At 60.7% G+C, this 57,671-nt stretch carries 46 protein-coding genes and 2 tRNA genes (2 of these 48 cut by a window edge); 28 read left to right on the top strand and 20 right to left on the bottom strand.

Going from position 1 to position 57,671, the window contains the following annotated elements:
* The 4 genes from QWU44_RS06525 to QWU44_RS06510 all read left to right on the top strand — a co-directional run.
* A protein-coding gene (locus tag QWU44_RS06525) for a FecCD family ABC transporter permease (RefSeq protein WP_370914854.1) crosses the window boundary here: on the top strand, window positions 1-48 show its end. It extends 1,035 nt beyond the left edge of the window; only the last 48 of its 1,083 coding nucleotides appear in the window; the start codon falls outside the window, past its left edge; its stop codon occupies window positions 46-48.
* Window positions 45-881, top strand: coding sequence for an ABC transporter ATP-binding protein (locus QWU44_RS06520; protein WP_370914853.1), 837 nt, complete (start codon window positions 45-47; stop codon window positions 879-881). The genes QWU44_RS06525 and QWU44_RS06520 overlap by 4 nt, the downstream gene beginning before the upstream one ends.
* A 299-nt stretch (window positions 882-1,180) precedes the next feature.
* Entirely contained in the window at window positions 1,181-1,615 is a 435-nt protein-coding gene (locus tag QWU44_RS06515; protein ID WP_370914852.1) for a hypothetical protein, read from the top strand.
* A gap of 685 nt (window positions 1,616-2,300) precedes the next feature.
* Complete coding sequence (locus tag QWU44_RS06510; protein WP_370914851.1) at window positions 2,301-2,558, top strand: YncE family protein; 258 nt, start codon at window positions 2,301-2,303, stop codon at window positions 2,556-2,558.
* 810 nt (window positions 2,559-3,368) lie between these two features.
* On the opposite strand, the gene QWU44_RS06505 is transcribed toward QWU44_RS06510, so the two are convergent.
* Entirely contained in the window at window positions 3,369-5,243 is a 1,875-nt protein-coding gene (locus QWU44_RS06505; protein ID WP_370914850.1) for a phosphoenolpyruvate carboxykinase (GTP), read from the bottom strand.
* A 593-nt stretch (window positions 5,244-5,836) separates the two neighbouring features.
* Between QWU44_RS06505 and QWU44_RS06500 the strand changes: the two genes are divergently transcribed.
* The 10 genes from QWU44_RS06500 to QWU44_RS06455 all read left to right on the top strand — a co-directional run bounded on the left by QWU44_RS06500 (window position 5,837) and on the right by QWU44_RS06455 (window position 16,704).
* Complete coding sequence (locus QWU44_RS06500) at window positions 5,837-7,429, top strand: anthranilate synthase component 1 (protein ID WP_370914929.1); 1,593 nt, start codon at window positions 5,837-5,839, stop codon at window positions 7,427-7,429.
* Window positions 7,426-8,094 (top strand): anthranilate synthase component II, encoded by a 669-nt coding sequence (locus QWU44_RS06495; RefSeq protein WP_267174142.1) that lies wholly within the window; start codon window positions 7,426-7,428, stop codon window positions 8,092-8,094. The genes QWU44_RS06500 and QWU44_RS06495 overlap by 4 nt, the downstream gene beginning before the upstream one ends.
* Window positions 8,081-9,103, top strand: coding sequence for an anthranilate phosphoribosyltransferase (gene trpD, locus QWU44_RS06490; RefSeq protein ID WP_370914849.1), 1,023 nt, complete (start codon window positions 8,081-8,083; stop codon window positions 9,101-9,103). Before QWU44_RS06495 ends, trpD begins: the two co-directional genes overlap by 14 nt.
* On the top strand, window positions 9,096-10,562 hold the full coding sequence (trpCF, locus tag QWU44_RS06485) for a bifunctional indole-3-glycerol-phosphate synthase TrpC/phosphoribosylanthranilate isomerase TrpF (protein WP_370914848.1): 1,467 nt from the start codon (window positions 9,096-9,098) through the stop codon (window positions 10,560-10,562). Before trpD ends, trpCF begins: the two co-directional genes overlap by 8 nt.
* Complete coding sequence (trpB, locus tag QWU44_RS06480) at window positions 10,559-11,833, top strand: tryptophan synthase subunit beta (RefSeq protein ID WP_370914847.1); 1,275 nt, start codon at window positions 10,559-10,561, stop codon at window positions 11,831-11,833. The genes trpCF and trpB overlap by 4 nt, the downstream gene beginning before the upstream one ends.
* On the top strand, window positions 11,830-12,669 hold the full coding sequence (gene trpA / locus QWU44_RS06475) for a tryptophan synthase subunit alpha (protein ID WP_370914846.1): 840 nt from the start codon (window positions 11,830-11,832) through the stop codon (window positions 12,667-12,669). Before trpB ends, trpA begins: the two co-directional genes overlap by 4 nt.
* 149 nt (window positions 12,670-12,818) lie before the next feature.
* Entirely contained in the window at window positions 12,819-13,673 is an 855-nt protein-coding gene (locus tag QWU44_RS06470) for a MerR family transcriptional regulator (protein ID WP_370914845.1), read from the top strand.
* Between the two features lie 15 nt (window positions 13,674-13,688).
* Window positions 13,689-14,567: an ABC transporter ATP-binding protein gene (locus tag QWU44_RS06465; RefSeq protein ID WP_370914844.1), complete on the top strand. Its 879-nt coding sequence runs from the start codon at window positions 13,689-13,691 to the stop codon at window positions 14,565-14,567.
* Window positions 14,564-16,174 carry a hypothetical protein gene (locus QWU44_RS06460; RefSeq protein ID WP_370914843.1) on the top strand — a complete coding sequence of 537 codons (1,611 nt, stop codon included), beginning with the start codon at window positions 14,564-14,566 and terminating at the stop codon, window positions 16,172-16,174. Before QWU44_RS06465 ends, QWU44_RS06460 begins: the two co-directional genes overlap by 4 nt.
* 182 nt (window positions 16,175-16,356) lie before the next feature.
* A complete protein-coding gene (locus QWU44_RS06455) occupies window positions 16,357-16,704 on the top strand; it encodes a Rieske (2Fe-2S) protein (protein ID WP_370914928.1) in 348 nt (115 codons plus the stop codon).
* Window positions 16,705-16,825: 121 nt separating this feature from the next.
* Here QWU44_RS06455 and QWU44_RS06450 read toward each other — a convergent pair whose 3' ends face one another.
* Window positions 16,826-18,961, bottom strand: a complete 2,136-nt coding sequence (locus QWU44_RS06450; RefSeq protein ID WP_370914842.1) for an MMPL family transporter — start codon at window positions 18,959-18,961, stop codon at window positions 16,826-16,828.
* A 101-nt stretch (window positions 18,962-19,062) separates the two neighbouring features.
* Between QWU44_RS06450 and QWU44_RS06445 the strand changes: the two genes are divergently transcribed.
* Window positions 19,063-20,043: a bile acid:sodium symporter family protein gene (locus QWU44_RS06445; RefSeq protein ID WP_370914841.1), complete on the top strand. Its 981-nt coding sequence runs from the start codon at window positions 19,063-19,065 to the stop codon at window positions 20,041-20,043.
* Window positions 20,044-20,128: 85 nt separating this feature from the next.
* On the opposite strand, the gene QWU44_RS06440 is transcribed toward QWU44_RS06445, so the two are convergent.
* Window positions 20,129-20,734, bottom strand: a complete 606-nt coding sequence (locus QWU44_RS06440; protein ID WP_370914840.1) for a YqgE/AlgH family protein — start codon at window positions 20,732-20,734, stop codon at window positions 20,129-20,131.
* On the bottom strand, window positions 20,731-22,194 hold the full coding sequence (locus QWU44_RS06435) for a CCA tRNA nucleotidyltransferase (RefSeq protein WP_370914927.1): 1,464 nt from the start codon (window positions 22,192-22,194) through the stop codon (window positions 20,731-20,733). Before QWU44_RS06435 ends, QWU44_RS06440 begins: the two co-directional genes overlap by 4 nt.
* A gap of 197 nt (window positions 22,195-22,391) precedes the next feature.
* Here QWU44_RS06435 and QWU44_RS06430 point away from each other — a divergent pair, with 197 nt between their 5' ends.
* The 7 genes from QWU44_RS06430 to QWU44_RS06400 all read left to right on the top strand — a co-directional run bounded on the left by QWU44_RS06430 (window position 22,392) and on the right by QWU44_RS06400 (window position 33,461).
* Window positions 22,392-23,387, top strand: a complete 996-nt coding sequence (locus QWU44_RS06430; protein WP_370914839.1) for an NUDIX hydrolase — start codon at window positions 22,392-22,394, stop codon at window positions 23,385-23,387.
* A complete protein-coding gene (locus QWU44_RS06425; protein ID WP_370914838.1) occupies window positions 23,384-26,155 on the top strand; it encodes a hypothetical protein in 2,772 nt (923 codons plus the stop codon). Before QWU44_RS06430 ends, QWU44_RS06425 begins: the two co-directional genes overlap by 4 nt.
* 189 nt (window positions 26,156-26,344) lie before the next feature.
* Entirely contained in the window at window positions 26,345-29,761 is a 3,417-nt protein-coding gene (locus QWU44_RS06420) for a murein biosynthesis integral membrane protein MurJ (protein ID WP_370914926.1), read from the top strand.
* 230 nt (window positions 29,762-29,991) lie between these two features.
* Window positions 29,992-30,696: an RNA polymerase sigma factor gene (locus tag QWU44_RS06415; protein WP_370914837.1), complete on the top strand. Its 705-nt coding sequence runs from the start codon at window positions 29,992-29,994 to the stop codon at window positions 30,694-30,696.
* A 93-nt stretch (window positions 30,697-30,789) separates the two neighbouring features.
* On the top strand, window positions 30,790-31,746 hold the full coding sequence (gene trxB, locus QWU44_RS06410; protein WP_370914836.1) for a thioredoxin-disulfide reductase: 957 nt from the start codon (window positions 30,790-30,792) through the stop codon (window positions 31,744-31,746).
* A gap of 74 nt (window positions 31,747-31,820) precedes the next feature.
* Entirely contained in the window at window positions 31,821-32,165 is a 345-nt protein-coding gene (gene trxA, locus QWU44_RS06405) for a thioredoxin (protein WP_370914925.1), read from the top strand.
* A 114-nt stretch (window positions 32,166-32,279) separates the two neighbouring features.
* On the top strand, window positions 32,280-33,461 hold the full coding sequence (locus tag QWU44_RS06400) for an N-acetylmuramoyl-L-alanine amidase (protein ID WP_370914835.1): 1,182 nt from the start codon (window positions 32,280-32,282) through the stop codon (window positions 33,459-33,461).
* 89 nt (window positions 33,462-33,550) lie between these two features.
* Here QWU44_RS06400 and QWU44_RS06395 read toward each other — a convergent pair whose 3' ends face one another.
* The 8 genes from QWU44_RS06395 to rpmH all read right to left on the bottom strand — a co-directional run bounded on the left by QWU44_RS06395 (window position 33,551) and on the right by rpmH (window position 39,357).
* Window positions 33,551-34,195 carry a hypothetical protein gene (locus QWU44_RS06395; RefSeq protein WP_370914834.1) on the bottom strand — a complete coding sequence of 215 codons (645 nt, stop codon included), beginning with the start codon at window positions 34,193-34,195 and terminating at the stop codon, window positions 33,551-33,553.
* 24 nt (window positions 34,196-34,219) lie between these two features.
* A complete protein-coding gene (locus QWU44_RS06390) occupies window positions 34,220-35,308 on the bottom strand; it encodes a ParB/RepB/Spo0J family partition protein (protein WP_370914833.1) in 1,089 nt (362 codons plus the stop codon).
* Window positions 35,309-35,364: 56 nt separating this feature from the next.
* Entirely contained in the window at window positions 35,365-36,333 is a 969-nt protein-coding gene (locus QWU44_RS06385; protein WP_370914832.1) for a ParA family protein, read from the bottom strand.
* Window positions 36,334-36,524: 191 nt separating this feature from the next.
* Window positions 36,525-37,205, bottom strand: coding sequence for a 16S rRNA (guanine(527)-N(7))-methyltransferase RsmG (rsmG, locus tag QWU44_RS06380; RefSeq protein WP_370914831.1), 681 nt, complete (start codon window positions 37,203-37,205; stop codon window positions 36,525-36,527).
* A 117-nt stretch (window positions 37,206-37,322) separates the two neighbouring features.
* A complete protein-coding gene (gene yidC, locus QWU44_RS06375; RefSeq protein WP_370914830.1) occupies window positions 37,323-38,465 on the bottom strand; it encodes a membrane protein insertase YidC in 1,143 nt (380 codons plus the stop codon).
* A 7-nt stretch (window positions 38,466-38,472) separates the two neighbouring features.
* Window positions 38,473-38,754 carry a membrane protein insertion efficiency factor YidD gene (gene yidD, locus QWU44_RS06370; RefSeq protein ID WP_370914924.1) on the bottom strand — a complete coding sequence of 94 codons (282 nt, stop codon included), beginning with the start codon at window positions 38,752-38,754 and terminating at the stop codon, window positions 38,473-38,475.
* 67 nt (window positions 38,755-38,821) lie between these two features.
* Window positions 38,822-39,187: a ribonuclease P protein component gene (gene rnpA, locus QWU44_RS06365; protein ID WP_370914829.1), complete on the bottom strand. Its 366-nt coding sequence runs from the start codon at window positions 39,185-39,187 to the stop codon at window positions 38,822-38,824.
* A gap of 26 nt (window positions 39,188-39,213) precedes the next feature.
* Entirely contained in the window at window positions 39,214-39,357 is a 144-nt protein-coding gene (rpmH, locus tag QWU44_RS06360; RefSeq protein ID WP_081761677.1) for a 50S ribosomal protein L34, read from the bottom strand.
* Window positions 39,358-40,350: 993 nt separating this feature from the next.
* Here rpmH and dnaA point away from each other — a divergent pair.
* The 5 genes from dnaA to gyrB all read left to right on the top strand — a co-directional run bounded on the left by dnaA (window position 40,351) and on the right by gyrB (window position 48,084).
* Window positions 40,351-42,120, top strand: a complete 1,770-nt coding sequence (gene dnaA, locus QWU44_RS06355) for a chromosomal replication initiator protein DnaA (protein WP_370914828.1) — start codon at window positions 40,351-40,353, stop codon at window positions 42,118-42,120.
* 684 nt (window positions 42,121-42,804) lie between these two features.
* On the top strand, window positions 42,805-43,986 hold the full coding sequence (gene dnaN / locus QWU44_RS06350; RefSeq protein WP_370914827.1) for a DNA polymerase III subunit beta: 1,182 nt from the start codon (window positions 42,805-42,807) through the stop codon (window positions 43,984-43,986).
* 60 nt (window positions 43,987-44,046) lie between these two features.
* Window positions 44,047-45,273, top strand: a complete 1,227-nt coding sequence (gene recF, locus QWU44_RS06345; RefSeq protein WP_370914826.1) for a DNA replication/repair protein RecF — start codon at window positions 44,047-44,049, stop codon at window positions 45,271-45,273.
* Window positions 45,270-45,830: a DciA family protein gene (locus QWU44_RS06340; RefSeq protein WP_370914825.1), complete on the top strand. Its 561-nt coding sequence runs from the start codon at window positions 45,270-45,272 to the stop codon at window positions 45,828-45,830. The genes recF and QWU44_RS06340 overlap by 4 nt, the downstream gene beginning before the upstream one ends.
* Window positions 45,831-46,002: 172 nt before the next feature.
* Window positions 46,003-48,084 carry a DNA topoisomerase (ATP-hydrolyzing) subunit B gene (gene gyrB / locus QWU44_RS06335; RefSeq protein WP_370914923.1) on the top strand — a complete coding sequence of 694 codons (2,082 nt, stop codon included), beginning with the start codon at window positions 46,003-46,005 and terminating at the stop codon, window positions 48,082-48,084.
* 72 nt (window positions 48,085-48,156) lie between these two features.
* Here gyrB and QWU44_RS06330 read toward each other — a convergent pair whose 3' ends face one another.
* Window positions 48,157-49,557, bottom strand: coding sequence for an aldehyde dehydrogenase family protein (locus tag QWU44_RS06330; RefSeq protein WP_370914824.1), 1,401 nt, complete (start codon window positions 49,555-49,557; stop codon window positions 48,157-48,159).
* 202 nt (window positions 49,558-49,759) lie between these two features.
* On the opposite strand from QWU44_RS06330, the gene QWU44_RS06325 reads away from it, so the two are divergent.
* The gene (locus tag QWU44_RS06325) at window positions 49,760-50,755 is read left to right on the top strand and encodes a helix-turn-helix domain-containing protein (protein WP_370914823.1); all 996 of its coding nucleotides are present in this window, start codon (window positions 49,760-49,762) and stop codon (window positions 50,753-50,755) included.
* Between the two features lie 79 nt (window positions 50,756-50,834).
* On the opposite strand, the gene QWU44_RS06320 is transcribed toward QWU44_RS06325, so the two are convergent.
* From QWU44_RS06320 to gyrA, 7 genes are all read right to left on the bottom strand, one after another.
* Window positions 50,835-52,202, bottom strand: coding sequence for an NAD(P)/FAD-dependent oxidoreductase (locus QWU44_RS06320; RefSeq protein WP_370914822.1), 1,368 nt, complete (start codon window positions 52,200-52,202; stop codon window positions 50,835-50,837).
* A 50-nt stretch (window positions 52,203-52,252) separates the two neighbouring features.
* A complete protein-coding gene (locus tag QWU44_RS06315) occupies window positions 52,253-53,689 on the bottom strand; it encodes an APC family permease (protein WP_370914821.1) in 1,437 nt (478 codons plus the stop codon).
* A 231-nt stretch (window positions 53,690-53,920) separates the two neighbouring features.
* On the bottom strand, window positions 53,921-54,364 hold the full coding sequence (locus tag QWU44_RS06310; RefSeq protein WP_370914820.1) for a hypothetical protein: 444 nt from the start codon (window positions 54,362-54,364) through the stop codon (window positions 53,921-53,923).
* 325 nt (window positions 54,365-54,689) lie between these two features.
* A tRNA-Ala gene (locus tag QWU44_RS06305) sits at window positions 54,690-54,762 on the bottom strand.
* Window positions 54,763-54,771: 9 nt separating this feature from the next.
* Window positions 54,772-54,848, bottom strand: a tRNA-Ile gene (locus QWU44_RS06300).
* A 129-nt stretch (window positions 54,849-54,977) separates the two neighbouring features.
* Window positions 54,978-55,322 carry a DUF3566 domain-containing protein gene (locus tag QWU44_RS06295; protein WP_370914819.1) on the bottom strand — a complete coding sequence of 115 codons (345 nt, stop codon included), beginning with the start codon at window positions 55,320-55,322 and terminating at the stop codon, window positions 54,978-54,980.
* A gap of 2 nt (window positions 55,323-55,324) precedes the next feature.
* On the bottom strand, window positions 55,325-57,671 hold the 3' portion of the coding sequence (gene gyrA, locus QWU44_RS06290; protein ID WP_370914818.1) for a DNA gyrase subunit A. It continues 305 nt past the right edge of the window; 2,347 of the gene's 2,652 nt are visible here — the last part of the coding sequence; its start codon lies beyond the right edge, outside the window — the gene reads right to left on this strand; its stop codon occupies window positions 55,325-55,327.

Raw genomic sequence — 57,671 nt, 5'->3', positions numbered from 1 at the left:
TACCTGATCTGGCTGCTCTCACGGGAGTGGCGAAAGGACCGCACATGAACCAGACCCCCATCAGCCCGAATCCCACTGATAATCACCACCTACCCGCCCCTGGAGCACGGCTTCAGGGCAAGAACATCACCGTGGCCTACGGCAGTAAAGTCGTACTGGAAAATCTTAGCGTTGCTATTCCCGATGGCGAATTCACAGTCATCGTCGGACCCAACGCATGTGGAAAATCAACTCTCCTCCGAGCATTGGCACGTATGCTGCCGACATCTTCCGGTATCGTCGAACTCGACGGAACATCCATCGGGGATCTCCCGCCCAAGGAGGTCGCACGCCAGCTCAGCCTACTGCCACAGTCACCGGTAGCACCTGATGGCATCGTTGTGGAGGATCTCGTCGGGCGGGGCAGGTACCCGCACCAAGGCGTCTTCCGGCAATGGTCACCTGCGGATCAGGCAGCCGTCGAACAAGCGATGAAGAGGGCAAACATCACAGCTCTCGCCCAGCGCTTCGTGTCGGAACTCTCGGGTGGCCAACGGCAACGTGTCTGGATATCTCTGGTTCTGGCACAGGAGACACCCATCGTCCTCCTCGATGAGCCCACCACCTACCTTGACATCACTCATCAGGTGGAGGTTCTCAACCTTGCCCGCAATCTCCAGCGGGAGGGAGTGACGGTCGTGGCGGTTCTCCACGAACTAACACTCGCGTTTCGGTACGCGACGCACCTCATCATGATGAATGAAGGGAAAATCGTGGGCACCGGGCCCGTCTCCGAGGTGGTCACCACCGAACTAATCCAAGAGGTGTACGGACTACCTTGTGACCTCATCACTGATCCACACTCGGGTCGGCCCATCGTCGTCCCCATTGATCAGGACTAACCCGCAGGCGTTATCACCAATGGCCGACTTGTCCGGATGCACCACAAAAACATCCGAACAAGTCGGCCATTGACCTATTCTGTATGACACAGAAAATTCTTCAGCGCCACATTACCCACGGCACAGTACCTCCCGGAAAGTACTCCGTGGGGCCAACATCAACCACACCCACGACCCCGATACAACGCGTCTCGCCGTAACGTCCGCTCCGTGAGTGCTATCTGCCACGAAAAGCGCCGTCTACATCCTGGTCACCGCAAAAGGCTTCGCGCCGGAGAGTGCGCTGTCGGCCACCGTCGATGGACATCCCCCAGTGGCACACCGGCCACGGTAGAACCACTGAGACCATCACCGTGGACTCCGAGGGATCCGCCCAAGGCGAACTCAAGGTCGCGCCCGGTCTCATCACCGCCGGTGTGGACCATACTGTCGTGGTCAGTGCGGGAGACACATACGCCGAGCAGACCGTCTCCGTTGATCCGGCGGTAAAACTCACCACAGCCGGTAACGAGAAAATCGAAAACTCCGCTCTGAACTCTACCGCCAACATCATCGTTACCGGCCTACCCGAGAACGCGACAGTCACCTTTGTCGGTGTCGGGGACCGTAACCTCCTCGCCACAGATCAGACCGGGGTATCCGGGACGGATCTACGCACGATGATCGCAAATCTCGTCATTCCCGAACAACTCGGCGCTCCTCGGCAAGAACATCCGCATCAGCTACAGTATTGACGGAGTTGAAAGCACCTACGAGTCACATGTCTCAATCACACCGGACAACGCACTCTTCGGGACTGACAAGTACACCGTCGAAAAGGCGGCACTTCCAGCAGGTGTCTACCAGAACCGATACAGCACCTCCGAGAAAGCACTGTTTGTCTCCCGCACTGATTTCTCCTCGGAAGACAAGGCATCGGGTCTGATGAAGGTTGATCCGGCAACTCTCGAGGTCATCAATGAGATCCGCCCTGCCTCATCCGACGACATCGACGCCAGGGTATTCGGGGTCGAAATCGATGACAGGCGAGGTCTGGTCTGGACGACCAACACCATCGGTAATTCGGTAGCCGTCTACCGTGCGTCCGATCTGAGTCTGGTCAAGCAGTTCCCACCGGGACGGTCAACCATCCCCGCGCCGTGGTGGTGGATCAGTCCACAGGTAAGGCCTACGTATCCTCGCCCATTACCGAAACGGACTCCATCGCGGTGTTCAACAGTGAGACCCTGGTGCAGGAAGACTCCCTGCCGACCCCGGGATTCGGCAATGCCATGGGCTTACAGATGAACCAGGAAAACGGTGACCTCTACTCGGTGTCGCTCCGCGCACCGAAGGCCGTCAAGGTTAATGTCCGCACCGGTCAATCCACCATTTACGAACTCGATGAGGATATGGTTTCACGGGAATCATCGGTAGCCGTTGATTCTGACACCGAGACGCTCTTTTGCCAGCCAGCTCACCAACAATGTAATCGCTTACAGCCTGAAGAATTCGACGGTCAAGGCAAACATCGCCACCGGCGCACAGGCACTGTCCGTCATCTACGATCCCTCCTCGAAAAGGATCTACGCGGTAAACCGTACGGCTGGGACCCTGACTGTCATTGATCCGGCCACCAATGACAGGATCACCAACCTCGAAGCCGGTTCCTTCCCGAACGACGTCACCTTTCGATGAGAGCGGAAATATCTTCGTCGTCGGTAAGTCGAGTCGTAGCGACGAGTCCGGCCCGGACAGCATCTATCGTTTCACACCGGAGAACACCGCTCCCGCACCGAGCGATCCCGGCTCATCTCATCCCGCAGCCGCTGAGCGATCTACTCAACGTCTGATCACCGGCCGATGTTCCCCGGTCTCGACCACCCCACCGAATAGTCTGCGCCGGGGATCGTGACCGGGCTCCGCTCCCTTTCGCCTACCAGGGGATCTTAGGCCTAGAGTTTGGGCCTACCCCTTCAGGACGGGATACAACCATCCCACTCATCAAACCAACAGCCGAGGATCCTAAGTTTATCTCCCACACCGGGGCCAAACTCGTTCAAAACGGGTCGCTCCCCATAGGTCTCTGGGCCATCAGTAAGGGCTGCATCTTCTCACCCTGTGACTGCAAACGTAACCATCCCCGGGCCGACAAACGCCGTTTACACAGGCAATCACGATATGAGGACTGAAAGGTTCCGGGGATACACGGCGGGAGTGCCCTCGAACTTATCCCGACCTTCTTCTACGCGACTCATCTCACCATGATGTAGAGATGTGGATCATCGGAGTAGCCCCGTTCAGTGATCCGGCGACCGCAGCCTTCGTCAAGGATGTCCACAATCCCGCCTGTACCCTCACCGGCAATCCCGTTTGCGTCACCTCACCACCGTTCAGTGGAGCAGAAATGACCGGGAGGGATGTTTCACGTGAAACATCCCTCCCGGTCATTGTTCAGGCTACCGGTTCTGTATCATTCCGTACGATTCAGAACCCTCACATCGCCCACTACCCGGCATTCTTGAGGTTCTTTTCCACGCGGCGGTGAGCTTCCCAGATCCGCTCCGGAAGCCCCTCGAAATGGCCCAGGTGTTCCGCGCGTGAATCCATCTCACGGAGCCAGAGATCCCGGTCAATCGAAAGAATTGACTCGAGATCATCCCGGTTTCCGGTGAATCCGGTCAGGTCCAATTCTTCCGCCTTCGGGATCAGCCCAACCGGGGTCTCTGTTCCTTGGACCTTACCGTCCTTGTAGTCGAGCAACCACAGCAACGCGCGAAGATTATCCCGGTACCCCGGCCACATGTAACGGCCGTCATCACCCCGCTGGAACCAGTTGACGTGGGCGAACACCGGCAACGCACTCTCTCCGCCAACCTCCTTCGCCTTATCAAGAACATCCAGCCAGTGCTGCGCGTAACGTCCCTCCGGGTATGCCATGAACGGACGCATCGACATCGGATCGTAACGCAACTGACCTGCCTTACCCTCTGCTGCTGCGGTGGCTTCAGCACCGAGTGTGAGCCCGTCATATACTCCCTCAGCCGGATCACGGAACGCACGGATCAACGGCTCACGGTCCCGCACCCGACCACCGAAGATGATGGCGTCGACAGGCACCCCACCGGGTACCTCGTAGTTCGGTGCGACATTAGGAACATTTGCGAGAGTTGTGGTGAAGCGGGAATTCGGATGCGCCCACTCATCTCCCTTCGCATCCGACCGCTGACGTTCCACGGGTCTGTCGGCGATTGCCTCACCCTTCCAGTCCAACCATCCGTCAAGATCCTCGGGGTAGTCGGGTGTCATCCCCTCCCACCAGACCTGGTGCGTCCTCGTGTTGTACGCAACGTTGGTGAACAGCGTGCCGGTACCCTCAGCAATCGCGTCAATCGCCGTCGGGTTCGTGTTCCTGTTCGTGTTCGGAGCAACACCAAAGGCACCATACTCTGGGTTCATTCCGTAGAGGCGACCATCAACACCGACACGAAGCCAAACGATGTCGTCCCCGTAGAAGAACACCTCGTAGCGGTCACCCAGACCATCGGGCGGAAGCATCATCGCGAGATTGGTCTTGCCTGAAGCGGATGGGAAACCCCCGCAGATGTAGCGATGCTCGCCGGTTACCTTGTCATGGATACCGATGAGCATGAACTGCTCGGCGAGAAATTCACCGGATGCCCAACCGTCGTAGCACGCCTGGCGCAAGCCGTGTGCGATTTTTCCGAGCAGCGCATTACCACCGTAGGAGGAACCATAGTGCAGGATCGTCCTCTCATCAGCGACGGTGGCGAAGCAACGCTGGTCAGCATCAGTGCCCTGGCCAAGATTCTCCAGATCCCCGGTGACATGGACGGCACGCACGAAGTGGTCCTGATCCTGAAGGTCACTGAGATAGTCGATTCCCACACGAGCCATCCGGATCATGTGGAGGCATACCGTCCGATTGTCCGTGAGTTCAACACCTGCCGCCCACGGAGCAAAAGGGGAATCCTTCGGACTCATGAGATAGGGGAGGACGTACATCGTCTTACCCTTGTACGCACCAGCCATCTTCGTCTTCTGCTCGGCGGTGATCTCCGAGGCATCGCGCCAGTTGTTGTACTCGCCACGGTCCGCCGGATCATGGGTGGCGACGACCGTCTTCTCCTCGGTCCGTGCGGTGTCCTTGTAGTAGGACCGTGAGTAGTAACGTCCTTCGCCCGCGGGCTGAATTTCGCCGTCTGCGAGCGCCGAGTCAATCAGGCGCTGGTCGTCTTCCGCGGAAATCACCTCGATGGAATCAGGCTGCAGTATAGCTGCCCAATCTTCGACGAAATCAATGATGCGCTGATTTGTGACGCCCGCTTCCTCCAGCACTGTTCTGTAGTCACTCGTTGCCACTATGGTCACCTTTCTTCTGGGTGGCGGTTAGACCCGTCACGGACCGAGACGGAAATCCGATGAAGTTCGTAGTTCCGTATTCCACATTTAGTCTATCAGTGTGATTAAAAAACGGTGCCTGTTTTTTCGTCACCGACGTGATTCATGGCAGGCCCCGCCCTACCCCAAATACCCTCTCCCTAGTTTTTCAGTCAAAACCATTTTCTGTCAGAGCTCCCCGGCAATCCGCTCATATCGACGAGATCTCACTGCAAACCACGCAGAAAAATATGCGAGCGAGGTGCTGCCCGCGGTGCTAAACTATCTCCCATGTCCCACACTCCCGCATCCACTCACACCCAGTGGTGGTGGCGCGCCTGCGAGGCGGCCCGCGGAATGTAGGTGACGGTATTCACACATCGTCGCAGGTATGACAACCGAGGGCTCGCCCGCTTGAACCCCAAGCGGCGGGCCTTTCTTCATGCCGGTACTCACCGGAGCCCAACACCAGGGGTCACACAATCGAGGCGACCAATCCCACCGACACAGGAAGGCAATTCGAGGTGACCGATACCGAGACCAGAGCCGACAGCACACCGGAGCAACCCCCCTCCATGAAGGCGGCCATTCACCGCGTACCCGTGCGCTACCACGAGAACGCCTCAACCCTCTTCGCCATTCTGGGGGGAACATCCGCTGACGATGCAGTACTTCTGGAGAGTGCCGACATCAGCTCCAAACAAGGGCTCACCTCGGTTGCGCTTCTCCGGGGATCCGTCCGCGTCACCTGCCAAGGAGATGCAGTCAGCGTGCAACCCCTCACTAAATCGGGAATGTTTCACGTGAAACGTCTCCGGAGCACATTGGCCGACTTCGTTGATGAAGATCTGTCGAGCGACGGGGGAGCGGGGTACGTCTCCTTCTGTTTCCCCCCAGGAACCGAACTCGACGAACGCCGCAGGCTCACCGAGATTTCCACGATCGAACCGTTGCGCCGCCTCCAGCAGGACCCCGGGTATCACGATGAAGAAGGTGCCCTGCCGTTCATCGCCGGGGGTTTCGCCTTCGACTACATCGAGACCTTCGAGAACCTCCCCGCGGTCGCCGACGGTGAGAACACCTACCCGGACTACCAGTTCCTCGTCGCCGAAGTCCTCCTCACCATCGACCACCAGTCCGGTACCGCCGAACTCGTCGGCGTCAGTGTGGGCGAGACGGAGACCGCCCGCCTCGCCCACGAACTCACGGAGCTGGCGGAAGCGATCGCAACCGCGGAACCCGACCACGCCGACGCCTACGTACCCACGGCCCATCCCACCGACACCCTCACCATCACCGCGGACACGGACGACGCGACGGTCCGGGGCCAGGTGGCCCGCCTGCAGAAGAACATCGAGGTCGGCGACATCTACCAGGTGGTCCCGGCGCGGAGCTTCCTCGCCCCCTGTCCCGACGCCTTCGCCGCCTACCGGGCACTGCGGGCAACGAACCCCAGCCCGTACATGTTCTACGTCCGGGGCCGGGCCAACGGTGAGTCCTACGAGCTGTTCGGTGCATCCCCGGAATCGAACCTCAAGTTCACCGCGAGCACGCGTCAGGTCGAGCTGTACCCCATCGCCGGAACCCGACCGAGAGGGCTCAACCCCGACGGCAGCGTCAACGACGAGCTCGATATCCGGGCTGAACTCGAACTTCGCACCGACGCCAAGGAGATCGCGGAGCACACCATGCTCGTCGATCTCGCACGAAACGACCTCGCCCGCGTGGCTGTACCCGCCACCCGCCGGGTCGCCGATCTCCTCCAGGTTGACCGGTACAGCCGCGTCATGCATCTGGTGAGCCGCGTGACCGCAGATCTGGACCCGACACTGGACGCGCTCGACGCATATCGTGCCTGCATGAACATGGGCACATTGACCGGGGCACCGAAACTGCGCGCCATGGAGCTCCTCAGGGAGACCGAGGGAAAGAGGCGGGGTTCCTACGGTGGTGCCGTGGGGTACCTGCGGGGTAACGGCGACATGGACACCTGCATCGTCATCCGGTCGGCCTTCGTCCGCGACGGCCAGGCCGTGGTACAGGCCGGGGCCGGGGTCGTCCGTGACAGTAAGCCGCAGGCCGAAGCCGATGAATCACTGCACAAGGCGTTCGCCGTCCTCAACGCCATCGCCATCGCCGCCGACGCGAACCTGGAGGTAATCCGGTGACTGACAACCAACCCCACATCGTCCTCATCGACAACCAGGACTCCTTCGTCTACAACCTGGTCGATGCGTTCGCCGTCGCAGGCTTCCGGTGCACGGTGTACCGGAACTCGGTTCCCGTGGACACCGTCCTCGAAAGCGCTCCAGACCTCATCTGTCTGTCGCCGGGCCCCGGGCACCCCCGTGACGCGGGCACCATGATGGAACTGATCGACCGCACCCTGGGCCGCATCCCGATCCTGGGGATCTGCCTCGGATTCCAGGCGCTGCTCGACCACCACGGGGGAATGGTTGAGCCATGCGGACCGGTCCACGGCACGTCGGACCTGATGACCCTGACGGACGAGGGTCTCGAGAGCCCCGTGTTCCACGGTCTCACCGTCGACGCAGGCCCAGATCTCCCCGGTGTCACCGGGCGCAAGGTACCGATCGCCCGGTACCACTCGCTCGGTTGCACCACGATCCCGGAGGGCATGGTGTCCCTGGCGACCTGCGACTCCGAGATCGGGGAGGTCACAATGGCCGCACGAACCACCGACGGGACCGCCCTCGGGCTGCAGTTCCACCCCGAGTCGGTACTCAGTCCCTCCGGCCCCCACATCCTCACCCGCAGCGTCGAGACGCTGCTCACCAAGACCCGAGAAGGAATCAACGATGACGCACACTGACCCCGGCACGCTACTCACCGCCTACCTGGACAACCGCGAGCCGTCGGTTGAAGAAGCACGTGCCGTCTTCGATCCGCTGACGACCGGGTCCTACTCGGCCACCCAGATCGCCGCACTCCTGGCGACTCTGCGCACCCGCGGGGAGACCGCCGCCGACATCGCCGGAGCCGCTCAGGCCTTCATCAGTGCGGCCCGTCCCTTCCCCATCAGCGGAGAAGGCGTCATGGATTCCTGCGGTACGGGAGGCGACGGAGCAAACACCATCAACATCTCGACCGCCGCGGCTCTCGTCGCCGCAGCCGGGGGAGTGACGATGGTCAAACATGGTAACCGTTCCGTCAGCTCGCGATCCGGTTCCGCCGACGTTCTCGAGGCCCTGAACATCCCCCTGGACCTCGATCCCGAGCGCGCGGAGCGCCAACTCCGGGCCTCCAACTTCACCTTCCTCTTCGCACCGGCGTACCACCCGGCGATCGCCCACGTCATGCCCGTACGGAAGGAACTCAAGGTTCCCACGATCTTCAACATTCTGGGTCCACTGCTCAACCCGGCTAAACCACGCGTCCAACTGATGGGAATCGCACGCCCCGAACTCGGCCCCACAATCATCGAGGTGATGCGCGAGCTCGGCCGCAGCCGGGCGCTGGTCGTCCACGGGTCGGGGACCGATGAGATCGCCGTCCACGGCCCCACCACCGTCTGGGAGCTGCGCGACGGCTCCGTGACCTCCCACGAACTCACCCCAGAGGGCCTCGGGGTTCGCACGCACCCGCTGGAGGATCTTGTGGGGGGTGACGGCGAAGAAAACGCGGGACACATCAGGGCCACCTTTGCTGGCACCGGTCCCGAGGCTCACCTAGACGCGATCACCGTCAACGCCGGTGCGCTGTTCTACCTCAACGGTGACACGGACACCATCGCCGACGGTGTGACGAGGGCGAAGCAGCTTCTCGCCGACAAGACGGTGGAGACCTGGCTCGCGACTCACGAGGAGGCCGATTATGCCTGACACCCATTCGATGCCGACGGTCCTCGAGGGGATAGTCACCGCCCGCAGGGGGCACCTCGAGGGCATCCGCCACCGCATCAGCCACGTGGATCCGGCGACACTGCCCCGCTCAACCCGCAGTCTCTTCGCCAATCTCGGCGGCAGCTTATCGGGCCGGGGGAGGGGAGCAAACCGTTTCATCATGGAGTGCAAATCTGCCTCGCCGTCACTCGGGCTCATCCGCGAGCACTACCAACCCGGCGACATCGCGCGGATCTACTCCCGCTACGCCTCAGGCATCTCCGTTCTCTGTGAGCCTGACAGATTCGGCGGTGACTACGACCACCTCGCCACCGTTGCGCTATCCACGCACCTGCCGGTCCTGTGCAAGGACTTCATCATCGACGAAGTACAGATCCACGCAGCCCGCTATTTCGGGGCCGACGCCATCCTCCTCATGTTGTCCGTCCTCGACGATGAGACCTACACCCGCCTCGCGCAGGAAGCACACCGACTCGGGCTCGATATCCTCACCGAGGTTGTCGATGAGGAGGAGATGCGGCGTGCCCGCTACCTCGGTGCGAGAATCATCGGGATCAACCACCGCAACCTCCACGATCTGAGCATCGATCTCTCCCGCTCCGCGGAACTCGCGCCCCTCGCCCCGGAGAATGCCGTCCTGATCGCTGAATCGGGAATCCGAGATAACTCCACCGTCCGTCGTATAGGGCGGCATGTCAACGGGTTCCTCGTCGGCTCCCAACTGACCGGCCAACCTGATGTCGATGTCGCCGCCCGGGAACTCCTCTACGGCCCCAATAAAGTGTGTGGACTGCGGACGCCGGGTGCCGCGCAGGCCGCTCGGGCCGCCGGTGCGGTCTACGGTGGTCTCATCTTCGAAGAGGCATCACCTCGCGCGCTGGACGCCGCCACCGCAGCCGCGATAATCGCGGCCGAACCCGGTTTGAAATACGTCGCGGTCAGTCGGCGCAGCTCGGGCTACGAGGAACTGTGTATCGACGGTGTGGCAGCAGTTCAGGTCCACTGCCCCCTCGGTACGGTCGAAGAGGAAGCAGAACTGGTTCGACGCCTCCGGGGTGAGCTACCCGCCCACGTGGAACTGTGGCGTGCATTCTCCATGTCGACGCCCGGAGCTGCCGACACCCTCGCGGCACTCGTGGACGGGGACTCGCCCGTCGACCGATTCGTCCTGGATTCCGGTGCGGGGGGCAGCGGCACATCCTTCGACTGGTCGACGATCCCGGAGACCGTGAAGCGGCATTCACTACTTGCCGGGGGAATCGGTGTGGAAAATCTCAACGCTGCCCTCACCGTCGGCTGCGCGGGAGTCGACCTGAATTCGGCACTCGAATACGGGCCGGATGCGGCTATCTGGTCCGGCCACAAGGACACCGCCCGACTGGGGCAGGCATTCACCATGATACGAACCTTCAACAACGAACAGGCGGTAGCGTCATGACCCCTCCCGATCACGATTCGACCACTCCGGACACATCCGGGGGAGCAACCATTCTGCCCGCCTATTTCGGTCAGTTCGGCGGACAGTACGTACCCGAGCTCCTCATCCCGGCGCTCGACCAACTGGAGAAGGCCTTCGTCGACGCGATGGACGACCCAGAGTTTCGCACGGAACTCGCCGACTATCTCCGCGACTATCTCGGCCGCCCCACTCCGCTGACGGAATGCTCGAACCTGCCACTGGCGGGTAAGGGGCGCGGGCTGGCGAGAATCTTCCTGAAGCGAGAGGATCTCGTGCACGGTGGTGCCCACAAGACCAATCAGGTCATCGGCCAGGCGCTCCTGGCCAAGCGGATGGGCAAGACCCGCATCATCGCGGAAACCGGTGCGGGCCAGCACGGCACCGCCACGGCACTCGCATGTGCCCTACTCGGTCTAGAGTGCGTCATCTACATGGGTGCCGAGGATGTCCGACGCCAGCAGCCCAACGTCTACCGGATGGAGCTGATGGGCGCGAAGGTCGTTCCCGTGACTTCCGGGGCGGGCACGCTCAAGGACGCCGTCAACGAGGCATTGCGGGACTGGACCGCCACGTTCCACGAGTCGCATTACCTGCTCGGGACCGCCGCCGGGCCCCATCCTTTCCCGACGATCGTCCGTGAGTTTCACCGGATCATCTCCACCGAGGCGAAGGCCCAGATGCTCGAACGGACCGGCGGGCTGCCGGACGTGGTGACGGCCTGCGTCGGCGGCGGATCGAACGCCATCGGAATGTTCGCCGACTTCATCGATGAACCCTCCGTGGAACTCGTCGGCGTGGAGCCGGCGGGGGAGGGCCTCAATTCAGGACGTCACGGCGCGCCGATCCACGCCGGGAAGATCGGTATTCTCCACGGCGCACGCTCGTACCTCATGCGTACCTCGGACGGTCAGGTCGAGGAGAGCTACTCCATCTCCGCTGGGCTGGATTATCCCGGCGTTGGTCCCCAGCACGCGTATCTGCACGAGTCAGGCCGAGCCACATACGTCGGCATCACCGATGCCGAGGCTCTGGAAGCATTCCAGATGCTGAGCCGCTACGAGGGGATCATTCCCGCCCTGGAATCCTCCCACGCACTCGCGTACGCCCTCAAGCGCGCCGCGGTAGCCGAGGAGGATGGCCGAGAAATCACAATTCTCGTCTCACTGTCAGGCAGGGGGGACAAGGATGTCGATCACGTCCGCCGTACCCTCGCCGATCACCCCGAACTCGTCATGGAGGACAACCGATGAGCCGCTATCCCGCACTGTTCCAGCGCCTCGCCGCCGCCGGAGAGGGAGCCTTCGTCCCCTTCGTGATGCTCGGCGATCCGGACGCGGAGACCTCCTTCGAGATCATCCGTGCGCTCGTCAACGGGGGAGCGGACGCCCTCGAACTGGGTGTGCCGTTCTCCGACCCGGTCGCCGATGGTCCCACGATCCAGGCAGCACACATCCGGGCGTTGGACGCCGGCGTGGATGTGGACTCTGCATTCTCTATCATCCGTCGTGTTCGTGACACCTGGCCCGACCTCCCCATTGGCCTGCTCATTTACGGCAATGTCCCCTTCGCCCGGGGTAGCCGCGAATTCTATGCCGCTGTCGCGGAAGCCGGCGCCGACTCGGTGCTCATCCCTGACGTTCCCGTCCGGGAGGGGGCGGCGTTCTCCGCCGATGCGGAGGCTGCTGGAATAGACCAAATCTTCATCGCCCCGCCCCACGCTTCGGAGCGGACACTCGCCGGGGTCGCGGCCCATTCCCGGGGATACATCTACGCAGTCTCCCGCGTGGGTGTGACCGGAGCCGAAACTGCCTCGAGTACCGACGGGCTGGCTGATGTCGTCGCGAACCTGCACAGATTTGGTGGAGCACCCGCCCTGTTGGGCTTCGGCATTTCCACTCCCGATCATGTCCGGGCTGCCATCGACGCAGGTGCAGCCGGCGCAATCTCCGGTTCGGCGATCACGCGGATCATCGAGAACCACTGCGTGGGTGCCTCCCCGGATACCCGGACTGTCGACAACCTCCCGGCTCTCCTCGGGGAGCTGCGCGACTTCACAGCCGGCATGAAAGCCGCAACGCGGCGATAGACCCAGCACCGAGGGCCCCATGTTTCACGTGAAACATGGGGCTTTCTTTTAGCTCATCCTGCTCCACCGCCATCTAACGTGCTGCCTGCTTCATCACATTGTTCTCGGCCTCTTGACAGTGACGTAGCGTCACAGTGTTCCATTGAGCCATGAGAGTGAAGGAGCTGGCCGAATACACCGACACAACAGTGCGGACAATCCGCTACTACCACCAGATAGGCCTGCTCCCCGTACCCGAAGGGGCTGGCATCCGGGACTACGGCCTCGAACATCTCATCAGGGTCGAGAGGATACGTCACCTGCGCAGATCGGGTCTGTCGCTCGCGTCAATCCAGAACCTCATCGCGGATGACGGTATCGATGTAGCACGGGAACTCCAGGCCACGGAAGACGCCATCAATCAGCAGATAGCAACTCTGGAAAACCAACGGAACCGCCTCCGGGATCTCCGCTCAGGACTGTCTGGCCGATGCCTCGGGGAACCATCGGAATCCCAGTTCGACCTAATTCCTCCGCTGCCGAGCCAGCTCGACAACATCTGCGACCGCCTGACGGAAGGAGTGGACGATGACCGTTTCATCGCACTCATCCGAAAAAAGAAGCAACTCACCCAGCTCCTCCTCCCTCGCAGTGTAATACCCAGCGAGCTGTTCGATTGGACAGCACAAATTGATGAATCCTCGTTGGTCACGTTTCGCGCGGATATCGACCGGTTCACGCGAATCAACGAACTCGATCCCGCGGAGATCACCGCAGCGGCCCACACCGCCGCTGATCACTTCATCGACCTCCTGCAAAAGAACGGCACCAGTCTGATCATCAACGCCATTTCTCGGTATCTCCGTGCTCTTCGGAGCAAGCCGATACGTCAGCTCATCTTCCTCGCCTTTCCAAACCCGGTCGAAGCACGGTACGTGGAGGCGCAGATCGATCGATTGTGTACCCGTATCGCAGACATCACCCCGTCCGACCCCGACCGCACTGACACCAGAACCGCTCGATAAACAAGGGAGTTTCACGTGAAACCACTGCTCTGTGAGAGCCTCTCCAAAACGTTCGGCACCGTCCGCGCCCTCGACGAGCTCACCCTGGAGGTGGGGGAGGGGAGCGTCCACGGTTTCCTCGGGCCCAACGGCGCCGGAAAATCAACCACGATCAGAATCCTGCTCGGACTGCTGCACCCCGATTCCGGGAGAGTCCAGGTCCTCGGGAGCGATCCACGATCAGCCCCGGGGGTACTCCGCCGCGTGGCGTACGTCCCCGCCGAGGTGACCCTGTGGCCACAGCTCACCGGAGCGGAGACGATCCACTTTCTGGCCAAGCTGCGGGGCGGAGGTGTGGATGAGGCGCGACGGGAGGAGCTGATCGAGGCCTTCCAGCTCGATGTCAACCGCCGGAACCGGGACTACTCCACGGGCAACCGGCGTAAGATCCTCCTCGTCGCCGCTCTGTCAGCGGACGCCGATCTCCTGATTCTCGACGAGCCCACATCCGGGCTCGATCCACTGATGGAACAGGTTTTCGGGGAACAACTCACCAAGGAGGCGCAGAGGGGAGCGACCGTACTGCTCAGCAGCCACATTATGAGCGAGGTGGAGAAGCTCTGCGATTCCGTCACAGTGATTAAATCAGGCAAGGTGGTACTGAGGGGCCGGGTCGACGACCTGAAACAGATTTCGGCCCATCATGTCTCCGCACAGTTCGACGGGGGAGTACCCGATACCTTCCGTTCTCTCGCGGCGGTGACCGTCGAGGGATCCCGTTTGACCGCGACCGTCGACCGGGAGGAGAGCACCGAACTCCTCCACCGGATCATCGAGAGCGGCGGTCACGACATCACGAGCACGCCTGCATCACTGGAGGACATCTTCCTCAGCCACTACGCGGAGGAACGATGATCACCGAAACACTGTCCCTGACGAGATTCAATCTCTGGCTGCGTCGCCGCTTTCTGCTGCTGTGGATCATCCCGCTCCTGGGATTGATCGGCGCGCTGCCTCCCGGATACAACAACCAGTACCCGGATCCGGCGTCCAGGAAGCTCGCCGCCGATGCCTTCCGGGGCAATGCCGTCATCGAGGCGATGTACGGTCGGGCACCCGAGAGTGGTTCACTCGGGCAGCTGGTGTCGCTCGAGGGTGGAGCGCTCCTCACGCTGCTCGCCGGAGTAATGACGGTACTGCTCGTGACCGGCCTCTTCAGGGGACCTGAACAGGCCGGGGCCGGTGAGTTGATCCGTGCGGCGGGCCTTCGCCCCGGATCCGTACCCGCGGCTGCCCTGACCACGGCAGCAATCAGCGGTCTGCTCCTCGGCGCGGGCACCAGCGCCGTGATGATCGCCGCGAACTCGGCTGTCGGGGATCTTCCCCCGGAGGGCTCCCTGGTTCTCGGCGCAACCGTCCTGCTGTCCATCCTCGGAACAGCTTTCCTGACCGCCGCGTGCACACTCTTCGTCCGGGATTCCGCGAACCTCCGCCGTGCGGCCTTCGGAGCCCTCGCTGTCCAATTCATCATCCGCGCGGTGGCGGACAGTCGGGATGTTCCGCACCTCAACTGGGTCAGCCCACTGGGTTGGCGCGCGATTGCGTCGCCCTACGACTCGAACAACTGGGCGGCCCTCGGTGGCCTCGCGATCCTGTGTCTCTCGTGCAGCCTCGGACTCGTGGCGGTGGAGAAACACCGCGAGTTCGGAAGGCCTCTGATCGCGTTCGGAGACCCCAAGCCGAAGGCGCCCCGCCGCCTGAACAGCCTGGTTGCACTCCGCCGGGTACTCGACCGTGGCACCAGGATCGGTTGGCTGATCCCGGTCGTGGTGTTCGCGGTGGTGCTGTGTTCACTCCTCCAGACCGTGATCGATTCTCTCACCATCGACGGGCACCAGACGGCGCTGGCCGAACGTGTCGGGACGATCTTCGGCAACGGCGATATCGTGCCTTCGTTCTTCGCCTACTGCGCGGCCCAGATCGGAATTCTGATCGGGGCAGCGGGTATCCAGACATCGCTCCACCTCAGGTCGGAGGAGAACCACCGCACAGTGGACCTGATCCGATCATGTGGTGTCTCCCGTGGAGCCCCGCACCGGTCCATCGCCCGGTCAAGCTGGGTGACGGTGATCCTCCTCGTGGTACTCGGAACAGTCGGAGGTCTCATCGGGGGGATCCCGGGTGCCAACGACGCCGGGGAGACGGCGACGGCGATCACCGTGAGTTTCCTCACCCAGATCGGCCCCGCGGCAACGTTGACCGGAATCGCGCTACTGCTGGTTGGAGCAAGTCCCAGGTTCGCGACACTCGCCTGGCTTCCGCTCATCGTCTGCGCACTGATCTGGATCTTCGGGCCCGTGTTCAACGCACCGGACTGGGTTATCGATGTCTCGGTATTCAGCCACACCCCGACCAGCACCGATGTCTCTGAAACCGGGTGGACGACCGCTCTGCTGGTCGTCATCGGCGTCGCGTGTACCCTCATCGGCACCAGGGCTGCGTCTCGGCGGGAGATCAGGTGATCCATTTTATCGGAACACCAGTCACCTCATACAGTGGCAAATTCGGTAAGAATAACCTACCCCATCTGGTGATGAAGGGCAGGCTAACCGTTTGTGACACGCATGATCTGATGCGAGATACTGGCGTTATGAGCTGCCAAGGTGAATCTCCGAAAAACCGCATACCCTCCTGCAGCCGTCGATTGTTCCTCCTCGGGACCGCCACAACGTTCGCTGGTGCTGTCCTCGCCGCGTGCGGAGGCACGGAAACGCCCGCCTCAATCGAAGCGCAGGACGTCCCGGTGGGGAGTGCGGTTGTCGTCGGAAACTTCATCATCGCCCAGCCCACCTCAGGTGTCTTCCACGCCTATTCGACCATCTGTCCGCATCAGGGCGCGAAGATCGACATTGTCGAAGGCGCCACAGTCCGCTGTCCGAAACACAACTCGGTGTTCGACATCGAGAACGGCAGCGTCATCGAGGGGCCCGCAAGGGATCCACTTCACCCCGCGAAACTCTCCGCCGAAGGCACGACACTTACAGCATCCTAAACCTTCCTGAGATCATTGTTTCACGTGAAACATCGACTACACCGGACACATCAGGTCCCGATAGCACTGCAACGAAGGCCCCTGGTTTCACGTGAAACCAGGGGCCTTCCGCCTACGCCACTCACTCTGCAGGAACTCGTTCCTTGAACCCTGCGGGGCGAGCAGGCCACCAGATCCGTTCCCCGACAAGTTCAAACAAAGCCGGGACAACAAGTGTCCGGACCAGGAATGTATCGAGGAGAATCCCAAACCCCACAATGATCCCGACCTGGGTGAGCGTAATGAGGGGGAGAACACCAAGAACGGCGAAGACGGAGGCCAGAACGATTCCGGCTGAGGTAATGACCCCTCCCGTGAGACCCACCGCACGAACAATTCCACACCGCACATCCCGTCCAATGCTCTCTTCCTTCACGCGCAGTACCAGGAACACCGTGTAGTCAATTCCGAGGGCCACCAGGAACAAAATGGAGTAGAGTGGGGCGGCTGTATCCAGGCCGGGGAATCCGAAGACATGGTCGGAGAGCCAGGCACCGACACCCAGTGCGGCAGTGGTGGACAGCACCGCTGCAACAAGCAGTAACAACGGGGCAAGAAGTGCTCGCAGTACAACGATCAGCACAAGAAAAACAACAAGCAGTATGAGCGGGACACAGACCCGAAGATCCCGCAGGGTTGCATCCCGGCTGTCCAGGTCACGCGCTGCAGAACCACCCACCACGGCACCGGGATCCACCGCCCGCGAGATAGCGCGTACCTCGCGGATTAACTCAAATGACCGAGCGGATGCGGGTTCCGCGTCCGGTAGCACCGTCAACCGGGCTAAGGAACCATCGGTGCTCTCCACGGGTGCACCAAGCACAGTCAGGTCGGGATGTCCGCTGATTTTCTTCCTGATCTCAGCCACCGTCGATGTATCCGCAATAACACTGAGCGGTGCCGAAGCGCCGGCGGGAGCATTATCGGAGAGTGTCCATTGGCCAGCGGCAGCCTCTGACTCCGTCCGGAACTGTTCGGTGCTGGACAGCCCTATCCGCGTGCCGGACAGTCCTGCCGTCATTGAGATGAGCACCAAAACCATGACCGCGAGCACTGCACCCGGACGGCAGGCGACACCGGTGGCGATCCGCCCGAAGACGCCACCATGTGGATATCTGGCGTGCACACCTGGGCGGGGAATCCTCGGCCAGAAGAGACCCCGACCACTGACGGCTAGTGCCGCCGGTAGTAGAACGAGCGCGAAGAGAAGTGCAAGCAGTAATCCGATCGCACTGGAGACCCCGAGACTGCGGAATGCCGGGACGGATGCTGCGGTGAGTGTCAACAGGGCGAACACAACGGTCAGGTTCGAGGACAGGATGGCGGGGGTGGCGTTCCGGAGTGCACGGCTGAGCGCCAGGCGGTGGTCGGTCTGAGTCCGCAGTTCCTCTCGGTACCTGCTGACCAACAGCAGCGCATAATTGGTACCGGCGCCGAACACGAGAACCGAGGTGATCCCTGCGGTTGATCCATCGTTGGCGAACCACCCGGTGGTCGATGAGAGCCAGGCGGTGACGGCAGCAGCAGCGCGGTCAGCGAGTGCGACAACAATCAGGGGTACAAGCCAGAGAATGGGGGAGCGGTACGTCAAAATAAGTAGAACCGCGACTACGGATGCCGTAACCGCCAGTAGCGTGACATTCGCTCCCGAGAATGCATCTGCGGTATCCGCGGCGAAACCTGCGGGGCCAGTGACCGCGACTCGCACCCCGGACGGGAGTCCGTCCCGTGCGGTGGCCCTGATCTCCGCCACGACATCACTGAGCGCGAATCCATCAAGATCTGCGGGTAAAAGCACCGTCGCCTGGGCTACATCTCGTGAGAGAGGCACCGTTGGGCCCACCCACCCGGATGTCTCCCCGGTAAACAATTCCGTAGCAGCAAGGCGTTGTAGAGATCCGTCAACGGCCTTCAGTTCGTCACTGCCTAGGCCATCCTCCGCCGAGTAGACAAGTACTGCGGGAAGGTTCCGGCCTCCCGGGAAGCGTTCCTGGAGCTGTCCAGCCCGGGCAGACTCCGCACCTTTCGGCAATCCGTCGGGTGCCCCGGCAGAATTTCCGGATCCTGCAGCCAGGAACTGCAGTCCCGCAAAAAGTGCGAGGAAGGCCAGAATAGTCGCCCATGCTGCGGTTTTTCTCACGATGAACACCGGGGCAGGAGTGGATGCATAGATCGTACGCTCAACGGACATCGGCTTCGCGGACTTGTGGGAGGTCATGCCTCATGGTCCCATAGGAACGTCTCGATGAGGATCCCCGTGGCGTCATGGAGCCCCCGAATTCTGATCAGATGAGACAGTGCACCGCTTACACTGTCACCATGTTCAGTCGTATCAGACGTCCACGGGTAGACCCGCTGATCATTCTTATCCTTCTCGCCGTTCTTCTCGCCGTGCTCCTACCTGTTCGGGGAGAAGCGGCGACGCTATTCTCCATGGCAACGAAAGTAGCTATCGCCCTGCTGTTCTTCGTCTACGGTGCACGCCTATCAACGGCCGAGGCACTCGCCGGTCTCCGGCACTGGCGGTTGCACGTCGCCATCCTCGCATTCACCTACGTGGTTTTCCCACTGATCGGAGTGGCTCTCATACCCCTCGAGCGCTTATTCCCGACGGGGCTGTTCCTGGGGGTCATCTATCTGACGCTGGTCCCGTCGACAGTGCAATCCTCGGTAGCATTCACCTCGATCGCACGGGGGAACGTTGCAGGGGCCATCATCAGTGCATCAGCATCGAACCTGCTCGGAGTGGTGCTCACTCCGGTGCTGGTGATGTTGTTGATGAGCCAGGGGGGACACGTCACCGTCAGCAGTCAGGTCTTTATCGACATCGCCATCCAGCTTCTCTTTCCCTTCTTTGCGGGACAACTTACACGGCCGTGGATCAAGTCGATTGTCTCCCGCTCCGCGACGAAGATCGTCGATCGCGGTTCCATCACCATGGTCGTCTACTCTGCGTTCTCCGCGGGAATGGTGGAGGGTATCTGGTCGAGGGTGACGCCACTGGACCTTCTGGGGCTCGTCGTGTTCTCGATTGTGCTGGTCGCTTTCATGCTTTGGTTCACACGTTTCTCTGCTCAACGACTCAGATTCAATCAAGCGGACACTCTCGCCATCCAGTTCTGTGGGACCAAGAAGTCCCTCGCCACCGGATTACCTATGGCTGCGGTCATCTTCGGGAGTGGAGAACTAGGTCTGCTCATTCTTCCGCTGATGATCTTCCACCAGATTCAGTTGATGATGTGTGCTGCGTTGGCCTCACGGTACGCCCACGGGAACCCCGAGGTTCAGCCAAGCACGTAAACACCTGAAGGGGCGTGATCCCCGTTCTAGGCACGGCTACACGGCAGGTTTCACGTGAAACATCCGGTACATCGCCCCGTTTCGGTCAGTTATCCCTCGGATCCACCGGGAACGTGGCAAAAGCCGGAAGCGGAGCTGGTTGACGACGCATCACGTCACTCCAGAGATCGACTGGCCCTGGCGCGAGAATATCCCCGGGGAGGGCCGGGGCGATATACCAGTCACCCCGCGCGATCTCCGCCTCGAGCTGACCGGGGCCCCATTCCGCATATCCGGCAAACAGTCTGACACCATCAAGGTGAGTGGCCAGTTCCACCGGATCCGCTGATCCATTGACATAGACGATCCGGTTGGCGCACCGCGTCAACTGAGGATGCCCAGTCGGGTCCACCCCGTTCCGGACCACACCGACGCAGAGAACCGTATCGCGGGACAGTGGTCCACCGACGTACAGAGCCTTCGGTTTCACCGTGATCCCGAGCCATTCCGGCATGACCTCATCGACGGAGAGTTCACTGCGCGCCACGAGATTGACGCCGAATGTACCCGTGTCCCCATGCTCGATGACGAAAACCACACTCCTGGTGAATTCCCCGGCCACCAAACCCGGGGCCGCGACGAGGAGCATTCCGGGGGCAGGGTCGGTGCGTTCCAGTGCGTTGAACAGTCTGTCACCGAAAAGATCACTCATCGTTGGTCCTCCGTTGTGTTCGGTACCGTCACATCATCCTTCTCCGTACGCCACCAGGCGAGCAGGGCCTCGACCGCCTCATCGTGGTCGAGGGGACCACGTTCCAGCCGTAGCTCCTTCAAGAATGACCACGCCTGCCCGACCTCCGGGCCAGGGGAGATCTCGAGGAGCCGCATGATCTCGTTGCCATCTAGGTCCGGTCGGACGCGGGCGAGATCTTCCTTCTCAGCGATCTCGGCGATCCTCTCCTCAAGGTGATCGTACGTCCGGGCCAGACGTTCCGCCTTACGCCGGTTCCGGGTGGTGACGTCCGCGCGCACGAGCTTGTGCAGGCGCGGGAGCTGATCACCGGCATCTGTGACGTATCGGCGGACCGCGGAATCGGACCAGCGTCCCTCCCCGTAGCCGTGGAAACGCATGTGGAGGAAGACGAGCTGATTGATCTCGTTAATGATGTGCTTCGGGTATTTCAGGGCGCGGAGCCGACGCCGCGCGAGCTTAGCCCCTACGACCTCGTGCTGGTGGAAAGTGACCGCACCGTCATCATTGAAGGCCCGGGTGTCCGGTTTACCGATGTCGTGCAGCAACGCGGACCACCGGAGTACGAGATCCGGCCCGTCCTGCTCTTTGTCGATCACCTGGCGCAACACCTGGAGCGAATGGGCGTAGACGTCCTTGTGCTGGCGGTGTTCGTCCTGCATCAGCCGGAGGGCCGGTATCTCCGGGAAGATCACGTCCGCGATCCCGGTGTCAACCATGAGGTCTATGCCCAACCAGGGGACAGCACCCAGCATCATCTTGTCGAGTTCAGCCCGGACTCTTTCGACCGTAATCCGGTTGATCTGACCTGCCATGGCGGTCATCGCCTCATGTACCCTCGCAGAGGGACGGAAATCGAGTTGGGACACGAATCTGGCGGCACGCAGCATACGTAGTGGGTCATCATTGAAACTCTGCTCCGGCGTCGCCGGAGTGTCGAGGGTAGCTGTCGCGAGATCGGCGAGACCACCCACGGGGTCATGGAAGCGGAGGCCACCGTCGGGGAGCAGTTCAACGGCCATCGCGTTAACTCTGAAATCACGCCGGATCAGATCGCCCTCGAGGGTGTCTCCGTAGCTCACCTCGGGATTGCGGCTCTGCCCGTCATAGGTGTCAGATCGGAATGTGGTGATCTCGATCTGCTGTCCGTCCTTCTCCGCGGAGAGCGTCCCGAAGTCGATCCCGGTGTCCCAGACCGTGTCCGTGTAACTGTCCAGGATCTCCCGGACGAGACCGGGTCGTGCGGGTGTGGTGAAGTCCAGGTCAGTGCCGAGGCGGCCGAGCAGAGCATCCCGGACCGAGCCACCGACGAGGTAGAGAGGTACGTCGCGACGGGCGAACCGCTCTGCGAGGGGTTGCAGTACGGGCGCCAGTTCGTTGATCGCCTTCTCTGCCCTCACGAGCGCAGATTCAGCGCCGATTCCAACGCTGTTACCCTCACCGGTACAGGTGTCGGAGTGTCCTGTTGCTGCCTCATTTTTCACCCCGTTGAGTCTACCTGTCGGTGTGGCACCCCCCGGAAAGGCGGAAAAACCCGGATAGCCCCGTACACACGCGGGAGTGGGTAACAGCGCGTCGAAATACCACGCCGCTGTCCGGCGGGTTACGATCAACGGATATGAGCGACAGCGAGCGGCAGCACGCCGAGAAGCAGCCAGGACGTCGCCGACGCGGTCGTCGGCGACGTCGCTCGCGTGGCCAGGGTCGCCAGAAAGAGACGGATAACACCAGTACCACGGGTGCCGGTGGAACTGGAACAAAATCCACCACTTCATGCAGAACCACGAACGGTTCATCATCCGATGCCTCCGATTCCGCAGACTTGTCCGGGAACGCAGGACCCCGAGGAGACGGACAGCCCGCGGCGCCGACCCGTCAACGTTCCCGCCGTCGTCGGCGCAGCCGCGGAGGAAAAACCCCTGCCTCCGCTCCGAACAGATCAGATGAATCCGGTTCCGCGAGACCGCAGCATCAGGAGCGGACTCCGGCACGGGGGGCCGAGACCACCGAGCGCGGTGGGCGTCGCCGGGATTCCACAGCCCGTAACCGTAAGAGTTCTCGGCGTAACCGACCGGTCAACCCTCCTCGGGCCCACGCTCAACGTCCACGGATGCAGACGAATGATGAAACGTCAGCCGGTGGGCTCGTCGTATCCGGGTTAGCGGAGGCCGTGCGTGGTGACGGTACCGTCGACCTCGACAGGATCTATGTCGCATTGATCGGTCGGCTGGACCGGCGGGGTCGACTGCTCTGGTCGATGCCCAAAGGCCACGTCGAACCTGGAGAGAGTCGCGCCACGACAGCAGAGCGTGAGGTCTGGGAGGAAACCGGAATCTCCGGTGAGGTCTTCTCCGAGCTCGGGGTCATCGATTACTGGTTCGTGTCGGAAGGCGTCCGTATCCACAAAACAGTGCACCATCACCTCCTGCGCTATATCGACGGTGACCTCAATGATGAGGACCCCGAGGTCACCGAGGTGACCTGGGTTCCAGCCAGTGAGCTCATCGAACGGCTCGCTTACGCGGATGAACGCAAACTGGCGCGGTGCGCCCACGACATGCTCCCCGAACTTGCGCGGCGGGAAAAGTCGGAGGGAAGAAGGACTCCGCGGTGATATCGTCTGATTTTCTCCGGGTTCCGGTCACCCGTTCCATTTCCGTCCCCCGGCGATACCGCGGACGGTGGGCCCACCGCTTGACCGGTGCGGCACTCATCGCAGTTCTCACCACCACCGTTGTCGGCGGAACATCGGGTTCCGTGATGATCGCATCGGCCCAGAATCGAACAGTCCCCGGCGCATCCGCGGGCGTGTCCGGTGATGCTGAGTGGAGGAATTCCTCCATCCGGAAGACTGACGCAGACAGCGGTGTCGTGGTGGAACTCACGTCCCCCTTGGACGAGGTGCCGCTGGGCACCGAACGGATGGTGGAAGTACGTGTAACCAACACTTCGGACGAAGTCGTGGGGGAACTCTCACTTCGTCTGCAGCGTGGTGAGGCGGTGAGGGATGCCGCAACCGCCAGACTTTCATTGACGGGGGAGCAGTCAACTTACGGTTACACGGGTCCCTTCATCGACGCGCCCGGGGCACTCGATCCGGGGGAATCGGTGACCGTGAACCTGCCCCTGGATACCTCTCCGGGGTCGAAGAACGGCCTGGACATCGATACCCCCGGGGTCTATCCGATGATGGTCAACCTGAATGGGCGCCTGGGAGAAGGCATCGTCAGTTACCTGACGTCCGAGCGTTTCCTCCTCCCCGTCAGCGATCCGGTAACGGGTGAATTACACAGCAGGAACAGAGATGACGGAGTCCTACCCGAGGCTCCCGGAGTGACCGTGCTGTGGCCCCTTACCGCCCGGACCGGTCTCGTACCGGGTGAGACGGGGGAGGCACCGAAGTCGGCTCCGCTGCTGCTTGAAAACGATGATCTCGCCGCTCAATTACGTGAGGGCGGGCGCCTCGATCAGCTCCTCGACGTGTATCTGGATGCCACCGCGGGAGACGAAGGTTCCGCGCTGAGGGGTGCGACCTGTCTCGCCATCGACCCCCAACTGCTCGTGGTCGTGGACAGAATGCGGGATGGCTACACCGTCACGGATAACCGGTTGAGTCCGGTCTCCGGTACCCGGCGACTCCGGGAAAGCCGACGGCGGGATGATGGAAACAGGGCCACCTCCGGACACCCCGGAACGGGTGCTGAGGCCGCCGAGGAATGGCTGTCACGTCTTCGTACCGCAGCGAACCAGGGTTGTACAGTGGCATTGCCCTGGGCAGGAACCGACATCAACGCCGTCACCAGAACAGGTAACCAGTGGCTGCTGCGTGAAGCGGTCGCGCGGGGTTCCTCCGTACTGGCAGATATTCTGGAGACGGAACCAGAGCAGAACCTGGTGATCCCGTTGTCCGGTTACGTGACGGAATCCACCGCCGACTGGCTTCCCTTGGCCGATACCACTGGTCCTGATGAGATGGTGGACCCGGAGGCCGCCTGGGAATACAGGCAGCGGAATGGCCTCCCGACGGTTCACCACACGACCGACACCGCATCCCTTGAGGATCCCACCATCCCTGATCCGCAGCCACAAGAGGAACTGCCTCCGATGAACACTGCTGTCCGGGTTCTCGTGACAGACAACAGTGTGTGGGCCGCCCCGTCCGAGGGCAGGTTCGTGGGACTGCGCCAGGGGATCACCGGGGTAACGTACCAGGGGTCACTGGCTGCCACTCTCGCCACGACAGGAACGGAACCCCTGACAGTCGGGTACAGCAACCCGGAGACCCGGTATGATCCGGCTCTGGACTCCGTCCACGCCCGCCTAACCACGAGTTCCGCCGCCGTGCGACTCACGGTCGATGCCTCCAGGGTGAATTCACGACAGCAGGGGAAATCCACTGATCCCGTGATCATCGTGCCCCCGGCTAGCCCCGCAACCGCCACGAACGGCGCCAAGCTTCTCGATGTTGTCGATGAACTGTTGTCCACCGGGCGGGCACGTCCGCAGTCACTGCATGAGGCGACGACACCGGATACTGCAACGACAACGGCGCTCGATGCAGCGGTGCGGGAGCTGAACGGCCCCCGGGAAGGGGCGGGGTTCGGTGCCCCGTACCCGGATCCCTCAGTGCCGTCGACCTCCGAGGTACTGGCCGCCACCCAACAGGCGAACTACATCAACGACCTCACCCAGTTGATGGTGAATGATCCCCAGATCGCGGTGACGCGCTACGAATTCACCCGACCACTACTGCTCGATCTGCTCCGCGGGCTCACCGTCCTCGGTCGACGGAACGCGGAAGAACACACAGCCGCGGTGATCCATGCAGATCGGCTTTTTACCCTCAACCGGGAGATGCTTGAGCAGCTCCAGTCCTCGGTGTCGCTGCTGCCGCCGGGTTACGTCTACACCCGGGTGTCTCAGTCATCGCCGTTACTGATCGTGGCGCGCAACGGTCTACCTCTACCTGTTGACGCCCGCATCAGCTACCAGGGACCTCCCGGCAGCATGGTCCACGTTCCCGACCAACTCTGGATCCCGGCCAAAGGCTCAATCACGACCCAGATGACGGCGGATCTACCGACGGAACCCGACAAGGTCAATCTGCTACTCCGCTTGTCCGACTCACAAGGCTCCGTCATCAGTGATCCAGTGGAGATCACCATCCGGACCCAGGGTCTGTTCTTCGGTATGATCGGGAAATTCCTCATATTCCTACTGTTCATAGCCCTCGTCGCCCGGCTTATCCAGACGAAGATCATCCGCTGTTTCCGCCGTTCCGGTACCGGTCACGGCTTACAGGATCAGGAGATTCCCCCGCAGCCGGGCGCCAACCACCGCAGCCCCTCCGTCGATGCCGGTGGGCAACAGCCCCAGGTATGACGACCACGCAAGGCACGAACAACGGTTCGTTATCACCGTGACGCCGCGCCCCACAGCGCCCGTTTACCTCCTTTCACACGATCCTGTTAGACAATGGAGATTGTGAATTCAGATGATTCCGACCAGTCCGACCGAGAAGTAGCCCGGGACGGAGCCAGACACCGTGCCCCCGCCGGCCAACGTAGCCGGATCGTCCCGCCATCTCCGCCTGCTCCGGTCCCCGTAAGTCGTCCGATCACCAGCACCCGGCAGCCGGTGGTGGATCTTTCCCGCCTCACGCTGGCACCCAACGCTGTGGGGACCGGTAGGGTGACCGATACGCGTGAACCGCGACCGGCTCCGCATCGGCCCGAGGCGCTGTCTGATTCCGTCCCACAAACGGGGCGGAAGGCAACCGACTCGGAGGTCGTGCGTTCCACCGGGTCCATGGCCATCGCCACCCTCATCAGCCGGATCACGGGATTCCTCCGGAACGCAGCGATCGGCGCGACGATGGGTACTGCGGTCGGATCGGCGTTCAATACGGCGAACACGCTCCCGAACCTGATCACCGAGATCGTCCTCGGCGCGGTTCTGACGTCCCTTGTTGTGCCCGTCCTCGTCCGGGCGGAGAAGGAGGATCCGGATAACGGTGCGGCCTTCATCCGTCGGCTGTTCACCCTGTCTGTGACGCTACTGACCGTGGTGACGGTTCTTTCCGTCGGTACCGCCGGACTGTTGGCGACACTGACGCTGGGCCGGGACGGTGAGGTCAACCTCTCGCAAGCCTCCGCATTTGCCTATCTGCTCCTACCGCAGATTTTCTTCTACGGCGTCTTCTCCCTCTTCATGGCGGTCCTGAATACCAAGGGGGTGTTCAAACCGGGGGCTTGGGCACCGGTGGCGAACAACGTCGTCGTCCTGGTGGTCCTCGCGCTTTACTGGATGCTGCCCGGGGGGTTGACCCCGGATCAGCAGGTCTCACTGACCGATCCCCATGTGCTTCTGCTCGGCCTAGGCACCACGTTCGGTGTGGTGATCCAGGCCCTCATCATGGTGAAGCCACTACGGGATGCGGGTATCGATCTCCGGCCTCTATGGGGCATAGATGACCGGCTCAAGCAGTTCGGCGGCATGGCGATGGCGATCATCGTGTACGTCGCCATCTCCCAGGCTGGTTACATCATCGTCACCCGGATCGCATCCGCGTCCAGTGATTCCGCACCGCTGATCTATCAGCAGGCATGGCTGCTCCTGCAGGTTCCCTATGGCATCATCGGGGTCACCCTGCTGACGGCGATCATGCCCCGGCTAAGCCGCAACGCCGCCGACGGTGACGATGCCGCTGTTGTCCGTGATCTCACGCTGGCGACGAAACTCACGTTCGTTGCGATGATTCCCGTGATCGTCTTTTTCACCGCGTTCGGCACGCAGATCGCCAATGCCCTGTTCGCCTACGGTCTGTTCAGCCGCAACTCGGCGGATATCCTCGGCTGGACACTGAGTTTCTCCGCGTTCACGCTCCTCCCGTACGCCCTGGTGCTCCTGCATCTTCGGGTGTTCTACGCCCGCGAACAGGCATGGACCCCGACCTTCATCATCGCCGGCATCACGGGGACGAAGGTCCTGTTGAGTCTTCTGGCCCCTCTGGTGGCGACGTCCCCGTCCCGGGTGGTCATCCTGCTCGGCGCGGCGAACGGGTTCGGTTTCGCGGCGGGTGCGGTTATCGGCGCATTCCTGCTGCACCGTAAATTGGGGTCCCTCAACGGGCTGTCGATCCTGCGCTCCAGCCTGTGGGCGCTGGGTTCTTCAATAATCGGTGCCGCCGTCGCACTCGCGTTGGACATGGCGATCGTGCACCTCGCGGCGGCGCTTTTCGACGCCTTGGGCAGTATCGGTTTCTTCTTCCGTTGCGGTATCGCGGGCATCGTGTTCCTCATCGTCACGGGACTTGTACTGTCTCGTTCCGGCCTACCCGAGGTCCGCTCAATGGGTGGTCTGCTGGGCCGGATACCGGTCCTGCGTCGGTTCATCACCGCTGGTGCCCGCAATGATGACGGTGTGGAGAAGGCGACACCGGAGGAAATCTCCTCGCAGATCCTGACCGTCGAGCCCTTCAATGCTTCCCCGGTACCGCCGCCGATGTCGGCGGGCGTGGTCCGTGGGCCACGGCTGGTTCCCGGTGCTCCCGTCTCCGACGGCAACTACCGTCTGCTCGCAGACCATGGCAGTGTCCCCGGGGCACGGTTCTGGCAGGCGCGGGAAGTTGCCACCGGGCGGGAGGTCGCCCTGGTGTTCGTGGACACCACCGGCCAGGTACCTACGGCCCCGGCGAACGTGATCGAGGCAGCGGCGGACGCACGTGAGGTGGCTCGCCGGACCCGCCTCCTGAGTAGGCTGGGAAGCACTGGAATCGCCCGTGGTATCACGGTGTCGTCGTACCGGTCCGGGTGCCTCGTCGTCGCTGACTGGGTTCCCGGGTCATCTCTGGCCAGTGTCGCGGAAGGGGAGGTCGATCCCCGTGCGGCCGCCCTCGCCGTGAGTTACCTGGCTGACGCCGCCGCAGCGGCACACGCGGAAGATCAACCTCTCGGAATTGAGCACCGTTCCCGTATCCGGATCGACACCTCGGGGCGGGCTGTGCTCGCGTTCCCGGCCGTCCTGCCCAATGCCACGATCGCAGAGGATCTCGACAGTATCGGTTCCGGTCTTGCGCTGCTGGTAGGTAGAGATGGCCCACCGGCGATCACCGGGTTATCGGAAGAGGCCCGGATCGCAGGTCGTTCAGGTGCGAGTGATGTTCGGCAACCCACCGCCGCTGATCTGGCGGTGCGCCTCCGCAATGTGGGACTGTCCGATGATGATTCGGCCCCACGGGTGGTCGTGGAGGATGAACGGACACCGAAACCGGCCATCAAGTCGGGTTTCGGTAGCGCCGAATACTCAGGTCGGATGATCGCGGTCATCGCGGCAATGTCGGTCATCCTCGTCATCAGTGTTGCGGTTGCCGCGTTGTATCTCGCCTCCATCCTGGGCGGTGACCGGGCTGAATCTCCGGTGAACAGTGACTCCATCGCGTCCGTCGCTCCGTCGGCGGCACGGGACGCTCTACGCTCCACGGAGGTCACCGACATTCCCGTGTCCGGCGCCTACGAATGGGAACCTGCACCTGTGATACCCGGTAGCGAGGATAATCCGGAACTTGCGGCCTTCGCTGTCGACGGTGACCCTTCGACCGGTTGGCATACCGATAGATACCTCCAACAATTCGCCGTCCCACCGGCGGGTCTAAAAACGGGGGTCGGACTGTTGCTTGATCTCTCCACTGCAGCCCACATCGAGGATGTGCGTATTTCCGCGGAGCGCCCAGGCACGTTTGTCCGTATCTACGGTGCTCCGGAAAAAGATTTCGGTTCTCTCGACCAGGCGATCCCCCTTGGGGAAGGAAGGCTGGACGGGGGCCTGAACGTCATAGACACAGAGGACAAAACCCCAGTTCGGCAGAGTTTCACCCGGATCCTCGTGTGGGTGACGGAACTTCCGATGCCCGAGGCCGCTGACATATCGGAGATCGTGGTGCGCGGTGTACCGGTGTCCGCTACCCAGATGACCGGAGACGCCCCCTAGAATCACCTGGCATCACCAAACACCCCCAAAAACGCATCATTGCTACCCCCGGAAGGTTTCTTTCCTTCCGGGGTCTAGCATTTGTGAAGCCCTACTGGGATAATCGGTGCCACCGCCGGTACGGGGATCGACGGATCCATTGGGGAGCCTCTGATCCCTGGACCACCTCTGCCATGCACTTACGGCGGTACACGCCGACAAGCAGCAGGACTAGGAGAGTGGTTGGTTACATGGGGAATACCGATGCCCGGGACACCCCCGTTCCTGTCTCCTCCGCATCGACAGACGTGTCGCCGTGTCTCGACCAAATGCCGGGGCAAGGGTCCATCTCTGGGGCCGATCAAATGGTGCTGCCGCGCCGCCGCACCAGACCCGGTGTTCGCACACACCGTACAGCTCCGGACGGTGCTCTCGTCGACTCCTACATCGACGGTGACGACAGTGCTTTCGCAGAGATTGTCCGCAGACATCGGGCCCGCCTGTGGCGGGTTGCCCGCCGTTACGCCCGTTCAGATGATGAGGCCGATGACATCGTCCAGGATGCACTGCTCCGGGCAAGCCGTCACCTGGTCAAGTTCCGTGGGGATGCAGCCCTCACGACGTGGCTGCACCGGCTGGTGATCAATTCGGGGTATGACCATCTCGGCAAGGGTTTTATCCGCAAGGAGTGCATCACGCTCGATGCCACCGAGGCAATACACCGGCTGCTGGGCACCGAGGAACCCTACAGCCAGATCGACCTCGAACTGACTCTCCGGGAGGCACTTGAACATCTTCCCGAGGATCAACGGCAAACAATCATTCTCGTTGATTTAGTGGATCTCCCGGTGGATGAAGTCGCGGACATCATGAAGATCAGACCGGGAACGGTGAAGTCCCGCCGATCACGTGCAAGAGCGACGCTAAAGGAACTACTCACGGAACCGGGACAGTGACCACGACGGGGATCCCGACCGCGGCAACCTCCGGCACGCCTACAATCGACGCCGGTACACCCTTCGACCCCGAACGACCCCGCGAGGATCCCCATGACGAACAGCCCATCAATCCACGACGTCATCATCATCGGATCCGGCCCAGCCGGTTACACTGCGGCGATCTACGCCGCACGTGCTGAACTCAAGCCTCTTGTCTTCGAGGGGATCGAGTACGGCGGATCTCTGATGACCACGACTGAGGTGGAGAACTACCCCGGCTTCGCCGCGGGAATCATGGGCCCGGAGCTCATGGAGCAGATGCGCACGCAGGCTGAACGCTTCGGTGCAGATCTACGTCAGGAACTCGTCGACAAGCTGGACCTCATCGGTGACATCAAGAAGGTGTGGGTCGACGATGAGGAGTACGCCGCCCGAACCGTGATTCTGGCGATGGGCGCAGCCCCCCGCTACCTCGGAGTTCCCGGGGAACAGGAGCTACTGGGGCGTGGCGTCAGTTCATGCGCCACCTGTGACGGTTTCTTCTTCCGCGACCAGGACATCGCGGTCATCGGTGGCGGCGATTCCGCGATGGAGGAGGCACTGTTTCTCACTCGATTCGCCAGCTCTGTGACTATCGTGCACCGTAGGGAGCAATTCCGGGCCTCGGTGATCATGGAGGAGCGTGCCCGCGCTAACGAGAAGATCCGCTTCCTCACCAACAAGGTGGTGACGCGGGTCGAGGGTGAACAGAAGGTCGTAGGTCTCACACTTGAGGACACCGTGACCGGTGAAAGCTCGCGTCTCGATGTGACAGCAATGTTCGTTGCAATCGGCCTCGACCCCCGTTCCGGAATGCTGGAGGGCCAGGTCGACTGCGATCCAGCCGGTTATGTGTCCGTCGAGCAGCCCTCCAGCCGCACGAGTATCCCGGGGGTCTTTGCCTGTGGTGATCTGGTGGACAGCCACTACCAGCAGGCGGTCACCGCCGCCGGTTCCGGCTGCCGGGCTGCCATCGACGCCGAGCATTTCCTGGCTTCCGCTCCCGCGCTGTCACCCGGGAACCCATAAAGCGAGGAAGACGTTGTCCCGGCGTAGTGTCGGGGAGGCGGTCCAGCGCCGATGACCGTTCCATCATCAATCACATCAATCAGCGGAGGAAAAACATGAGTAATCCCGTGAATGTCACAGAGAGCACCTTCGAGGAGATCGTCCTCAACTCCGACAGGCCCGTCCTGGTGGACTTTTGGGCTGAGTGGTGTGGCCCGTGCAAAAAACTGGCTCCGGTCATCGACCAGGTCGCCGAGGAGATGGGTGAACGCGCCGTCATAGCCAAGGTCGATGTCGAGGCTGAACGCGCCCTCGGCGCCCGCTTCCAGATCATGTCCATCCCGACCCTCATGTTTTTCAGTGGCGGTGAGAAGGTCGCCGAGTTCAGTGGCCCGCGGCCCCGGCATGAAATCGTGTCCCGGCTAGAAGCTCTGATTTAACTGGTAATCTGGCTTGAAGCCACCGACAGCAGCAATAGTCGGACTTGTGCTCGCCGGTTCCACCGGAGATGTGCATGGAGGACCTGAAACCGTAGGACAAAGGACGAAGATAACGTGGCAGACAAACTGCGGGTGGGCGACTGGAGCCCCCGGGTCGCAGAGGTGCGCTCCACCCTGGCCCGGCTCGGTCTGATCCCTGGCTACGCAGGAGACGTCAGCGGGAAGGACTCCGAACGCTTCGAGGAGAAAGATGCTCTCTATGATGCCGATCTGGCTCTCGCCGTCCAGGCGTTCCAGCAGTCCCGCGGCATCATCGCCTCCGGAGAAATCGGTGAATCAACGCTCCGCGAGCTCCGCGAGGCGACCTACACCCTCGGTGCCCGTGTACTTGCTTTCTACCCGAACAATGTCCTCGTTGGTGATGACGTGTACCAGCTTCAGCAACAGCTACTTGAACTGGGTTTCTACACGGACAGAGTCGATGGCCACTACGGACAGGCGACGTACAATGCGGTCGCGAACTACCAGTTGAACTATGGTCTCGAAAACGACGGGATCTGCGGTCCGAAAACGATCCGGGCCTTGAGCTATCTCGGTCGGCCGATCACTGGTGGTTCCCCCCACGCGATCCTCGAACGGGAACAGGTTCGCCTCGCGGGGCCAAAGTTGACCGGTAAACGAGTTGTCATCGATCCTGGTCTCGGCGGTGCCAACAAGGGCCGAACCGTCCATGGGCGGTTCGGTGACATCACCGAGGAGGAGATCCTCTGGGATCTCGCCACCCGCCTGGAGGGCCGGATGGTGGCCGCCGGCATGGAGACCATTATCTCGCGACCTCGTATGGATGATCCGAGCCACGATCAGCGTGCAAACATCGCGAACGCATTCGGTGCGGACCTCATGCTGTGTCTCCAGTTGGATCATTACCCGAATGGGAAGGCATCAGGCTGTGCCTCGTTCTATTTCGGTTCGCCACACGGTTCCTCATCATTGATGGGTGAGAAACTGTCCGGCCTCATCCAACGGGAGATCAGTACCCGAACAGCTCTGATCAATTGTGGAAACCATGCCCGTACCTGGGATCTTCTCCGGCTCAGTGAAATGACGTGTGTCGAGTTCGTCGCCGGATACCTCTCCAACGCGCACGATGTCTCGATACTCACTGACGCATCCAAGCGCGACATCATAGCTGAATCAATCGTTATCGCGGTCAAACGCCTGTATCTCATGGACAAGGACAATCAGGCGACCGGTACGCACAAGTTCAGCGACATTCTCGAGTCAGAACTTTTCTGACCTCTCATGGATGAGCCTCGGCGGGTCGGCGACTCGCCGAGGCTTTGTTCCACCATGCGTGCCACCGGGAAGTAGCGTTTCGCACCTCATCAACCCGGGATCATCACCAACGGAAGATCCGCCGCCGCAGCTATCTGTTTCCGGTCACAACCGGACAGCGACAGTCTGAGCCGAGGCAGAAGATCGTGATCTGCGACGACCTCAAAACCTGCCGCGCTCAGGATGTCGAAGCTCAGCAGTCCGATCTCAGACGCATGTTCCGCGATCTCCCTGGACGGATCATCTTCCGCCGAATCCGGTGCACGGTCACGCACGGCGAACGCCTCCACCGCCCGGACCCCCCGACGGGTCAGTTCGATGATGACTGCGGTGACAAGTACAGACTCCAGAGCAAGGCCACGGAAACGGTCATCGATGAACAGGGAACTCAACAACACGGCGTCAGGTGACACCGGCCCTGTCGGTAACTGGACAACGCCGGAGGCGTCAACAGGTGCACAGTAGAGGACACTCGCAATCGCCTCCGGTTCCTCGACCGTACCGATGTTGTAGCCGCAGCCACCCCGTTCCACGAGAATCCTGTTGATCCAGGCTTCTTTCTCCAGAGCAGCCGCCCCCGAGGCCAGGACTTCCGAGGCTGTTTCAGGATCCAGTTCCCAGAACACACTCGTCCGCGCACCAGGATGCATGAAACAAACGGTGCTGGGTGTCACCGCGTACAACGAAGGAATCATGGCCCGGTCTCCGGTTTCGTTGCACTACTCGGGCCTGGCCCGGAGAAGGCCCATGATTCGTTCAAGATCTTCGCGGTCACCGAACTCAACCATGATCTTGCCTTTCCGCTTGCCGACACTCACAGTGACCCGGGTATCCAACCGGTTCGCGAGGCTGTCTGCGGCATGCACGGCGAATTCCGGGGGCGCGGGCTTCTCCTTCGGTTTCCGTTCGGGAACAGCATCCCCTCGATTCAGAAGTGTCACCGCTTCCTCGGTGGCACGTACTGAGAGTCCTTCGGCGACGATCCGGTCTGAGAGCGCAGCCTGTCCATCTGCCCCGGTCTTCAATCCGAGAAGTGCGCGGGCGTGCCCGGCGGAAAGCACTCCGGCAGCCACCTTACGCTGGACGGGAACCGGAAGCCCCAGTAGCCGGATCATGTTCGTGATCACCGGGCGTGATCGACCGATACGTTCTGCGAGTTGGGCCTGGGTGACACCGAACTCTTCGAGGAGCTGCTGGTATGCGGCCGCCTCCTCCAGCGGGTTGAGCTGAACACGATGAATGTTCTCGAGGAGTGCGTCACGGAGCATTGAACCATCATCGGTGTCACGCACGATAGCGGGGATCTCCGTGAGACCAGCACGGGTTGCCGCGCGCCACCGGCGCTCACCCATGATGATCTCCCAGCCACCATCATCGGGTGCCCGCCGAACGACGATAGGCTGCATGAGACCGAACTCGCGTATCGAGTGGACGAGCTCTTCCAGGGCCTCCTCGTCGAAGACCGTCCGAGGCTGGTGCGGGTTGGGCATGATCTGCGTGACCGGAAGCTCACGATAGACGGCGCCCACCGAAGAACCGGTGTCCGGAGTTCCGGAGGCGGGTGTCGGCCCTTTGTTCCCCTTGGTCCGCAGCGGCCCCGCCGTCTCCCCGGTAGCCTGTCTCGGGCCGGGGAATCCGGGTCCGCCCTCTGCGACACCCCGGGTGTTAGGCCGTTCGCCCATGAGAATGTTTGCCGCTCCGTCCCCCAGACGGGGCCGTGCCGGGGAGGTTCCATCCGGAATGAGTGCGGCCAGTCCACGCCCCAGACCGCCGCGACGGGTCTCTCCCTTGCGGGATTGTTGTGCCATGGTGTGTTCGGAACCTTTCTGCTGGGGGAGTGACTTATGTTCTCTCGACGGACCGGTCACCGGTGAGCTGCACCATCGGCATCGTCGTCTCCACCGCTGTGTGTTTCCGGTGCGACTCCCACTGCACCGGATTCAGCGGTTACGGGGAAATCTCCACGGGTGGCGATCTCCTTGGCGGCATCGAGATACGCCATCGCACCCCGAGAACCCGGATCATAGGCGAGTACCGTCTGCCCGTACCCCGGAGCCTCTGAAACCTTTACGGAACGAGGTATGACAGACCGAAGGACGATATCCCCGAAGTGGGATCGCACCTCCTCCGTCACCTGCTCTGCCAGTTTCGTCCGGGCGTCAAACATGGTGAGTATGATCGTGGAAATGTGGAGATCCCGGTTGAGGTAATCCCGGATCATCGTGATGTTGTTGAGGAGCTGACCAACCCCTTCGAGTGCGTAGTACTCACACTGAATCGGGATCAGCACCTCCCGTGCTGCAGTCATCGCATTGATTGTGAGGAGCCCGAGTGAGGGCGGGCAATCGATGAAGACATAGTCGAAACCCTGCTCCGCGATAAACGTGTCATTCAACGCATCCGCGAGCCGATACTCACGCCGCACCATGGAAACCAGCTCGATCTCAGATCCCGCCAGATCAATTGTTGCGGGAATGCACTTGAGATTCTCGTGGGCGGTTGAGGTCTGCATGGCGTCCAAGGGCGTGCAGTCACCGAGTAGAACTTCATAGCTCGAGAGGATTCCCTCACCCCGGTGTTCAACACCGAGAGCGGTTGATGCGTTCCCCTGCGGGTCGAGATCGACAACCAGCACCTTGAGGCCACAGAGCGCCAGTCCCGCCGCGAGATTCACCGACGTCGTGGTCTTACCCACGCCGCCCTTTTGATTCGCAACGGTGAATATCCTCGGCTTATCCGGCCGGGGAAGTGAAAAAGCGTTGGGGGTCTTCACCTTTGCGGCACGTTGGGCTGCCGCAGCAATCGGTGTGTCGTCCCAGAAGTTGTCGTCCATGGACGTCGTTTCCCCTTTTCATCGCCAGAAATCACAGGTCATGAGTGCAGGATCCCGCGCCCCGGTACCCGAAGACAGGCTCTCGCTCTCATGACCGCAGAACTGTCGGCTTCCACCGCCATTAGTTCAACACTAGTGTCTCACGAATACCCGATCCACCGGGCCGACAGACGACTTACCCGGAGATCGCGTCATCTCCGTCGAGGAATGACGATCACTGTGGCAGGCTCACTGACCCTACCCTCCCCAACGGTGATGATCCGTGCCCTGCCACCACCTGCTCGGGTAATCTCCCGCACGTCGCGCTCGAGCTCTTCCCTGACCGAGGCCCCCTTCAGCGCCATCATTTCGCCACCGCGCGCCACCAGCGGAAGTGACCAACTAGCTAGTTTCCCGAGCGGAGCGACCGCCCGGGAGGTGACAACGCTGAACCGTCCGACCTTGTCCCGCACGGCCTTCTCTTCGGCACGTCCCCGAACCACGGTGACATTCTCCAAAGCCAGATCCCGAACGACCTCGGTGAGATAGGTGGAACGTTTGAGAAGCGGCTCTATGAGGGTGATGCGGAGATCTGGGCGGGCGAGTGCGAGAGGAATGCCCGGTAGCCCGGCCCCCGAACCGATATCCGCGATCCGTAATCCCTCCTCATCCGGAATCACCTCACCGAGTACCGCACAATTCAGGATGTGCCGTTCCCACAATCGAGGTACTTCGCGGGGGCCGATGAAACCACGGACAGCACCGTCAGTGGCAAGTGAACGGTGGTAAGCGATCGCTTTGTGGAGGTTCGCACCAAAAACAGCGTCCGCCGCAGCCGGGGGAGGGGTCGGTTTTTCTTGATCGGTCTCTACTGGTGGTTTCACGTGAAACATCATTCCATGCCATCGCCCCGCGCCACAGTCAGACAGTCGCGGATGTTCCGAAAACAGAAAGAGCGCCCCCGGATTCAACTTCCCGGGGGCGCTCTTCGGCAGGAACGCGGATAGCGTCTAATTGCGCTTCTTACGCTTCTTGCGCTTCTTGTTCGGAGTGATGGAAGACTGCCCCGCGGAGGAGTCCGGGGTCTCCTCGACAACAGATTCAGGGATCTCATCTGACGGAGAGGCATCCGGAACTGAGCCATCACTGACGACCCGATCGATACTCAGATTTCCGGAACCCACTGAACCACGACGTTTCTTTTTGGGCGCCTTCTTAGGATTATCGGGACGGATACCGGGCTTCGGAGCAGTAGCCCGCTTCGCTTCCTTCTTCGCCTCTTCCTCAGCGGCCTCCTCACGATCCAACTTCGCGAAGATCCAGCGCTGCTGGAAAAAGGTCCAGATGTTGTTGGAACCCATGTAGCAGAGCAGGCCGATGTGCCAGAAGACACCTGTAAAAACGATCATGGCCGGGAAGAACCAAACCATCATCTTGTTCATCATTTCCATCTGCGACTGCATCTGGGCATTGCCCATGGCCTTCTGCTTGCCGCTCGCAATCCGCTCCCGTTGCCGGGTGATCGACATCTTCGCATTGAAGTGCGTTGCCACCGCCGTCAGGATGATCAACGGGACCGCGACGAGGGTGATGTTCACCCGGGTGAAGTCGATCGGTTGGAATGCCTGGTACATGTCCGCAGGCATACTGATGTAGGACGAGATCGGAACACCGAAAAGCCGCGCGTCCAGGAAAGACTGGACATCGGTGGGAGAGAAGATGTAGTTCGCAAGTTCACGGTTCTGCTCGATGGAGAGTCCGAGCTGACCGGGACCGGACCCTGTCCGGTTGAAGGAACGGAGAACGTGGAACAGACCAAAGAACACCGGCATCTGAACGAGAATCGGCAGACATCCTGCGATCGGGTTGACACCGGCCTCCTTGTTGATGCGCCGGGTCTCCTCCATGATTTTGGTCTGATCGCCTTTCCAGCGTTCCTTGACTTCAGCCAACTGAGGCTGCAGAGCCTGCATCTTCATCGACGAACGCATCTGGTTCAGCATGGGTTTAACCAGGAGAACACGGATCGTGAAGGTAAGGAAAACGATGGCCAAGACCCAGGAAATACCAGATCCTGATCCGAAGGGGACACTGAAGACCTTGTGCCAGAACCAGAGGATGGCCGAAATGGGCCAGTAGACGAAATCAAGCACTTTTGAGTCAGGACTCCTTGGTGGTGGTGGGTGTGCAGTACGGGCAGCCGATATGACTTCTCGGTCGCCGCGGTTTCGGCGCCGGGTCATAACCGCCCGGATGCCAGGGTCCGCACTTGGACAACCGCACGAGCGTGAGCATGATACCGATGACCGCGCCCCGCGTTCTGACGACATGAAGAGCGTAGGCGCTGCAGGTCGGCTCGAAACGGCAGGTGGACCCCATCTTAAGGGGTGATATGTAGTTTTGGTAGAAACGGATCCCGGCCAAGGCCACCCGAGAACCTATGGACGGAGCGCCCCGGGACGTCGCCCGTTCTGTCAGCGAACCACAACGCAGACATCGCCCGGTCCGGTCACTCACGATTGCGTTCCCGGAGCTTTCCCAGTGCCTTACGCACGTCTCGTTCGAGTTCACTCCCGGAAGCATCCCCTGCACGCGGTAGTGCCCGGATGACGACATCACAATCGTTGTCGAGTTCCCGAGCCAACGCACCGCAGACATACCTAAGCCGTCGAGAGGTACGGTGACGAATCACCGCATTCCCGACGGCTTTGGATACGATGAGCCCAAAACGGGGACCACCCTGACGGGCGATCTCTGTTTTGGACTGCGCGTGACGCAGGTGCACGATGACCGTCCTCGATCCGGCTCTGCGCCCGCCTTTGATCGTCCGACTGAAATCGGACGGGGCGGAGAGCCGATGCTGTTTCGGTAACACCTGAACCTGCGAACCCAGACCGCTGATTAAGCGGTCAGGGAAGCACGGCCCTTGCGACGGCGAGCCGATACGATGGCGCGACCGGCACGGGTGCGCATACGAGTACGGAAGCCGTGCACGCGTGCGCGACGACGGTTGTTCGGCTGGAACGTCCGCTTGCCCTTAGCCACGGTGAACACTCCTAAAATTAACGGATGATCAGCAGACAACCCGCGGATGCTCCAGATGCCCGGATTACGGAAAACACCTGTGTCGTGTGCCGAAGCAGCACGTTCACGGAGGAAACCGTTCACCAGGCGCCGAGAAACAGCCGCCAGTTGTGCATCTCACCCTGTGGTGGATGATTTTTCTGTTGTCCGGGGCGCAATTGACGACGTCGCGGATAGCGACATTCGCCGAGGCGTATCCCGGAATACAACACAGCGGTGGCGCGGAATGCGGAGCGGTCGGAACACGACGGACCCGGAGACCCGGTGTTGTCCGTCCCGCGGCCGACCGGCCGACCGGCCGTTGCTGCGTGATACGCACCGAGCCAGACCGGACATGGTTGTCCACTCTGGGTGATGCGTTGAGACTAGGCCAGATTACGTGCAGGTTGATGGTTCGACAAATCGACACGCCGGTAAAGAAACGTGACGACAGAATGACATTTGTGTCATTATCCCCCGCTTCAACTTCTGTTTCAGGATGGTTTCAGCGGGCAGATGGCCCGCAGGCCACTGCCACCGGCACGCCGGGGGCAGTGCTCCGAGTTAACCCGTCTAGACACCGGTCAGCCCGGACAGGTAACAATGAACCAGTGAGAAAACCACAGGCTGTGAGATTCTCGGGCTGTGAATAACTCTCAACCAAAGCTTGAGAATATCCCGGACTATCGGAATACCCGCAGTTCAGGACACTTGATCGGCCGGTTGAAATTATCCACAGGCTTTCCGGTACCCTGTGGAGAACGAAACTAGAAGATGTTATCCACATCTGTGGATAACTCTGTGGAACATCCTGCACACCGATCACATCGCAGTGTGGATAAACCGGTGGAGAATGATAATTCTGCATCCACTGGTTCCGTCACCCCGTGCCGCCAGGTAACCGCGCGGTCATTCGGGGAGTCGCATGCTGCCGTAGTTAGGGTTGAACCACAGATAACGTAGAGAAGGATTACCGTGACGGATACTTCACCCCAGCAGATCTGGGAGAGGGTGGTGATAAGGCTCACCGACCTCGCCGGAGAACCCGGAACCGGAATCCCACCACTCACCCGGATGCAGTCAGCAAACCTGCATCTGGTCCGAATCGTGGCTCTTGTCCCCGGGTTCGCGGTACTCACGACCCCTCATCTGATCGCAAAGAACATGATCGAGAAGGATCTCGGGGAACCAATCAAACAGATCCTCTCGGAAATCCTCGGCAGCCCCCATGGAATCGCGGTGTCTGTCGCGCCAGAGTCTTTCGGTAGCCACCCACACTCATCTGAAGAGTCAGCCCATACTCCGGAACCCTGTGATCAGAACCGTCTTTCAGATCACATCGACCCGGGTGCCGTGAGTGGGGTACCCATTCATCCAGGTACCTCACACGCCCAGGATCAGGGTCCCCACCACAGGGTTGTCGGTGGCCAACCCGCTAGAAGATATCCCACCACCCAGAGGCCACCGCACTCATTATCCGGTGAATCGGACCCGCCCACTCTGTTCTCCAGCACTCATCCACAGGACGGCGAGAACTACCCGAACGATCACGAACCGCACGACCCGGGTTCCCACCGGGACACGGATTATCCTGTCGGCGGAGGATGGCGCGCCAGCGTCGCCAGAGCAACGGAACGTTCCCGGAACCAACCCACCAGGGACAGTGGACAAAGGATCGTACGAGAAAAGACCGCCCGGAACCCAAACCGGGCGGCGTCCCTCAACGAGCGCTACACGTTCGATACCTTCGTCACCGGATCATCGAACAGATTCGCGCAGGCAGCGGCAATTGCGGTGGCTGAATCTCCTGCTCAGGCATTCAATCCCTTGTTCATCTGGGGAGGCTCCGGCCTCGGTAAGACCCATCTGTTGCACGCGGCCGGACATTACTCCCAGGAGCTTCAACCCGATCTCCGTGTTCTGTACGTATCGAGTGAGGAATTCACCAACGACTACATCAACTCCGTCCGGGATGATCGCCAGGAATCATTCAAGCGTCGATACCGCAACCTTGATGTGCTCATGGTGGATGACATCCAGTTCCTAGAAGGTAAGGAGGGAACCCAGGAGGAGTTCTTCCACACCTTCAACGCCCTTCACCAGGCAGACAAGCAGATCATTCTTTCCTCGGACCGTCCCCCCCGCCAGTTGACGACACTCACCGACAGGCTCCGGACCCGATTCGAGGGCGGTCTGATTACCGATGTACAGCCACCGGACCTAGAAACCCGTATCGCGATCCTCGAAAAGAAGGCGGGTCTCGAGGGAACCGTCGTCGCGAGGGATGTCCTGGAACTGATCGCGTCCCGATACGAGTCCTCCATCCGGGAACTGGAGGGGGCGCTCATCCGAGTGACGGCCTTCTCCTCGTTGAATGGGACCAGCATCGATATGGCTACCGCGATGTCTGCGTTGTCGGACATCATGCCGGAAGCAGCGGATGTCGAGATTACCGCAACGACAATCATCGAGGTCACAGCAGATTACTTCAACATCAGTGTTAAGGAGTTGTGCGGTACGGGTAAAGCCCGGCCGATAGCCAGAGCACGCCAGCTCGCAATGTATCTCTGCCGTGAACTCACCGATCTGTCGCTTCCGAAGATCGGGGCGAGTTTCGGAGGAAAAGACCACACCACGGTCATGTATGCGGACCGGAAGATTCGCAAGGAAATGACCGAAAAGCATGACACCTATGACCAGATCCAGGAGTTGACTCGGACGATCAAGACCCGAGGCCGGTCCTGATCCACCGGTTCGGCTCTCAAGGGGCTCCGTCCAGTACAGACGGAGCCCCTGTTCTCATTTCCGCCCAGATCCATTTTCGATGACCGCAGGTTATCCACATCCTTATCCACATCTGTGTAATTTCACCTTTGTAATTTAGTGATCCTCGACACACCCATGAGGAAATTTCTCGTCCCTCCATCCCGTGGATAACCGCTGAGGATCTGTTGAAGAAAGCGCCCCTGATAGGGGATGAACTGTGGATGAAAACCAAGTCCACGATTTTATCCACAGCCAGCCAAAGTTATCCACAGCCATCCCACAGCCGGACCCACAGCACGACTCGCCGAAATGACCACGGCTGATTGACCCGTATCCACAGATTGCACAGGACTTACTGTTACTCCCATCTTTTCCCTTGGTAGATCTAAAGAAGAAAGAGGGTGTGTGAGTAAACAGCGCTTCGGAGCTTCCCACCGAAATGACACAACGCCCTGGGATCACCTGAGTTTGTGATTCCAGGTTTCACCTCGACCGCTCGCCGGGTACGTTGGTTTGTAATCACATGAGGCGGTGTCCCAGCCCGGTCGAACCTGGTCGGTGACAACGCTCCGGCAGTAGTGAACATCGTCCCGGTGAATCACCGGTTCACGTTCGTGTGCCGCGGTGCAGTGTTCGACCACGTCTTGAGGAGCTTCACGAAGCATGGAGTCACAATCGGTGTCATTCAGGGTGTCCAAGGATGACCTGGCCGGAGCCGTTTCCTGGGTCGCACGGAGCCTTCCGAGCAAACCCACCCAACCTGTTCTTCGCGGAATGCTCATCACCGCTGACGATGACGGCCTTGAACTCGCCGGGTACGACTACGAGGTTTCAACTCAGGTACGGATCCCCGCGGAGGTCTCTGATCCGGGTCGGGTAGCTGTTGCCGGAAAGCTGATCGCTGATATCACGTCGACCCTGCCCAATAAACCCGTTGAAATCGAGCTCAGCGGATCGATTGTCCAGGTCAGGTGCGGTTCATCTCGTTTTGAACTGCCGAGCATCCCCCTTGATGATTACCCTCGTCTGCCGTCTCTGCCGGAGACGACCGGAACGATTAATCCGAAACTGTTCACAGAGGCCGTGACCCAGGTGGCCACAGCAGCAGGCAGGGATGACACGCTTCCGATGCTGACGGGTGTTCACATGGAAATCAATGGTCCCGAACTGCTGCTCGTCGCAACAGATCGCTTCCGGATGGCTGTGCGCACACTTGGATGGAACGCGAAGGATGCCGATGCAACGGCAAAACTCTTGATCCCGGCGAAAACACTCCTCGAGAATGCCCGGACTCTGGATGGCTCTGACGGAGACATCGAAATTGCGGTTGGTTCGGGTACCGAGATCGGAAGTGAGGGCTTATTCGGCGTTCACGCCGACGCACGTCTCACCACCACCAGACTTCTGGATGCGCAGTTCCCGAACTTCCGTCCACTTCTCCCGAAAACCCACAAAGCTCTCGCGAGCGTTGAGATAGCTTCACTCATTGATGCCATTCGTCGTGTCGCGCTGGTAGCGGACAGAAACGCGCAGATCAGAATGGAATTCTCTGAGGGGCAGGTCATTCTCTCCGCCGGCGGTTCCGACGCAGGGCACGCAGAGGAGATCGTCCAGTGTGCGTTTACCGGGGAACCGTTACTGACCGCCTTCAATGCCAGTTACCTTAAAGATGGCCTCTCGGTCGTGCGTACGGAACGCGTGGTCTTCGGTTTCACGGATCCGTCGCGGCCCGCGATCCTCATTCCGGAACCCCCGGAACTACCGGAAGCCGACGAGGACGGAACCTTCACCACACCTGAAACTGACTTCACCTACCTCCTGATGCCGGTTCGGCTTCCGGGCTAGTTCAACCGAGCCCATTTCAGGCTGGTCAGGTGATTCGTTTGAGAGGCTGAGAGGCGAAGCGTGCACATCCGTTCCCTGACGTTGCGGGATTTCCGTTCGTGGCGCTCACTTTCACTGGATCTGCGTCCGGGTGTGACGGTTCTTGTCGGTAGTAACGGACACGGTAAAACTAATATCGTTGAAGCTATCGGTTATCTGGCTCACCTTGTTTCGCACCGGGTCTCCAATGATGCACCGCTCGTGAGATCCGGAAGTCGGGATGCCCGGATCTCAGCGGTGGCAGTCAACGACGGTAGAGAACTTGTAGCCCATCTGCTGATCAAGCCTCGGGGTAGTAATCTCGCACAACTGAACCGCACCAGACTCGACTCACCCAGGGGCTTGTTGGGTGTGGTCAAGACCGTGCTTTTCGCACCGGAGGACATCGCACTCGTCAGGGGGGAGCCGGCCGAGCGGCGGCGCTATCTCGACAACATTCTGGCGACGCGTTATCCGCGGATTGCGGGAATCAGAGCGGATTACGACAAGGTGCTCAGGCAACGAAATGCGCTTCTTCGTTCCACCTCCGGGACACTGCGTCGCGGCTACGGCAGTGATGAAGGAGCGGCTGCCCTGAGCACACTCGACACCTGGGACGGGCAACTTGCGTTATACGGCGGGCAACTCACGGCGGCCCGAATTTCTCTGGTCGAGGAACTGTCTGACCATGTGGTGACGGCATATCGGATTATTGCACCGGAATCGAGGTTACCGAGCCTCAACTACCGTAATAGTGTCGTAACGGCGCCTTCCGGATGCACGGATCCGAGTGTCCTGGAGGCGGCAATGCTCGCTGATCTGGCTCGTAACCGCAGCAGAGAGATAGAGCGGGGAATGTCTCTCGTGGGGCCACACCGTGATGATCTGGAACTCATGCTCGGAGAGGAACCTGCGAGGGGCTTTGCTAGTCACGGGGAAACCTGGTCCTATGCCCTGGCACTCCGGCTTGGAGTGTTCTCTCTGCTCCGAAATGACGGTACTGATCCGGTGCTGATACTCGATGATGTGTTCGCGGAGCTTGACGCTGCACGGAGGAAGGCACTGGTGAAGATAGCCATGACCGCAGAACAGGTTCTCATCACCGCAGCTGTCGATGATGATCTTCCCGAAAATCTTGATGTCACCGGAGCACGGATTCACCGGGTCACAATGGTTACGGATGGCTCCGGCAGGTATTCGGTCCTCGATCAGGTTTCCGGTGACTCGGCAGGGACCGGGGATGAGACGTACCAAGGGGAACAGTCATGACAACCCCGGAGGAGCGGGCTGATTCCGTTGCGGCTGCTTACCAACACATACGTGCTGTCGCACGAAGGCGGGGATCACGGCTCCCGAGCGGAGGACGCGGGTCCGGTAGGAACCGGGACCTCCGTGGTACTGAGATTTCATCCGTCCCCGTCCGTAAGGTCGGTCGTCCATCCGGACCGGATGGACGGGCGCTGCGTCGGCTGGAAACAACGGAATCAGTGGGATCAGTCCTCGGCGGTGAGATTCGGCGGCGGGGGTGGGGGCGCTCAATGGCCGGAGGATGGGTGAAGGCGAACTGGAATCTACTCGTCGGGGATCGGATCGCTCAACACAGTGAGGTGCAGATGCTGAAGGATAAACAGTTGTTCATCACCTGTGACTCAACAGCATGGGCAACTAACCTGCGTCTGATGCAACGAAGGATCCTGCAGGTCATAGCTGAGAAAGTTGGGCCTGATGTGGTGTCGGAGCTGAAGATTTTCGGTCCTTCTCAACCGAGTTGGCGGAAGGGACCGCTCCATGTGAAGGGGCGAGGCCCCAGGGATACCTATGGATGACTCTGTGTGGTGTCTGGAGTGCTGGGAAACGAACTGGGTATTTCCGTTTTTAACGGGGTGTGAGGCCTTCTGACGCACGCAAGAGCGTGTTCGGTAGGTACCCATGACCGTGTAGGATAAAAAGGTCCAGATACAACTTCAGCGAGGAGCCAAGGACACCGTGGCAGACACCGTGGCAGCAACCGAACACCACTACGACGCTTCATCTATCACGATCCTTGAGGGTCTGGAAGCCGTCCGTAAGCGGCCCGGCATGTACATCGGTTCCACCGGTGAACGCGGACTGCATCACCTCGTCTGGGAGGTTGTCGACAACTCCGTCGATGAAGCAATGGCGGGGTACGCCACCCGTGTCGACGTCACACTTCTCGCTGACGGTGGTGTCCAGGTCGTTGATAACGGTCGTGGTATTCCGGTCGAGATGCACCCCAGCGGTATGCCAACAGTGCAGGTCGTCATGACGCAGTTGCATGCCGGAGGCAAATTCGACTCTGAGTCCTATGCTGTTTCCGGTGGTCTGCATGGTGTCGGTATCTCTGTCGTCAACGCTTTGTCCACCCGCGTCGAGGCCGACATCAAGCGTGAGGGTCACCACTGGTTCCAGAACTTCAACCAGGCCGTTCCCGAGGAACTCCAGCAGGGCGGTCGTGCCCGCGGAACCGGTACCACGGTCCGATTCTGGCCGGACGCGGACATCTTCGAGACCACTGAGTTCAAGTTCGAGACGATCGCCCGCCGCCTGCAGGAGATGGCGTTTCTGAACAAGGGTCTCACCATCACCCTCACCGATCAGCGTGTTACCGAGGAGCAGGCTGAACTCGACGAGATCGCGGAGAAGGGTGTTGATGAAGCTGAACCACTGACCGGGGATTCCTTCGATGAAGCGGAGATCGCCGCGGAGGCGGCCGAAGCCGCAGAGGCGGCTGAAGCCAGAGCCGCCGGCAGGACGGTGAAGAAGAAGGTCAAGACCCGGACATACCACTACCCTGACGGGTTGAAGGATTACGTCAATGCGCTGAACAAATCGAAAACTCCGATCCACCCGACCATCGTCGCTTTCGAGGCGAAGGCAGAGGATCATGAGGTCGAGATTGCGATGCAGTGGAACAGTGGGTACCAGCAGAATGTCCACACGTTCGCGAATACCATCAACACCTTCGAGGGCGGTTCCCATGAGGAAGGTTTCCGCGCGGCATTGACCACGCTGCTCAATCGTTATGCGCGGGAACACAAGTTGCTCAAGGACAAGGAGCCGAACCTCGCCGGCGAGGATTGTCGTGAAGGATTGGCGGCCGTCGTCTCCGTTCGAGTTGCGGATCCGCAGTTTGAGGGACAAACGAAGACGAAACTCGGTAATACTGAAGTCAAGGGTTTCGTTCAGCGCATGGTCAATGAGAATGTCATGCACTGGTTGGAGGCGAATCCCGCCGAAGCAAAAGCGATCGTCAACAAAGCTGTGTCTTCCTCCCATGCGCGGCTCGCTGCGCGCAAGGCTCGGGAATTGGTGCGTCGGAAGTCCAGTTCTGACATGGGTGGGCTTCCCGGAAAGCTCGCTGACTGTCGCTCCAAGGACCCACGTAAATCCGAGCTCTACATCGTGGAGGGTGACTCCGCAGGTGGCTCTGCGAAGAGCGGCCGGGAGTCGATGTTCCAGGCTATTCTTCCGCTCCGTGGAAAGATCCTCAATGTGGAGAAAGCCCGCCTCGACAAGGTCCTGAAGAATAATGAGGTTCAGGCGATCATCACGGCGCTCGGAACCGGTATTCATGATGAGTTCGATATCTCCAAGCTTCGGTACCACAAAATCGTGCTCATGGCTGACGCCGATGTTGATGGTCAGCATATTTCGACGCTCCTGCTGACCCTTCTGTTCCGCTTCATGCCTGATCTGATCCGGGACGGTTACGTGTTCCTCGCCCAGCCGCCGCTGTACAAGTTGAAGTGGTCAAAGGGAGGTCCAACCTTCGCATACACCGATGCGCAGCGTGACCAACAGCTCGAGGAAGGACTCGCTGCGGGCAAGAAGATCAACAAGGACGATGGCATCCAGCGGTACAAGGGTCTCGGTGAGATGGATGCGAAGGAACTGTGGGAGACCACCATGGACCCGTCAGTCCGCACCCTCCGCAAGGTGACCATGGATGATGCTCAGGCTGCCGACGAACTGTTTTCAATTCTCATGGGGGATGATGTCGTGGCCAGGCGCTCCTTCATCACTCGTAATGCCAAGGACGTCCGTTTCCTCGACGTTTAGGTTGCAGTAGGTCGAATGCAGGACCGCCCCCGAGAAACTTTCGGGGGCGGTCCTGCATGTCGGTGGAACGGATCAGCTCATGATGACCTGCGGTACCCCGAGGCTCTTCAGCCCTTGGACCCCGAACTCGATTCCGTAACCGGATTCCTTGATGCCACCGAAAGGAACCCGTGGGTCAATGGCGCCGTGATTGTTGATCCACACGGTTCCAGCTTGGATGCGACGGGCGACGGCGCGGGCTGCCTCCGGGTTGGAGGACCACACCGAGCCACCTAATCCGACCGGGGAGTCGTTCGCCATCCGAACCGCCTCGTTAACATCGGAATAGCGGATGACCGGGAGTGCGGGACCAAACTGCTCAGTGGTGACCAGCTCATTGTCCGGGGCAATGTCAGCGACGATTGTGGTGGGGTAGAAGTTACCCGCTTGTCCTGGGTCCGGATCACCGCCGAGGACGATACGTGCACCGCTCTCACGAGCTGCCTCAACGAGCCCTGCGACGATGTCGTACTGTGCCCGATTCTGCAGCGGGCCGAGAACGTTGTTCTCGTCGAGCCCGATGCCCATCGGCATCTTCTCTGCGACGGCCACAAGTTCCTCCACAACTGCGTCATAGATGTCCTCGTGGACATAGAGACGCTTCAGGGCGGCACAGGTCTGACCGGTGTTGATGAATGCACCCCAGAACAATCCTTCGGCGATTTTCTCCGGGTCTGCGTCGGGGAGCACGATACCGGCGTCGTTACCGCCGAGCTCGAGGGTCAGACGGGCGAGATTTTCGGCCGCCGAGCGCATGATCGCTTTACCCGTGGGTGTGGATCCGGTGAACATGATCTTGTCGATGTCAGGATGTGCACTGAGTGCAGCACCAACTTCTCCGTCGCCGGTGACGATGCGGAAAACATCTTCGGGGAGGACCGTATTGATGACGTGGGCCAGTGCGAGAACCGATAGTGGTGTGTTCTCGGAGGGCTTCATGACGACGGTGTTTCCCATCCGGAGGGCGGGGGCGAACTGCCAGACAGCGATCATCATGGGCCAGTTCCACGGGCCAATGGCGCCAACGACACCGATGGGACGGTACTCCATGACAGCGTGCTTCTCGCCGTCATCCACGATCACCTCGGGCTCGAGGGGAAGAGCGGCGGTGGTGCGGAGCCAACCGACACATCCGCCGACCTCGAAACGAGCATTCGGGCCGTTGAGTGGCTTGCCCTGCTCTCGGGAAAGCAAGACGGCGAGCTCCTCGGCGTGCTTTTCGACCGCATCAGCCGCTGCGTTGAGTAGTTCACGCCGCTTGTCGTCGCTGAGGGCGGCCCATGCCGGTTGTGCTTTCCGGGCTGCAGCAATTGCGCTGTCCAGGGTTTTGATGTCACCCACCGGCGCATGGGCGATGAGATCCCCCGTGGCGGGATCGTGGATGGGGCTACCCGATTCCACGGAGATGATGGACAACAGATCTGCTGCGCTCATAGGCTCGCTCTCCTTATGGTTGAAATCATATTATCACTATAGTGTGAGCCATAACACTGTCAACGTGTTGTCTCAGAGTGCGGATGAATTGGTTTAGAGCGTCGGAATGCGCCCGGTGAGGCAGGTGGGTGAGCTCCTTTGTCAAAAAGTGTCACCACCAATGGTTGCACGAAATCCGCGCCAAATATGAGGGGAGAACAGGATGGCCACCGTGACACGAAGGCGGGAATGGCGGGACAGGTCGGTGCCGCAGGAGTATCCCTACGCGGAGTGGTGCGAGATCGCCAACAACTCCTTCACGCCCCTCCAGATCGCAACATCCGATCCGGCTAATTTCCGGGCGACGGTTCAGGCGATTCAGGTTGGGGAAGTAGGAATTATGGATCTCCGTTCCCCGGCACACACTGTCGTCCTGGAAAGTTCACACATCGACGTGCGGCAGGAACCCTGGTGCAAACTGTGCCTGCAGATCTCGGGCCAGCTCATTGTTCGGCAGGACGGACGAGTTGCCGATGCCCGCCCCGGAGATCTCGTCTTCTACGAGACCAGTAGACCGTTCACGTTGGAGTACACCTCCCATCAACGGAGTCTGATGTGGCATTTCCCGCAGGATCTGTTGATGTCGAGTCGGGTGAACACGACGATCCGGACCGCCACCGTGCTTCCCGGAGAATCGGACCTGGGCAGGCTGGTGATTCCCGGTTTACGGGGATACGCTGACCGGCTCTCCGCACTGGGGGCCATCGATGATTCCTACGCCACGGAGATTGTGCACGCTGGATTATCCGGCGCATTGGCGGCGATCTCCTTACTTGGTAAGGAGATGGATGGTTCGGCGACGGCATCGACGAACGCACTGTTCACCGCCGCCACGACCTACATTGAGGATCACCTGAGCGATCCGGCGCTATCACCGGCGATGATTGCCGACAACCTTTTCGTGTCCGTTCGGCAGTTGCATGCTCGATTCCGTGCGGAATCCACGACGGTGGGTACCTACATCCGGGGTCGCCGTCTCGAAGAGGTCCGGCACGCACTGCTCGAACCGCGCAACGCGAACCTCAGCGTGGCGATGCTGGGGGCACGCGTGGGTTTCCATGATGCCTCACACCTGAGTAAGGCATTCAAGGCGAGATACGGGGTCTCCCCTTCGATGTACCGGCGCAGCAGAGGACTGCCACTCAGGAGCAACCGTTGAGGGTTCCCCGTATATCGCAGCGCATCCCTTCGATATGGCGTGGTTCTGCGCGCGGGTGTGGGCCTGTGGACGGGAGATTCTAGCTGTTCTGGCTCTCCTGAAACTCTTTGATCACCGCACGGGCCTGGGATATGCCTGATTCCAACGCGCCGTCGACAACGACACCCCGCCATCCTTTCGCCCAGTCAGCCCCCGCGAAGTAGAGGCGGGAGGCGGTGTCGAGGAAGTGGCTCCATCCGTCGATGAACTGCCCCTTCCTCAGGGTTGCCCACGCCTGGCCGCTGTACTTGTCGGCCACCCAATCATGCCCGGTGCAGTCGATGACCTCGAGGGGCAGGTCCCAGACTTCCAGGATCCGACGAGCGGAGTTGGGATTTTCAAGATCGATGGCTGTGTGATCGGGACCGAACCCGACGAGAATGGTCGCGTCATCATCGGTGAAGTACTCGCTGCGCAGCACGGTCACCGGGCCTGGCGAGGGGGCGTAACAGAGGATGCTGTGGTGGCCCTTCACCTTGATCCAGATTTTTGCTCCGGTAGAGTTCCATTTCTGTTCGATTACCCGGCACATGTCGGGACGGAGCGGTGGTGAGAATTCGATGGTGGATAGTGCCCCAACGGGGACGGTCACGATTACCGCATCGGCGTTCTCGGTGGCTCCGGATTCAAGAGTGATCCGTGCACTGTGATCAGTGTGTTCCACCCGGGACACGGGACTGTTGAGATGGATTGGGCAGTTGAGGTCTCCGGCGATGCCGTTGTAGAGCTGCTGCATGCCGTCCACGAGTTTGAAACGGAGGGTCTGCTCATCGACGAGGGAGAGTCGATTGTCGCAGAGCGCGGCCCATTGCTTCGCCATCAGTGCGGAACCCCCGTAGGGGTTTCCGATGTATCCGGCAGACCAGTATCCGTCGCAGAGGTCACGTTCCTCCGGGGTGAAGTCATCCGTGCATAAGGCATCCATGACGCTGGCTGCGTCAGCCTGACGGAATCTCTCCTTCAACTCCTCGCTGGCTGAAGATCCTGCGTCGAGAATCGCGAGGGGGCGATAGGGCTGCGGGAAGAACTCGTGTGAGTTCTCGAAGATCTTTGCCATCGGCCGGGCGAGAAGGCCATCGAGTTCGTCCTCCGTTCCTTTCTTCACGGTGTCACCTGTTCGCCAGTAGGCGGTGTCGCAGAAGGGACTAGCTACGATCTCTGCGCCATACCTGGTGATTTCGGACCAGACGTGGGGCTGGTGCCAGTGCACCCAGGTGGCCCCCATTTCGAGTGGTTGTCCGAGGCGGGTGTCCGTCCAGGCACGTCCTCCAATGCGGTTGCGGGCCTCGTGGATGACCACCTCGATTCCGGCGGTCTCCAGCTCGCGGGCGGCGGCGAGACCGGCGAAGCCGGCACCGATGACGATGACCTTAGGCGGCGTGCCGGTTCTGTGTCCGGATGCGTTCATGGGGAGGTTCCTTTCGGTGGTCGGTGGATGTGGAACGGGTCAGGTACGGGTCAGGGGATCTCGACGTGATTCACACCGGTGGTGTCCAGGAGTTGTTTCTGCCGGATTACACCAGCAAAGGCCGCGGCCACGATGAGGCCCGGAAGGATGAAGGTGAGCATCGCGGGCTGGTCATCACCGATCATGAGTGAGAAGTTCAGCAGGACGAGGAGTCCGATCAGTGCGAGTCCGATACCGCTGACGATGGGGGCGATGCACCGGGTCCAGAGTCCCAGCACCTGTTCCCCGCGTCCGAGATGGCGGGCGATGGCGAAGGACGTGAGAGAAAGCAGAATTACCAGACCGAGGGCCGCGGTGTTGGTCAACCAAGTGAACAACGTAATGACGGGAAACAAGGGGGTGTTGCCATTCACGGTATCGGCACCCGCAAAAATGACGATGACGGTAAAGGCGAGAACAGATTGTCCGAGGGACCCGACGTGTGGGGTTCCGTCGTGGGAGATCTTCCCGAAAACCTTGGGGAGAACCCAGGCTCGCCCTAGTGCGAACGCGTACCGGGCCGCAGCGTTGTGGAAGGCGATGAGGGCGGCGAACAGACTGGTGATGAAGAGGAAACTGGATAACAACGAGAATGCCGGGGAGAAGTCCTCCAGCCACACGAACATAAGGTCAGGCCCGAATTCACGGGAGCTGTCGATGATTCCACTCGGTCCTATGCCCATGGAGAACGCCCATGCGGAGAAAGCATAGAAGAGGGCGATGATCCCGACGGCGATGAATGTTGCCCGGGAGACGGTCCGATCGGGGTCGATGGTCTCCTCTGAGTAGATGGCTCCCGACTCAAATCCCATGAACGCCGCGATCCCGAACGCGAGGAGAACGCCGACCCCACCGGTGAAGAAATCACCGGGGCGCAGGGTGATCGTGCTGATTCCCTCCGGTGCATGAGTCAGCCCGAGAGCACAGACCACGGCGACGACGAGGAATTCAAGAGCGACAAGGACCGTAAGGATACGGGCGGAGAGTTCGACGTGTCGAATGCCGAGAAGACCCACACAGAACCATCCCAGCAGTGCGGTGGTCCACCAGGGCAGTACCAGCGGTGTGACCGATGCGAGTGCCCCGGACAGTGCGAAGCCGAACAGGCCGTAGAGACCGATCTGCATGAGGTTGTAGCACAGCAGCGCGACGAGTGAGGAGGCGACGCCGACTCTGTCTCCGAGGCCCTTGGAGATGTAGGCGTAGAAGGCTCCCGCGTTCTGGATACGGGTGCTCATCGCACCGTAACCGAAGGCGAAGATGGCGATGAGGATTCCCAGGACGAGGTAGGCCACGGGGACACCCAGTAGACCGGAGACCGCAAAGTTGGTGGGCACACCTCCGGCGAGAACGGTGAGTGGGGCGCTGGCCGCGATGATCATGAAGACGAGGTGAGGTGTGGTCAGTCGCCGGATACCCGGCTCCAGTTCGTGCACGTGCTGAGCCATGTGATCCTCCTGGATGGGAAATACGTGGACTCAGTGTATGAGACAGATCACAATTTATGGTTGTGTGTGAGTGCTACAGGTTTGTGATGTGATGCATGACTTGACAGGGGACGGACATTGAATACCCCTGATCCGGGAATTCGGAGAGGTGACCTCTTCCGTTTCCTTCCGCTGGGTATGAACAAACCCCCGGTCCGATGGCGGAGCGGGGGTTCGGTTTCATGGGGTCAATCAGGCGGCGTATTTTTCGATGATCCGTCCGAGACCATTGAGGCGCTCGCCGATGATGCCGGTAAGTTTCCCGCGAACCGACGAGTAAACCTTGCTTATCGCTGGCTGGTTGATTTTCCCGGCATTGCGGTCGGCGACAGCGAGGATAGAGTCCGTCACGTCGGCGCGGTGTGCGTCGAGATATGTGCCGAAATCGCTGGTTGGGCCACCTTGACGGTAATTCTGCCAATGCGGGTCGAGAGCTTCGCAGAGCTCGGGCAGGAGTCGACTGACACCCTTGGAAACCACGTTCGCGTCAGCTTTACGTGCCGCTCCGACGGCGCCTTTGATGGCCATGCCTGTGAGGCCGGAGAGATCGGCGACCGAAGAGTCGATGAACGTCGCCATGTCCGTGACGACGGCGTCTCGGTGAGATCCGGTGAGTTGGGTCTTGAGGTCGGTCATGGGTGGTGTGTCATCCCCTGGTGCTTATTGTGGGTGTGCTTCAGTTCTACGGACTACACCTTACCTCGTGGGGTGGGTGGGCTGTGCTGGCCCCGAAAATGACACGCGCTCTTCATTCGAGATCTCCCGATCTCGAATGAAGAGCGCGTGTCAGTGATGTTGTGACTCTTCCGCCACAGCAACCAAACTTCACAAGTTAACTGTAGTCACAACAGTCACAGATGTTACACACTTCCGATGTTTTCGACTACTTGCGGTGGCGACGTACCCCCGGTAACGCAGAAAGCCGGTTCAGTCAATGACTGAACCGGCTTTCTTATCCTTGTGGAGCATAGGAGAATCGAACTCCTGACCTCCTGCTTGCAAAGCAGGTGCTCTACCAATTGAGCTAATGCCCCAAGTTCTGATGGTGGGCCTAACAGGAATCGAACCTGTGACCTCTTCGTTATCAGCGAAGCGCTCTAACCGACTGAGCTATAGGCCCTTGGAACGAGAATGAACTTTACCCAGCGGACACTGTTAAAAGCAAATCCCCTGGTGAGGTGAGTTCCGGAACTGATTCCGGGTGTGTGGGCACCGTATCGGAAAGGTACCCACACACGGTGGAGACGGATCAGTAATCACCCTCACTGAGGGTGATTACGATGCCACCGAACAGTTCGACCATGCCGTTGTAGATCACTGCGGTCAGTGGCGCGAGGATCGTCACCGCAATAGCGGTGACAGCACCCAGGAGACTGGCTAAGGACAGCACCGTTCCAAAGGTGATGACATCGCTGCCCCCTACTCCCGTCACGATGCTGTTCAACTTCGCCCAGATACCGAACTGATCGAGTCCGTAGTACAGCAGGGTGACGCACAGAATCCATGCCGCCAGTGCAGCGAGGGATAGTGCCAGTGCGGTCCGGAATGCCGACAACGGGGATATCCGTGTGACGGTTACTTCCTGAAGGTTCATCACTAGTCCCCGTTCTCATCGGTGTCGGGATCCCTGTGGAGTGGGACTCCGTTGGCGTCAAGGTTAGTGCTTCCGGCGCGTCGGACGCCGGGAATATCCGTGGTTTCGGAGTCATCGAGGGTGAAGGACGCCGGGCCCTTGGCGGCGCCGGTGGCGACAGCCTCAGCGGTTTCCTCCCCCTCCCCCTCGACGTTACGGTCGATGGCGAGTAGTTCAACACCCTTCTCTAGGTTGACCAGCCGCACACCCATCGTCTGCCGCGAGGACGGTCGGATCTGGCCGACCTCCGTACGGATGACCCCGCCCGCAGAGGTGATGGCGAAGATCTGGTCATCGTCGTCGACTGATAGGGCACCGATGAGCTTGCCGCGCTTCGGGGTGTACTTGAAGGTGGCGACACCGAGTCCACCCCGTCCTTTTGTCGGGTATTCCTCCATCGCAGTGCGCTTCCCGTAACCCCCGGATGTGGCGACCAGTAGATAGTCGCCTGTACCGACGACGCACATAGCGAGGAGCTTGTCATCGCCACGGAACCGCATTCCCTTCACACCGGCGGTTGCACGCCCCATTGGGCGCAGGGTTTCGTCATCAGCGGTAAACCGCATCGCCTGACCCTCCTCGGAGATGAGCAGGAGATCATCCTCATCGGAGCACAGCGAGGCACCGATGAGTGAGTCACCCTCGTTGAGGTTAATGGCGATCAGGCCACCGGAGCGGACGGAGTCGTAGTCCGCGAGCCGGGATTTCTTGACCCGGCCGTGCGCGGTGGCGAGTACCAGGTATTCGGCGTCGTCGTAGCCCTGGATCTGGATTACCTGGGCGATCTGTTCACCGGGCTGGAACTCCAGGAGATTCGCGACGTGCTGGCCGCGGGCCGTCCGGGAGGCCTCGGGCAGTTCGTAGGCTTTGAGCCGGTACACGCGGCCGTAGTTGGTGAAGAACAGGATCCAGTCGTGGGTGGAGCACACGAAGAAGTGGCGAACGACATCATCGCTCTTCAGCTCCGCGCCGCGGACACCCTTGCCGCCGCGCTTCTGGTTGCGGTAGGCGTCGACCTTCGTGCGCTTGGCGTAGCCGGTGGAGGTGATCGTGGCCACGACGTTTTCGCGGGCGATCAGGTCCTCCTCGGTGACGTCGCCGGTGGCGCCGATGATCTGGGTGCGACGCTCGTCGCCGTACTTCTCGACGATCTCGGTGAGCTCGTCCCGGACGATCGCGCGCTGCCGTTCGGGGCGGGCGAGAATGTCCTTGTAGTCGGCGATGATCTCCTCGATCTCGGCCAGCCGGTCGACGATCTTCTGCCGCTCCAGGGCGGCGAGTCTGCGAAGCTGCATCGCGAGAATCGCATCGGCCTGGATCTCGTCGATGTCGAGGAGATCGATGAGACCGTTCCGGGCGATGTCGACGGTCGCCGACGCCCGGATCAGGGCGATGACCTCATCGAGCATGTCGAGTGCCTTGACGAGGCCACGCAGGATGTGGGCCTCTTTTTCAGCCTCATCCAACAGGTACTGGGTGCGGCGGATGATGACGTCGACCTGGTGCGCGATGTAGTGGCGCAGCATCTGGTCCAGGCGCAGGGTGCGCGGCACCCCGTCGACGATGGAGAGCATGTTCACGCCGAAGCTGGACTGCAGTTGGGAATGCTTGAACAGGTTGTTCAGCACGACGCGCGGCACCGCGTCCCGCTTCAGGGTGACTACGATGCGCAGGCCGACGCGGTCGGAGGACTCGTCGTCGATCCGGGAGATACCGGCTATCTTGCCCTGGTTCGCCTGTTCGGCGATGTTGAGCACCAGGTTGTCCTTGTTGACTTGGTACGGCAACTCGGTGATCACGATGATCTGCCGGTTACCGTCCTCCTCGATCGTGGTCACACCGCGCATGCGGATCGAGCCACGGCCCGTGGTGTAGGCGTCCTTGATGCCCTGGTCACCGACGATGAGACCGGCGGTGGGGAAATCAGGGCCCTTGACGAAGCTCATGCACGCCTCAAGGGTCGTTGCCTCGTCGGCCTCGTAGTTCTCCAACATCCAGAAGATCGCGTCACCCAGTTCGGTGAGGTTGTGCGGCGGGATGTTCGTGGCCATACCGACGGCGATACCACCCGAACCGTTCATCAGGAGGTTAGGAACCCGGGAGGGGAGAATCACCGGTTCAAGGTTCTTGCCGTCGTAGTTCGGCTGGAAATCGACCGTGTTGGAGCGGATGTCCCGCACCATCTGCATCGCCAACGGAGTCAGGCGGCACTCGGTGTAACGCATGGCGGCGGCACCGTCGTTACCGCGGGAACCGAAGTTACCCTGTCCGTCAATGAGTGGGTAGCGCATCGACCAGGGTTGGGCCATG

This window comes from Corynebacterium sp. CCM 9203, from assembly GCF_041357675.1.
Lineage (GTDB): Bacteria > Actinomycetota > Actinomycetes > Mycobacteriales > Mycobacteriaceae > Corynebacterium.
This window is presented reverse-complemented; position numbering and strand designations above follow the sequence as displayed.

Bases quoted from the DNA above. Each gene is read 5' to 3' on its own strand.
- QWU44_RS06340 (WP_370914825.1), top strand. From the start codon at position 45,270: ATGACAACCCCGGAGGAGCGGGCTGATTCCGTTGCGGCTGCTTACCAA.
- QWU44_RS06395 (WP_370914834.1), bottom strand. From the start codon at position 34,195: ATGATTCCTTCGTTGTACGCGGTGACACCCAGCACCGTTTGTTTCATG.
- QWU44_RS06515 (WP_370914852.1), top strand. From the start codon at position 1,181: ATGGACATCCCCCAGTGGCACACCGGCCACGGTAGAACCACTGAGACC.
- QWU44_RS06415 (WP_370914837.1), top strand. From the start codon at position 29,992: ATGGGGAATACCGATGCCCGGGACACCCCCGTTCCTGTCTCCTCCGCA.
- QWU44_RS06450 (WP_370914842.1), bottom strand. From the start codon at position 18,961: ATGACCTCCCACAAGTCCGCGAAGCCGATGTCCGTTGAGCGTACGATC.
- trpD (WP_370914849.1), top strand. From the start codon at position 8,081: ATGACGCACACTGACCCCGGCACGCTACTCACCGCCTACCTGGACAAC.
- QWU44_RS06330 (WP_370914824.1), bottom strand. From the start codon at position 49,557: ATGAGCGCAGCAGATCTGTTGTCCATCATCTCCGTGGAATCGGGTAGC.
- trpA (WP_370914846.1), top strand. From the start codon at position 11,830: ATGAGCCGCTATCCCGCACTGTTCCAGCGCCTCGCCGCCGCCGGAGAG.
- QWU44_RS06445 (WP_370914841.1), top strand. From the start codon at position 19,063: ATGTTCAGTCGTATCAGACGTCCACGGGTAGACCCGCTGATCATTCTT.
- trpB (WP_370914847.1), top strand. From the start codon at position 10,559: ATGACCCCTCCCGATCACGATTCGACCACTCCGGACACATCCGGGGGA.
- QWU44_RS06520 (WP_370914853.1), top strand. From the start codon at position 45: ATGAACCAGACCCCCATCAGCCCGAATCCCACTGATAATCACCACCTA.
- QWU44_RS06295 (WP_370914819.1), bottom strand. From the start codon at position 55,322: ATGAACCTTCAGGAAGTAACCGTCACACGGATATCCCCGTTGTCGGCA.
- QWU44_RS06310 (WP_370914820.1), bottom strand. From the start codon at position 54,364: ATGACCGACCTCAAGACCCAACTCACCGGATCTCACCGAGACGCCGTC.
- QWU44_RS06460 (WP_370914843.1), top strand. From the start codon at position 14,564: ATGATCACCGAAACACTGTCCCTGACGAGATTCAATCTCTGGCTGCGT.
- dnaN (WP_370914827.1), top strand. From the start codon at position 42,805: ATGGAGTCACAATCGGTGTCATTCAGGGTGTCCAAGGATGACCTGGCC.
- QWU44_RS06430 (WP_370914839.1), top strand. From the start codon at position 22,392: ATGAGCGACAGCGAGCGGCAGCACGCCGAGAAGCAGCCAGGACGTCGC.
- QWU44_RS06385 (WP_370914832.1), bottom strand. From the start codon at position 36,333: ATGGACGACAACTTCTGGGACGACACACCGATTGCTGCGGCAGCCCAA.
- QWU44_RS06440 (WP_370914840.1), bottom strand. From the start codon at position 20,734: ATGAGTGATCTTTTCGGTGACAGACTGTTCAACGCACTGGAACGCACC.
- QWU44_RS06500 (WP_370914929.1), top strand. From the start codon at position 5,837: ATGAAGGCGGCCATTCACCGCGTACCCGTGCGCTACCACGAGAACGCC.
- trpCF (WP_370914848.1), top strand. From the start codon at position 9,096: ATGCCTGACACCCATTCGATGCCGACGGTCCTCGAGGGGATAGTCACC.
- QWU44_RS06320 (WP_370914822.1), bottom strand. From the start codon at position 52,202: ATGAACGCATCCGGACACAGAACCGGCACGCCGCCTAAGGTCATCGTC.
- QWU44_RS06325 (WP_370914823.1), top strand. From the start codon at position 49,760: ATGGCCACCGTGACACGAAGGCGGGAATGGCGGGACAGGTCGGTGCCG.
- QWU44_RS06315 (WP_370914821.1), bottom strand. From the start codon at position 53,689: ATGGCTCAGCACGTGCACGAACTGGAGCCGGGTATCCGGCGACTGACC.
- QWU44_RS06470 (WP_370914845.1), top strand. From the start codon at position 12,819: ATGAGAGTGAAGGAGCTGGCCGAATACACCGACACAACAGTGCGGACA.
- QWU44_RS06390 (WP_370914833.1), bottom strand. From the start codon at position 35,308: ATGGCACAACAATCCCGCAAGGGAGAGACCCGTCGCGGCGGTCTGGGG.
- rsmG (WP_370914831.1), bottom strand. From the start codon at position 37,205: ATGTTTCACGTGAAACCACCAGTAGAGACCGATCAAGAAAAACCGACC.
- trxB (WP_370914836.1), top strand. From the start codon at position 30,790: ATGACGAACAGCCCATCAATCCACGACGTCATCATCATCGGATCCGGC.